Origin of the sequence: Streptomyces sp. NPDC057428 (assembly GCF_042803195.1) — a bacterium.
Lineage (GTDB): Bacteria > Actinomycetota > Actinomycetes > Streptomycetales > Streptomycetaceae > Streptomyces.
In genome coordinates this window covers 1-57,671 of record NZ_JBHVCT010000026.1, presented here as the reverse complement: position 1 = coordinate 57,671, position 57,671 = coordinate 1, and the positions used below count along the sequence as shown (strand labels likewise).

The following is a 57,671-nucleotide window of genomic DNA, read 5'->3' as shown; positions in this document are numbered from 1 at the left end:
TCCCACGAGCGCGACTCCTGGGAGGTCGCCCTGCTCCGCGCGGCTAGGGCGGCGGGCACCCCGGTGCTGGGTATCTGCCGGGGTATGCAGCTGCTGAACGTGGCCCTGGGCGGCACGCTGACCCAGCATCTGGACGGCCACGCGGGCCCGTTCGGCAAGGCGGGGGTCCTCGGCGAGCACACGGTGACACCGGTGCCCGGCACGCTGTACGCCTCGCTGGTCCCCGAGGAGGCCTCCGTACCGACGTACCACCACCAGGCCGTGGACCGCCTCGCAACGGGCCTGGTGGTGTGCGCGCACGCGGCGGACGGCACGGTGGAGGCGGTCGAACTACCGGGCGCCCAGTGGGTGCTGGGCGTTCAGTGGCACCCGGAGATGGGCGACGACCTGCGCATCATGCGGGCGCTGGTGGAGGCGGCCCGCGCGGGCGCACGAGCGGGACGGCCTGTGGCGGACCGCGCCTGACGGACCCGCCGGTCACACATGCGCCGCGCGCGGACCCGGTGACCGCGCGCAGGCCGGTCTCCGCGCGCGGCAGGGTGCCGGCTCAGCCGCGCGCCGGACCCGAGGGGTGTGCTGTCAGGGAGAGCAGGTCGCGGGCAGGACCGGTGGGCCGGTGACCCGCGGGCCAGACCGCGCGCAGCTGCCGGCGCAGCCGGACACCCGCGACGGGGACCTCGACCAGACGCCTGGCCGCGAGTTCCTCGTCGAGCGCGAGTTCGCTCAGTACGCAGGGCCCGGCCCCGCTCTCCGCGGCCCCCTTGACCGCGGTGGTGGAGGAGAGTTCCAGCAGGGGGCGCGCCAGTCCACCGTGCACGGCGAGCGCGGCGTCCAGCACCTGCCGTGTCCCCGAACCGTGCTCGCGCAGGATCAGGGGGGTCGCCGCGAGCTCCCGGGGCGTCAGCTGCCTACGCCGTCGGGCCCAGGGGTGCGGCGGGGCGACCACCACGACGAGGCGGTCGTGGGCGATGACCGTGCCGTCGAGACCCTCCGGCACGGACAGGCCCTCGACGAAGCCGAGGTCGGCCTGACCCGCGAGCAGTCGCTGCGCCACGGCGGCGGAGTTCCCGGCGAGCAGGGACACGGCCGTGTCGGGACGCCCGGCTCGCAGGGCGATCAGCCACCCGGGCATCAGGTACTCCGCGATGGTCATGCTGGCGGCGACCCGCAGCCGGGAGTCCCGCCGGTCGCGCAGCGCCTGCGCGCCCACGTCGAACGCCTCGGCCGCCTCGACGACCCGGCGCGCCCAGTCGGTGACGAGGGCGCCGGCGTCGGTCAGCCGGGAGCCGCGCGGCGAACGGTCCAGGAGCGCGACACCGAGCCGCCGTTCCATGGACCGGATGCGGCTCGACGCCGCGGGCTGGGTGATCCCCACCTCCCGCGCGGCGCCGCCGAGGCTGCCGTGCCGGGCGACCGCGAGCAGCAGGACCATGGCGCCCAGGTCGGGCACGCGGTGCGGCAGCGAGGCTGAGGCGTCGCCACCGGGCGCGTCGAGAGGGCGCGCGGGGCCGGGGGGAGGCACCGGGGCGCCGACGGGAGGGACCGAGGGGGACATAAATACAGCTTATGACCTCATAGGTCCGGGCTCCCTGGTGGCAGGGACTCCGCCCCCCGAAAATATTGGCATGGCCATCTATCCACGGATCCGGACGCACGCCCCGCGCGCCGTCGTCGGCGCGGGCTCCGACCCCGGCGCGACCGCCCGCCTCCCCTCCCTGCGGCACCTGGGCCCGAACTGGTACGCGACCGTCATGGGCACGGCGATCGTCGCCACGGCCGGGGCGGCGCTGCCCGTCCACGTACCGGGACTGCGCGGCCTGTGCCTCGCAGTCTGGGCCGGGTCGGCAGCGGTACTCGTCGCGGTGCTCTCGGCGCGCGCCGGCCACTGGATCCACCACCGGGACCAGGCGAAGGCGCATCTCCTGGACCCCGCGGTGGCACCCTTCTACGGCTGCATGCCCATGGCGCTGCTCGCCGTCGGCGCGGGGACCCTCTCCGTCGGGCGGGACGTCATCGGTCATACGGCCGCCGTCGCCGTGGACGCCGCGCTGTTCACCACGGGCACGGTCGCGGGCCTGGCGGCCGCCGTCGTGATCCCGTACCTGATGGTCGTACGCCACCGTCCGGGGCCGGGCAGTGCGTCGCCTGTGTGGCTGCTGCCGCTGGTGGCGCCCATGGTCTCAGCGGCGGTGGGCCCCCTGCTGGTGCCCGAGCTGCCGTCCGGCCAGTGGCGGGAGGCGCTCCTGCTGGCCTGTTACGCGATGTTCGGGCTGTCCCTGCTGGCGACCCTGGTGGTGCTGCCGCTCGTCTTCGCACGGCTGGTCCACGAGGGCCCGCTGCCGCTCGCGCTGACACCGGCGCTCTTCCTGGTGCTCGGTCCGCTTGGCCAGTCCACGACCGCCGTCAATCAGCTCGCCGACGTGGCGCCCGGAGCGATCGCGGCGCCCTACGCCCCCGCCTTCGGCGCGTTCGCCGTACTGTACGGGGTGCCGGTGATGGGCTTCGCCCTGCTGTGGCTCGCCCTGTCCGCCGCGATGGTCGTCCGGGCGCTGCGGCGCGGGATGGGGTTCACGATGACGTGGTGGGGGTTCACCTTCCCCGTGGGCACCTGCGTCACCGGCGCGGCAGGGCTGTCACGGCACACCGGACTGGCCGCCTTCACGTGGCTGGCCGTGGCGCTATACGCACTGCTGGTCACGGCCTGGGCCTTCGCAGGCGTACGGACGCTGGGCGGACTGTTCAGCGGAGCGCTGCTCGCAGCGCCCCGGCCGCTTCGGCCGGCGACAGCCCCTACCACGTGAGGGTGCCGCCCGTGGACCAGTACGGCCCGGAGGCCGGGAAGGGCCTCGGGCCCGTCCGTGGCCGTTAAGCGGCCGGGCTCGCCGGGCAGCACGACCAGCCCGGCCCCGGAGGCGCCCGTCAGCGCCGCGCGTCGTACGTCGCGTCGATGTGCTCGGCCACCGAGACGACCAGCAGCCGGGTACCGGGTCCGGTCGCCCGCCAGCGGTGGCGGACACCGCCCGAGAGGAAGAGGCTGTCACCCCGGCCGAGCCGGTGCGCCCTGCCCTCCGCCTCGACCTCGACGGCGCCCTCCACGACGTACATCACCTCGTCGTTCCGGTGCTGGAACTCGCGGCCGAGATCGTGTTCACCGGTGAACTCCAGGGCGCTGAGCTGATGGCGGCCACGCACGAGCCGACGGACGCCGTCCTCGTCGTCGGCCCGTACGACGTCCACGGCGCGCGCCGAGTCCGCCGCCGCCCTTAGCCGCTCGGTCGTGGTCTCCAGTGCCTCCGCCACCCGGTCCAGGGACCGTGGGCTCGGTCTGGCCCGCTCGTTCTCGATCTGGCTGAGGAACGGTACGGAAAGACCGCTGCGCCCGGCCACCGCGGCCAGGGTGAGTCCGAGGGTCCTGCGGCGTCGGCGAACCGCGGCACCCACTCGAAGGGCTTCCTTGTCGTCCATGTCCGGCTCCCTCCCCGGTTCGCCATCCCCCGGTTGCCAGCACCCTACGCATGTCGTTCGCGTGAGGGAGGTGAAGCCGGCGAACCGGACGGACGGGAAACCTCGGGGGACTCCCTGAGACAAGCCTGAAGGGGACGGCCCGGGTTCGCTACCCGGGCCGCCCCCTTCCTCGTGCACGGTGCGTGGATCAGCTGCCGACGGGCGCCAGCTTCGCCACGACGTCCGGGTTGGCGTCCATCCACCGGCGGGCGGACTCCTTCTCCTTGCCGGCGCCGCCCTTCTGGAGTTCCACCTCCAGCGAGGCCAGCTGCGCCTCGCTGAGCTTGAAGTCCTTCAGCCAGCCGGTCAGCTCCGGGAAGTCCTTCGCGAAGTCCTTCTTGGCGACCGTGTGGATCTGATCGCCCTTGCCCCAGGCACCCTTCGGGTCCTTGAGCTTCTTCAGGTCGTACTTGCCGTAGGCCCAGTGCGGCGACCACAGGGTCACCACGACCGGCTCCTTCTTCTTGATCGACCGGTTCAGCTCGGCCAGCATCGATGAGGTGCTGGAGGAGACGACCTTGTACTCGCCCTCCAGGCCGTACTCCTTGAGCACCTTCTTGTTCAGGGTGCCCATCATCCCGGCACTGGCCTCGATGCCGATGATCTTGCCGTTGAACTTCTTGCCCTGGCCCTTGAGGTCCTCGAGCGAGTCGATGCCCTTGACGTACGAGGGGACCGAGAGCTCCAGCGACGTCGGCCCGTACCAGGAGCCCAGGTCCGAGAGGTTGTCCTTGTAGCGGTCCCAGTAGTCCTTGTGCGTCGTCGGCAGCCAGGAGTCGAACTGGACGTCGAGCTGGCCCTGCGCGAGACCGGTGTACAGCGGACCCGGGTCGAGCTGCTTGACCGTCGTCTTGTAACCCCGGTCCTCCAGCATGTTCTGCCAGAGGTAGGTGCTGGCGATGGCCTCGTCCCACGGGAAGTACCCCATGTTGACGGTCCTGCCCGCGTCCTTGCCCTGCTGCGTGCCGCCGGCGCCGCCCGGCACCGGGGCCAGCTTGTCGACGAGTCCGGGGTTCTTCTTCAGCCAGGTGCGGACACCGTCCTGCTCCTTGCCCTGACCGGCGTTCTGGATCTCGTTCTCGAGGCTCGTGAGCTGTTTCTCGGTGAGCTTGAAGTCCTTGAGCCACTTCGCGACGGCGGGCGACTTCTTCGCGAAGCCCTTGTGCGCGACGGTGTGGATCTGCTCGCCCTTGCCCCAGGCACCCTTCGGGTCCTTGAGCTTCTTCAGGTCGTACTTGCCGTAGGCCCAGTGCGGCGACCACAGGGTCACCACGACCGGCTCCTTCTTCTTGATCGACCGGTTCAGCTCGGCGAGCATCGATGAGGTGCTGGAGGAGACGACCTTGTACTCGCCCTCCAGGCCGTACTCCTTGAGCACCTTCTTGTTCAGGGTGCCCATCATCCCGGCACTGGCCTCGATGCCGATGATCTTGCCGTCGAACTTCTTGCCCTGGCCCTTGAGGTCCTCGAGCGAGTCGATGCCCTTGACGTACGAGGGGACCGAGAGCTCCAGCGACGTCGGCCCGTACCAGGAACCGAGATCGTCCAGCTGGTCGCTGTACTTGTCCCAGTAGTCCTTGTGCGTGGTGGGCAGCCAGGAGTCCGTCTGGAAGTCGATGTCACCGCGGGCCACGCCGGAGTAGAGCGGACCGGCGTCGAGCTGGGTGATGCCGGTCTCGTAGCCGCGCCGCTCCAGGATCTCCTTCCACAGGAACGTGGAGGCGATGCCCTCGTCCCAGGGGATGTAGCCCATGTTGATCTTCTGGCCCTTGCCGACGTTCGCACTGTCGGCCTGCGAGGCCTTCGAGTCACCGGAACCGGCGATGTTGAGGCCGCCCGCGACGAGCGCGAGGACGACGACACCGGTCATCGCGACGGCGGTACCCGGCTTGTAGTGCGCGAACTTCAGCCGCCGCGCACCGGCGGCGATCTTGGCGGCGGCACGGCGGCCGAGCGGGGAGACCCGCTCGTTGAGCGCGCCGGTCATCCGGTCCAGGTACATGGCGAGGATGACGACGGCGATGCCGCTCTCGGCGGCGAGGCCGACCTGGAGCTGGGTGATCGCCGCGTACACCTTCTCGCCGAGGCCGCCCGCGCCGGCCATGCCGCCGATGACGACCATCGACAGGGCCAGCATGATGACCTGGTTGATTCCGGCCATGATCGTCGGCAGGGCGAGCGGCAGCTGCACCCGGGTGAGGGTGTGGTTGGGTGTGGTGCCGAAGGCCTCGGCGGCCTCGACCAGCTCGCCGTCGACCTGGCGGATGCCGAGCTCGGTCATCCGGACGCCGGGCGGCATCGCGAAGACGATCGTGGCGATGACACCGGGGGTGACGCCCACGCCGAAGAACATGACGCCGGGGATCAGGTAGACGAAGGCGGGCATCGTCTGCATGACGTCCAGCACCGGCCGCAGCGCGGCGCCGACCCTGCTGTTGCGCGCCGCCCAGATGCCGGTGGGCACCGCGATCACGATCGTGATGACGGCCGCCACGACGACCAGTGAGAGCGTGTCCATCGCCTCGTCCCAGAGGGCGAGGGAATCGATGAACGCGAAGCCCACGAACGTGAGCACGGCGGGGATCAGGCCGCGCAGCCAGAAGGCGATGACGGCGAAGATGGCGGCCATCAGCAGCGGTTCGCCGCTGCCCAGCACGGCGTTCACGCCGTCGTACATGCCGCCGAGCACGGCCTTGATCGCGTCGAAGATCCAGGTGAGGTTCGACTGGAGCCAGTCGACCGCGTCCTCGACCCATGAACCGAAGGAGATCCTAGGCACCGGCGATCACCTCCTCGACCTCACGCCGGGCGGCCGGCACCTGGGTGTCGGCCTGCGGCTCGACCTTGGGTTCCTCGCCGAGCGCGGCGAGCAGCCGCTCGCGCGGGACGACGCCTATGACGCCGCCCTCCGCGTCGGTGACGGCGATGTCGGCGCCACTGGTCGAGCAGGGGGCGAAGAGCTCCGCGACGGGGGTCTCAGAAGTCACGGTCGCCGGCGCCTCGGCCAGCAGGTCGGCGTGGGAGACGCCCGCTCCGGGCTTCTCCATGATCGAACCGGCCGTGAGCACCCGGGAGCGGTCCACGTCCTGGATGAACGAGGCCACGTAGTCGTTCGCGGGCCGGACGAGGATGTCCTCGGCGGTGCCCTGCTGGACGATCTCGCCGTCACGCATCACGGCGATGCGGTCCCCGAGGCGCATGGCCTCGTTGAGGTCGTGGGTGATGAAGACGATCGTCTTCTTCAGCCGCTTCTGCAGCTCCAGGAGCTGGTCCTGCATGTCGCGGCGGATCAGCGGGTCGAGCGCGCTGAAGGACTCGTCCATCAACAGCAGGTCGGCGTCGGTGGCGAGCGCGCGGGCCAGGCCCACACGCTGCTGCATGCCGCCCGAGAGCTCGTCCGGCCAGGACTTCTCCCAGCCCGCGAGGCCGGTCAGCTCCAGCGCCTGGGCGGCTCGCTCCTCCCGCTCGGCGCGCGGCACGCCCTGGACCTCCAGGCCGTAGGCGGCGTTCTCGAGCACGCTCCGGTGGGGAAAGAGCGCGAAGTGCTGGAAGACCATGCTGATCTTGCTGGAACGTACGCCGCGCAGCTCCCGGGGGCTCAGGGCGGTGAGGTCCTGTCCGTCGAACAGCACACGGCCGGCCGTCGGCTCCAGGAGCCCGTTCAGCATCCGCAGGAGCGTGGACTTCCCGGATCCGGAGAGCCCCATGACGACGAAGATGTGTCCCGGTTCCACGGTGAACGAGGCGTCGATCACCGCTGCGGTCGTTCCGTCGGCGCGCAACTCGTCGCGGTGGGTACCGCTCTCGAGCTTCTGCACGGCTTGATCGGGTCGTCTGCCGAACACCTTGTACAAGTGCTCGGCCTGCAGCCTTGACACATACACCTCACGCGTTGAACCGAAAACGGTCTGCCACCCCCGTGGGCAGACCGTGGAGCGGTGCGGATTCGGTCCGCAGAGCACGCGCCATTCGTTGAAAAATGGACGTGGTCCGCTCCGGTGCCGCGCCTGCCCGCACTTACGCGACCCAAACACACGTGTGATTCAGGTCACTCGAATGGGCGACTGGTCCGGCGAACTGCGCGTATACCGGCCCGGTCCCGGTCCGGCACCGCGCGCCCGTCGGCGGCGGCCCTGTCGGTGGTGTGCGGCATCATCGGGGTGTGACACGACGCCTGATACTCCTCGACACCGCTTCCCTGTACTTCCGCGCCTATTTCGGCGTACCGGACTCGGTGCGCGCACCGGACGGCACCCCGGTGAACGCGGTGCGGGGCCTGCTCGACTTCATCGCCCGGCTCGTGCAGGACCACCGGCCGGACGACCTGGTCGCCTGCATGGACGCCGACTGGCGCCCGCAGTGGCGGGTCGACCTGATTCCGACCTACAAGGCCCACCGGGTGGCTGTCGAGACCTCCGAGGGCGCGCCCGACGAGGAGGAGGTCCCCGACACCCTCTCCCCCCAGGTCCCGGTGATCGAGGCGGTGCTGGACGCTCTCGGCATCGCCCGGGTCGGCGTTTTCCCGTACGAGGCGGACGACGTGATCGGCACCCTGGCCGGACGGGCCGCGGGGCCTGTCGACATCGTGACCGGCGACCGCGATCTGTACCAGCTGGTCGACGACGCCCGCGGGGTGCGGGTCCTCTACCCGCTGAAGGGCGTGGGAACGCTCCAGGTGACGGACGAGGAGTGGCTGCGCGGCAAGTACGGCGTGGACGGCACCGGATACGTCGACCTGGCCCTGCTGCGCGGCGACCCGAGTGACGGCCTGCCGGGCGTTCCCGGCATCGGCGAGAAGACGGCGGCGAAGCTCCTGGACGCCTACGGCGACCTGGCCGGGATCATGGCCGCGGTGGACGATCCGGCTTCCCGGCTGACGCCGTCCCAGCGCAAGCGGCTGGACGAGGCCCGGGACTACGTGGCGGTCGCCCCGAAGGTCGTGCGGGTCGCCGGCGACGTACCCCTGCCGGAGTTCGACGCGGCCCTCCCCCGCGAGCCCCGCGACCCCGCCGCGCTGGAGGAGCTCGCGGGGCGCTGGGGCCTGGGCGGCTCATTGCAGCGGCTCATGCTCACGCTGCAGGCATGAGGGTGTAGCTTAGGTAAACCTAAGTTCACAGGACCTCAGGCATGTCCAGACGCAGGGAGAACCTCGTGGCAGAGCGGCCGCAACGCCGGACACCGACAGCGCAGGGTGCGCAGGTCCTGCGCACCGAGCGGATAACCCCGCACATGGTGCGCGTGGTCCTCGGCGGCGAAGGCCTGGCCGGTTTCGCCCTCGCGGGCTTCACCGACCACTACATCAAGCTGTGCTTCGCGCCCGAGGGCACGGACTACGCCCATCCGTTCGACATGGCCGCGATCCGCGAGGAGTACCCGCGCGAGCTGTGGCCCACCACCCGGACGTACACGGTGCGCTCCTGGGACCCCGACGCCCGTGAGCTCGCCGTCGACTTCGTGGTGCACGGCGACGAGGGCCTCGCGGGCCCCTGGGCAGCGCGGGCCCGGCCTGGCGACCAGGTGACCTTCCTCGGTCCTGGCGGCGGCTACGTCCCCGAGGCCTCGGCGGACTGGCACCTGCTGGTGGGCGACGAGAGCGCGCTGCCCGCGATCGCCGTGGCGCTGGAGCAGATGCCGGCGGGCGCGCGGGTCCTCGCCTTCGTCGAGGTGCCGGACCGGTCGGAGGAGCAGAAGCTCGAGACTCCCGACGGTGTCTCGCTGACCTGGCTGCACCGGGGCGGGCGTCCGGTCGGCGAGGGCCTGGTCGCCGCGGTGAGCGGGCTGGACTTCCCCGAGGGTGAGGTGCAGGCCTTCGTGCACGGCGAGGCGGGCTTCGTGAAGGAGATCCGGCGCCATCTGCGTGTGGAGCGCGGCATCCCCCTCACGCAGCTGTCGATCTCGGGCTACTGGCGGCTCGGCCAGAACGACGACGCCTGGCGCGCGGTCAAGCGCGAGTGGAACGAGCAGGTCGAGCGCGAGCAGGAGAACGCCGCGTAGCGCTCCCGCACTCTCCTCCCGGAGCCCGGTCGCCGTCCCCGACAGCGACCGGGCTCCGCGCGTTGCGTCACCCGGGGACGGGGCGCGCACCGGCCACACCCGCCCTCCGTGCGAGCGGACGCAGGGCGTCCCGCTGACGCGTGCGTGTTCGAGGGGAAGGCGTGCGAGGATATCGGGTCGCTCACCAATCCGCATGGTCACCGGCTCCGAATCACCCAGGAAACCGATGCGTGCTCCGGGAGGAACGTCCGCGTGAAAGAAGCAGTACATATCAGCGGGATCCCCTCAGCCGGGCCCGACCTCCAGGAGCTGCTCGTCCAGGTCGCACGTGGCGACCAGGACGCCTTCACCCGGGTGTACGACCAGGTCAGCGGGCCGGTTCTCGGCCTGGTGCGGAGCGTGCTCCGCGATCCGGCCCAGTCGGAGGAGGTGGCACAGGAAGTGCTCGTCGAGGTCTGGCGCACCGCTCCCCGCTTCCAGCCGTCCCGCGGAAGCGCCATGAACTGGGTGCTGACGCTGGCCCATCACCGGGCCGTGGACCGGGTCCGCTCCGCCGAGGCGACCGCCGCGCGGGAGCACAAGGCCGCGCTGCTCGACCGCACGCCGGAGTTCGACGAGGTGTCCGAACAGGTCGAGACCCGGCTCGAGCGGGAGCAGGTGCGGCGCTGTCTGCGGACGCTCTCGGAGCTCCAGCGACAGTCCGTGACGCTGGCCTACTACCAGGGACTGACCTACCGCGAGGTGGGCGAGCTGCTGGCCGTACCGCTGGGAACCATCAAGACGCGACTGCGCGACGGACTCATCCGGCTGCGCGACTGCCTGGGGGTGAACGCATGAGCATCGCCGAGCTGCACACGCTGACCGGGGCCTATGCACTGCACGCGCTGCCGGACGACGAGCGGGTCGCGTTCGAGCGCCACCTGGGGGCGTGTGAGGCGTGCAGCCAGGAGGTTCGGGAGTTCTCCGCCACGGCCGCCCGGCTGGGGCTCGCGGTGTCCGCCGCGCCGCCGCCCCCCATGAAGGAGCGGGTGCTGCGGGAGATCGCGACCGTACGCCAGGAGGCGCCCTCCCGCGGGCGCGGTGCGCGCGGCGGGACGTCCACCGGCCGGGCCGGCAGGTGGACTTCGTACGCCCTGGCCGCCTGCGTCGCCGCCGCTGCCGCGCTCGGCGGAGTCGCCGTGTGGCAGAACCAGGTCGCCCAGGACGCCCGGCAGGAGGCGGCCCGGGTGCAGCAGCGCAACGAGCAGGTGGCCCAGGTGCTGACCGCACCGGACGCCTCGACCAGTGCTTCGGACCTGGCGGACGGCGCGCGGGGCACGGTGGTGGTCTCGAAGAGCGTGAACCGCGCGGTGTTCCTGGCATCGCACCTGACACGGCCGCCCGGCGGCAAGGTGTACCAGCTGTGGTTCAACGACGACGGCACGATGCGCTCGGCCGGTCTGATGAACCCGGCGGCGACCGACGAGACGGTGCTGCTGGACGGTCCGGTGGACCAGGCATCCGGCATGGGCATCACCGTCGAGCCGGCGGGCGGTTCCGAGGAGCCGACCTCGGAGCCGGTGGCCCTGATGGAGTTCCGCAGCGCCTGATCCGTCCCGCACGAAGCACGATGCACGAAACACGAAGGGTGTGCCCCCGGCCGATGTCCCGGCCGGGGGCACACCCTTGTCCAGCTGTCCTGTCGTTTCAGCCCCGGCGGGGCGTGCCGGGCGGCAGGGGGAAGAAGCCGCTGGTGCGGGCGACGTACTCCGCGTACCCGGGCCGCCCCTCCATGTGCCGCTCCAGCAGGGCCTTTCCGCTGCCCTTCGTGAGCAGGAGGCTCATCACCACGGGCGAGACCAGTGTGGTGGCCGCCACCGCGGGGTCGGCGCAGACGACGAGGAAGAGCCCCCACCAGACGCAGAAGTCACCGAAGTAGTTCGGGTGGCGCGTCCAGGACCACAGTCCCCGGTCCATGATCCGGCCCTTGTTCGCCGGATCGCGCTTGAACCGGGCCAGCTGGGCATCGCCCACCGACTCGAAGCCCAGTCCCAGGGCCCACAACGCCGCACCGGCCCAGGCCCATCCGTCCAGCGGGCCTGCCAGGTAGTAACCGGCCTGCACCGGCAGGGAGATGAGCCAGACCAGCGCGCCCTGGAGCAGATACACCTTGCGCAGGGCGTACAGATCGGGATGGCCCGGCGCCTTGGCCAGCATGGCCGCGTAGCGCGGGTCCTCGCCGTGGCCGCGGCCCCGCCGGCCGATGTGCGCGGCCAGCCGTACACCCCAGACGACGGTGAGCACGGTGACCAGGAGCCGGCGCCCGTGGTCCCCTTCGCCGGCCGACACGGCGTACGAGACGAGGGCGACGGCCGCGAAGCCGAGGCCCCACGCCACGTCGACGATGCGGTGCAGACGCTTTCGCAGGGCTATCAGGAAGGTCCCGAGCATGACGGCGAGGGCGGCACCCGCCGCCGCTGCCAGGTTCGTGGCGAAGGCCGACCAGGCGAAGCCGTTCACCGGCCGGCTCCGGTGCGCTGCCCGGCGATGACCGGTTCGGCCGGGACGTCACCGCTGTGCTCGGCCGCGCCGAGCCCGGCGTACCAGCCGTGCCGGGTGGGGGACATGTCCGCCGCTCCCTCCGCGTCGGGCCGCACGGACAGGATCTGGTCGACACCCATGCGCCGTTCCTCGAAGGCCAGGGCGCCGCCCACCAGGTAGAGCCGCCACACCCGTGCGGTCTCCTCACCGACGAGTGCCACGAACTCTGGCCAGCGTTCCTCCAGGGTCCGGTGCCAGGCCTCGACGGTCAGGACGTAGTGCTCGCGCATCGACTCCACGTCACGGACCTCCAGACCCGCCCCTTCGAGGAGTCCGACCGTCTCACCGAGCGGGCGCATGTGCATGTCCGGCGCGATGTACGACTCGATGAAGGCCCCGCCGCCGGGTGCCGTGGAGCCGCGGGACATCTGCTGGACCAGCGCGCGTCCCTGCGGGCGCAGGACCGAGTGCAGCAGCGCGGTGAAGGCCGGGTACTCGGCGTCCCCGACGTGCTCCCCCATCTCGACGGTCGACACGGCGTCGTACCCGCCCCGGAAGCCGGGCAGGCCTGCGACGTCGCGGTAGTCGCAGCAGTGCACCTCGACGAGGTCCTCCAGTCCGCGTTCCACCACCTGTCCGCGCACGTACGCCGCCTGCTCCTTCGCCAGGGTGACGGCGGTGACGCGGACCCCGTGCCGGGCGGCGGCGTGGAGCGTCAGGGAGCCCCAGCCGCAACCGATGTCCAGGAGGCGCGCGCCGGGCCGCAGCCCGAGCTTGCGGCAGATCAGCTCCAGCTTGTCGCGCTGGGCGTCGGCCGGCCCGTAGTCCGGTCCCGTGCCGGTCCAGTAGCCGCAGGAGTACGCCATCGTCTCGTCCAGCAGCAAGGAGTAGAAGGCATTCGACAGGTCGTAGTGATGGCTGATGGCGGCCCGGTCGCGGGCCTTGCTGTGCAGCGCCCCGCTCAGCCCGGCCCTGGCCGCCGGGACGGGCGGGCGCGGGCCGATCGCGCCGAGGCGCAGGGCGGTCCCGGCCGCCCGCAGGCGGTCGGCGACGCCGGGGCGGGGCAGTTCCAGGCCCTGCTGCCGGGACGCGCGGCGCATGGCGCGCAGTCCGTCCGCGAGGTTGTCGGCGATGTCGATGTCACCGGTGATGTAGGCCTCGGCGAGACCGAGTTCGCCCGGCTGCCACAGGAGCCGGCGCAGCGCGCGCCGGGAGCGGACGTGCACCGTGGGGGCGTCCTGGGGACCGGTCTCGCTGCCGTCCCACATCCTGATCCTGACCGGCGGCGGGCCGCCGAGGAACTGTTCGACGACCGGGGCGATCCGCTGCGCCGCTCCGGTCCTCAGGGTGTCGGCAAAGGTGTTCACGCGGTGTCCTCACGGGTCAGGAGAATCTGCTGCACATCGAGGTAGCCGGACCGGAATCCGGCTTCCGAGTAGGCGAGGTAGAAGATCCACATACGGCGGAAGGTCGCGTCGAAGCCGAGCGCGTCCACCTGGGCGGCCCGCTCCTCGAAGCGTTCCCGCCAGAGCCTCAGGGTCTCGGCGTAATGCATGCCGTAGGTACTGCGCTGCCGCGTCCGCAGGCCGGTGTGAGCGGTGGTGACGCGCTCTACGGCCTCGGTGGAGGGGAGCAGGCCGCCCGGGAAGATGTACTTCTGGATCCAGGTGTAGGTGCTGCGGCTGGCGAGCATCCGGTCGTCCGGCATGGTGATGGCCTGCAGTGCGATCCGGCCGCCGGGGGCGAGGCAGCGCTCCAGAGTCCGGAAGTACACCGGCCAGAACTCCTCGCCGACGGCCTCGATCATCTCGACGCTGACGACGGCGTCGTAGGTGCCGGTGACGTCCCGGTAGTCGCAGAGGCGCACGTCGATCCGGTCCTCGTGACCGGCCGCGCGGATCCGGCCCCTGGCAAGTTCCTGCTGTTCCCGGGAGAGCGTGAGGGTGGTGACGCGGGCCCCGCGTCCGGCCGCCCGGAGGGCGAGTTCGCCCCAGCCCGTGCCGATCTCCAGAAGCTCGGTGCCCTCGCCCACTCCGGCCATGTCGAGCAGCAGGTCGATCTTGCGGTGCTGGGCTGCGGGCAGCAGGTCGTGTTCGGCCGGGAACCCCCGGAAGACGGCCGACGAGTACGTCAGGGTGTCGTCGAGGAAGAGGGCGAAGAGGTCGTTCGACAGGTCGTAGTGGTGGCTGATGTTGTCGCGTGAGCCCTGCGGGGTGTTGGCCTGCGCGGTGGGCTGCCGCAGCGCCCACAGTTTCCGCAGCCTCTGCAGAGGCGCGGGCACGAGTTCGGCCGCGTGCCCGGCGAGGACGGTCAGGACCCCGACGAGGTCGGGCGAGTCCCATTCACCGGCCATGTACGACTCGCCGAAGCCGATGAGCCCGCCGGCGCCGATCCGCCGGAAGAAGGCGTCGGGCCTGCGGATCTCCATGAGCGGTCCGCCGAGGCCGATGCTGTCGCGGCCGGCGAGTCGCACACGCAGCGGGAGCCCGGAGAGGGAACGCCGTACGAGCCGTTCGGCCACGGCGGTTCTCATCCCCGAGGCCCTCGGCTGGGCGGCGACGTCCGGCCATCGGTCCGCGTCCACACCCGCGAAGGGAATCGTGGCGGACCGGCTCTGGGCCGGAATGGTGCCGCTGCGGGCGGGAGCGGCGGGCGGGTTGGGAGAGGTGGGCACCTTCACTGCATGCCTTCCTGGGTGCGATGACGGGGACGAGGCTGCACGGGCAGCCGGCGCAGGAACAGCCGGACACCGTGCAGGCGGATGGCAGCGGATACGACCACGGTGGAGAAGGGGTGGCGAAGGAACAGCCGGAGCAGCTGGCCGGGCGTCCCGGGGCGCCGGGTGCCGCGTACGGTCGCCGTGAACGGGCGGGCTTGCTCACGCTCCAGGTGGACCGTCAGGTTCAGCCGCCGGTCCGGTTCGGGCAGCCGCATGCGGTAGGCGCCGTCCACCGGGAAGAACGGCGACACGTAGAAGTCCTTGCCGGTCACCGCCCGGCCGTCCGGGTCCGCCCGCAGCAGGTAGCAGTGGCGTTCGCCGTAGGTGTTGTGGACCTCGGCGACCACGCAGAGCGGGCTGCCGTCGGGGCGGTGGCACCAGTAGACGGTCAGGGGGTTGAAGACGTGGCCGAACACCCTTGCCTGGGTGAGCATGGTGACGCTGCCGCCGGCGAGGTCGATGCCACGTGCCGTGAGGAAGCGTTCGAGTCCGGCCCGGACGGTGGGCGCCGTGCCGCCGAAGTGGTCGCGCGCGTCGAAGCGGGCCAGCGGGCGCAGCACGGCCGGCAGGCGCGGCGGGCGGTCCGGGTCGATGAGCCACAGGTAGGTGCGGTGCCGCAGGGCGTACCTGCGGGGGGCGGTCCGCACATGCGTGATCGTGCACGGATAGAGGGCGCCGCTCACCATGTCACCCCCAGCGCGGCGGCGGCCTCGACCCCGGAACGGCAGCCGTCCTCGTGGAACCCCCAGCCGTGGTAGGCCCCCGCGTAGGCGGTGACGGGACCGGAGAGCGCGGGCAGCCGGGCCTGCGCGGCGACCGACTCCGGGGTGAAGACGGGGTGTTCATACACCATGCGGGCCCGTACGAGGTCCGGGTCGACCCGGTCGGCGCCGTTCAGGGTGACGACGAAGCGCTCGGGCGCGTCCAGGCGCTGGAGCCGGTTCATGTCGTAGCTGACGGTGACCCGGTCGGCGTCGGCGGCGCAGGAGGGCATGAGGTAGTTCCACGAGGCCGCCGCCCCCCGGCTGTGCGGCAGCAGCGTGGTGTCGGTGTGCAGCAGCGTGGGGTTGTGGGAGTAGCGGAACGCGCCGAGCGTCTCCCGCTCCGCGTCGGTGGGGTCGGCGAGGAGCCGGAGCGCCTGGTCGGGGTGCGTGGCGACGACCACCGCGTCGTAGTCCTCCGTGGTGCCGTCCTCGGTGACGATCTCGACGCCGTCACTGTGCCGGCGGATCGCCCTGACCGGGGTGGACGTCCGCACGGAGTGCACCTGCTTGGCGATGCGGTCGACGTACTCGCGTGATCCGCCCGTGACCGTCCGCCAGACCGGCGAGTCGCCGATCGAGAGCATCCCGTGGTGCTCCAGGAACCGGAAGAGGTAGCGGGCCGGGTAACTCATCGCGGTCACCGGGTCGCAGGACCAGACCGCGGAGACCACGGGGGTGAGGAAGTGCGCGCAGAAGTAGGGGGAGAACCGGCCGCGTGCCGCGAACTCCCCGAGAGTCATGACCCCCGTATCTTCGGGCATGGCGAGCAACGCCCGCGCCGCCCGGTGGAATCGCGGCACCTCGGTCAGCATCCGCAGGTACGGACCCCGGAACAGCGCCCCCGGCCGGGCGAGGAGCCCGGCCGGGCCCCGGGCGCCCGCGTACTGAAGTCCGCATCCCTCGCAGCGCACGGACATGCTCATCTCCGACTCCTGTGTGGCCACCTGGAGTTCGTCGAAGAGCCGGAGGAGGTTCGGATACGTCCGCCGGTTGTGCACGATGAACCCCGAGTCGACACGGTGTGTCCGGCCGTCGGACGAGGTCAGGTCGTGGGTGTGCGCGTGCCCGCCGACGCGTGCGTCCGCCTCGACGAGTGTCACGTCGTGGGCCTTCCCCAGGACGTGGGCGGCGGTGAGTCCCGCCACCCCGCTGCCCACCACGGCTGTGCGCCGCCGCTCCCCTGTCATTCGGGTTCCTTCCGGTGTCACATGGCTGGCCGGAGCCCTGCTGGAGTGCCCCTCAGAGGTCATTCGAGGCAGCGGGCGCCACGGATTGGCCGATGATCAGACTTCCTTCGATCGGGTGAACGACCAATCCGCCGGGCGATCGGCGCCGAACTCCCGGTGTGAGAACAGACCGATACGTTTCGCAGAAGCAAGGGGCCCCCGGGTTCCGGCGATCCCGCTGGGCACGCGCCGCGTTCGCCGCGCTCAGCGGTCTGATCGCCGGGTTCACCGCCCTGTGCGTCGCCGAACTGGTCGCGGCTGCCGTCCGTCCCGAAGCGGGTCCGGTCACGGCCGTGGGAGGTGCGGTCATCGACCGCACCCCACCGGCCGTCAAGGACTTCGCGGTTCGGAACTTCGGAACCGACGACAAACTGGTGCTGCAGCTCGGCATCCTCGTACTCCTGGCGCTGTTCGCCATGGCGGTGGGGATCCTCTCGCTGCGGCACCGGCGGACCGGCGCTGCGGCCGTACTGGTCTTCGGTGTGGTCGGGGCAGTGTCCGCGGCCGGGCGGCCCGAGGGCCGCACGGGCGACGTACTGCCTTCGGTCGTGGGCGCCCTGGTGGCCGCGGGAGTGCTGTATCTCCTGACCGGACGGCTTGCCCCCGTCGACGCCCCGTCTCCCGCGGCTGGGGAGACGGACGCCGACGGGCAGGGCGCCTTCGACCGCCGCGGGTTCGTCATCGCGGCGGCCGCAGCAGCGGCGGCCTCGGCCGGCGCCGGGCTCCTGGGGCGGCAGCTCCAGGCGTCCGAGCTGGCCGGGGTCTCCGCCTCGCGGGGCGACATCGTGCTGCCCGCGGCGGGGTCCCCCGCCCGGGCGATACCCGGCGGGGCGGATCTGGGCATCCGGGGTCTGAGTTCGTTCACCACGCCGAACAAGGACTTCTACCGGGTGGACACCGCTCTGGTGGTCCCGCGCGTCGACGCCGACCGGTGGCGGCTGCGGATCCACGGCAAGGGGGTGACACGGCCGGTCACCCTCGGCTTCCAGGACCTGCTGGGACGCGAGCTGATCGAGCGCGACATCACGCTGACCTGTGTGTCCAACCAGGTGGGCGGCCCCTACATGGGCACGGCCCGGTGGATCGGCGTGCGACTGGCCGACCTGCTGCGCGAGGCGGGGGTGAAGCCGCCGTCCAAGGGCGGTACGGCTGACCAGCTCGTGGCCCGCTCCGTGGACGGGATGACGATCGGCTCCCCGGTCGAGGACGTCATGGACGGCCGCGACGCTCTGCTCGCGGTGGGGATGAACGGTGAACCACTGCCGTTCGACCACGGCTTCCCGGTCCGGATGGTCGTCCCAGGCCTGTACGGCTACGTCTCGGCGTGCAAGTGGCTCCAGGACATCGAGCTCACGACGTTCGACGCGTACGACGCCTACTGGGTCAAGCGCGACTGGTCCCGCGAGGCGCCGATCAAGACCCAGTCACGCATCGACACCCCGCGCCCCTTCGCAGCTCCGCGAGCGGGGACGGTGCCCGTCGCCGGTGTCGCCTGGGCCCAGCACCGGGGCATCGCCAGGGTCGAGGTCCGGGTCGACGGCGGCGAGTGGCACACCGCACGGCTGGCCGAGGAGGCGGGCCGTGACACCTGGCGCCAGTGGGTGTGGGAGTGGCCTGCCACGACCGGCCACCACACCCTCGAGGTCCGCGCGACGGACCGCACCGGCGTCACGCAGACCGACAAGCGGGTCGGCACCGTACCGAACGGTGCGACCGGGTGGCACTCGGTGGTGGTCGACGTGACCTGACCACCGGCTCCCCCACAGAACCTCACTTTCCTTTTCCCTCTGTCGAACAAACATTCATCCAGGAGAACTCCATGAACACCCGTCACCTTCGCCGCATCGCCGTCACCGTCTCCGCCGCGGCCCTGCTGCCGCTCGCGCTGACCGCGTGCTCCGGCGACTCCGACACCTCCGCGTCCGACTCCGGTGCGGACAAGGCCGCGTCGAGCGCGCCGGCCAAGGAAACCAAGCCCATGGACGAGCCGTTCGGCCCGGGCTGTGCGACGGTTCCGAAGGAAGGCGCGGGCTCGTTCGCGGGCATGGCCCAGGACCCGGTCGCCACGGCCGCGTCGAACAACCCGGCGCTGTCCACCCTGGTCGCGGCGGTCAAGCAGGCCGGCCTCGTCGACACCCTGAACAGCGCCGAGAACATCACGGTGTTCGCCCCGACCAACGACGCCTTCGCCAAGATCCCGAAGGCCGACCTGGACAAGCTGCTCGCTGACAAGGCCCAGCTCACCAAGGTGCTCACCGCGCACGTCGTCGGCGAGAAGCTGACACCGATGCAGCTGGAGAAGGGCTCCTTCGACACCCTGGCCAAGACCAAGCTGACGACGTCGGGTTCGGGCACCTCCTACACGGTGAACGACTCCTCCAAGGTCGTCTGCGGCAACGTCCCGACCGCCAACGCCACGGTCTACATCGTCGACACCGTCCTGATGCCGGCGAGCTGACCTCACGGCCCGTCACCAGGGTCTTTCGTGCGGGGCACGCGAGCCCAGCGTGATCCGAACGAGAGGCCCCAGGCTGACGGCATGACACCGACGAGCCCCGAGGACCGCGCTCTCCGACCCCACGGCCGGAGCGGCACGGACCGCGGGGCTCGTGCCGCTGAGCGCAGCCGTGGACGTGGGCCGGGGCACCGACACCGTTGCGGCGGTCACGGGCGGACCGGCCGGTGCGGTCTACGGGATCGAGGCCGTCCCGGAGCGCTGGACGCGCCCCCTCGTCGTGCCGCTGCCCGGATACGGGAGCCGGGTGCTGCGGGCCGTGGACCTGATGTCACTGGCCGGGCGGCTCGACGTAATCGCAGGAATTGGTCACCAGAAAAACTGCATATAAGGGACATGTAAGAGCACACTGGTCAGGAGAGCACAGGACCGCCTCCCTGACTGCGGTCGCTCCGGCAAGTTCGAAGGAGACCATCCTCATGAGTAACCTCTCACACACCGGACGGGACATCTCCGGGCATCCCGATGCCGAGGAGATGCGGGCCCGCCACGACCGGGTGATGGGCAGCGGACGCACCACGGCCATGGCCGACGCACCGGTGTTCCTGCTCGGTCTGTACTGCGCCGTCTCCCCGTGGGTTCTCCACTTCACGGCGAGTCAGCCCTCCCTGGTGACCCACAACCTCGTCATCGGCATCGCGATAGCCGTGCTGGCGCTCTGCTTCACCGCCATGCCCGAGCGGATGACGGGCATGAGCCTCGCCATCAGCGCCCTGGGTGTCTGGCTCATCGTGTCGACCTGGGTCGTCGGTTCCGGCCCGGACCTGGGCGTGATCCTGAACAACGTCATCGTCGGCGGCCTGGCGATCGTGCTGGGGGCGGTCTGTGCGGCAGCCGCGGTCAAGAACAAGAAGACCTGAGGGGGTACGCGCACGAGTGGCCACAGGTGATCCGCCTGCGGCCACTCCTCTACTCCCGCGTACGTCTCAGCCCACCGAGCTGTACGCCACCACTCCCCGCAACACCGCGTCGACGGCCTTGTGGGCGTTCCTGGCCACCGAACTCCCGTCCCGGGGCGCGGCGGCCGCGATCTGACCGAGTACGTCGATGACCTGCTTGCACCACCGCACGAAGTCGCCGGCGGGCATCTCGGCCTCGCGGAGCACCTCGTCCAGCGTCCGGCCGGAGGCCCACATGTAGACCGCCCAGGCGAAGCCGAGGTCCGGCTCGCGCTGGCCGACCCCTTCCGTCTGGCTGATCTTGAAGTCCTCCTCCAGCGCGTCGAGCCGGCCCCAGATGCGGACCATCTCGCCCATCGCCACCCTCGCGGGACCCGACGGCAGCTTGGGCGCCACGGCGTCGTCCGCCTGACGCGCCTCGAAGACCAGCGCCGAGACGCATGCCGCGAGTTCGGCGGGGTTCAGCCCCTCCCAGACACCCTCACGCAGACATTCGCTGGCCAGCAGGTCGAGTTCGCCGTAGAGCCTGGCCAGCCGCCGGCCGTTGTCGGTGACCTCGTTGCCCCGCAGATAGTCCAGCTCGGTGAGGAGCGCGACGATGCGGTCGAACGTGCGGGCGATGGTGTTCGTCCGGCCCTCGATGCGGTTCTCCAGCTGCCGGGTGTCGCGCTGCAGCCGATGGTAGCGCTCGGCCCAGCGGGCGTGGTCCTCGCGCTCGTCGCAGCCGTGGCAGGGGTGGGCCCGCAGCTCCGTGCGCAGCCGGGCGATCTCGCGGTCGTCGGCGGCCGCCGCCCGCTGCTTGCGGTGCCGGCCCGGGTCGATGTGCCCTGCCTTGCTCCGCAGCGCGGAGGCGAGGTCGCGGCGGGACTGCGGGGAGCGGGGGTTGAACGACTTGGGCACCCGCATCCGCTCCAGTGCCTCGACCGGAACCGGGAAGTCGATCTGTGCCAGCCGCTTGACCTGACGCTCGGCGGTCAGGACCAGAGGACGCGGGCCCTCGTTGAACTCGGCCCCGCGATGGCCGTTGGCCCGCCCTGCGGGAATCCCGGGGTCGAGGACCAGCGCGAGCCCGGCGAACTTGCCGGTGGGCACGTGGATGACGTCGCCCGGCTTCAGCTTCTCCAGGGACGACGACGCCGCCGCACGGCGCTGGGCCGCACCCTGCTTGGCGAGGTCCGTCTCCCGGTCCTTGAGGTCGCGGCGCAGCCGGGCGTATTCCTCGAAGTCCCCGAGGTGGCAGGTCATGCCCTCCTGGTAGCCCGCGAGTCCCTCCTCGTTGCGCTGGACCTGCCGGGAGATCCCGACGACGGACCGGTCCGCCTGGAACTGCGCGAAGGACGTCTCGAGCAGCTCGCGCGAGCGGTGCCGCCCGAACTGCTGCACCAGATTCACGGCCATGTTGTACGAGGGCCGGAAGCTGGAGCGCAGCGGATACGTGCGCGTGCCCGCGAGGCCGGCGAGTGCGCCGGGGTCCATGCCCCGCTGCCACAGGACGACCGCGTGACCCTCGACGTCGATGCCGCGGCGCCCGGCGCGCCCGGTCAGCTGGGTGTACTCGCCCGGAGTGATGTCGGCGTGCTGTTCGCCGTTCCACTTGACGAGCTTCTCGAGCACCACCGAGCGGGCCGGCATGTTGATGCCGAGTGCCAGGGTCTCGGTGGCGAAGACGGCCTTGACCAGACCGCGGACGAACAGCTCCTCCACGACCTCCTTGAAGGTGGGCAGCATGCCCGCGTGGTGAGCGGCGATGCCGCGCTCCAGGCCTTCGAGCCACTCGTAGTAACCGAGGACGTGGAGGTCCTCGGGGGGAATGGACGCTGTCCGCTCCTCGACGATCTCGCGCACCGTGCGGCGCTTGTCCTCGTCGTTCAGCCGCAGTCCGGCCTGCAGACACTGCTGCACGGCGGCCTCGCAGCCGGCCCTGCTGAAGATGAAGGTGATGGCGGGCAGCAGCCCCTCGGCGTCGAGCCGGTCGATGACCTCGGCCCTGGACGGGGTCCAGATCCGGCTGCGCTGTCGGCGCTCCCTCTCGCGGTCCGCCTCGCGCACCATCTTCCCGCGCCGGCGGTCGCGCGGGTTGTATCCGCGCTGGTTCTCCATCCGGGCGAGCCGGACGAGGTCCGGACTGACCTCGCGCCGCCCAGTGCCCCGGCCGCCGTGGTCGCTCTCCTCCTCGAAGAGGTCGTACATCCTGCGTCCGGCCATGACGTGCTGCCACAGCGGCACGGGACGGTGCTCCGAGACGATCACCTGGGTATCGCCCCGCACGGTGTCCAGCCAGTCGCCGAACTCCTCGGCGTTGGACACGGTCGCCGACAGCGAGACCAGGGTGACTGATTCCGGCAGATGGATGATCACTTCCTCCCACACGGCACCGCGGAAGCGGTCGGAGAGGTAGTGCACCTCGTCCATGACCACATAGCCGAGGCCGGCGAGGGACTGCGATCCCGCGTACAGCATGTTGCGCAGGACCTCGGTGGTCATGACCACCACGGGCGCGTCCGCGTTCACGCTGTTGTCGCCGGTCAGCAGACCGACCTTGTCCGCGCCGTAGCGCCGCGCGAGGTCGGCGAACTTCTGGTTGGACAGCGCCTTGATGGGTGTGGTGTAGAAGCACTTGCGGCCCTGCAGCAGGGCGAGGTGGACGGCGAACTCGCCGACGATGGTCTTGCCCGACCCGGTGGGGGCCGCGACCAGCACCCCCTTGCCCGCCTCCAGGGCCTGGCACGCCTCGATCTGGAACGGGTCCAGGCCGAATTCGTACATGTCGCGGAAGGGCCCGAGGGCCGTCGCCTGCTCGGCGGCACGCACCCGGGAAGCCTGGTATCGCTCAGCTGGTGAGAGGTCCTCTGTCATCTTGATACGAGCCTACCCGCCAGGTATGACAGTCAGCCCGATCTTTAATTCACGCTGCGAGGACCCTGACCGCGCGGGGTACGCAGGTGGCGGTCAGCGGCAGCGCGCCCATCGGCTCACCGTCCGCGTAGGCCGTGACGCCGGCGGCCACCAGCTCGATCGAGGACACCCGGTGCACGGTGACCACCGGGTGCCCCAGGTGCGTCCCCCGGTACACCTTCGGGAACACCTTGAGCAGTGTGGTGCGGCTGCAGTCGCCGACCACGGTCACGTCGAAGAGCCCGTCGTCCATGACCGCGTCGGCGCAGATCCGCATGCCGCCGCCGTACGTGGTCCCGTTCCCCACCGCGATCAGGGTCGCCTCGATCTCGGTCACCGGACCGCCGTCCAGCCTGAGGCGGTACGGGATCGGCTTGAAGGCCGCCAGCTCGACGAGGATCGCCAGGTCGTACTTGAACCGTCCGCCGGCCCAGCGCATCCGATTGCCCCGGTCGTTCACCCGGGAGTCGAAGCCGGAGGCCAGCACGGTGCCGAACCAGCGCTCCCCGACCCGGCCGAGGTCGATCTCGCGCACCGACCCCGCTTTGAGCGCCTCGGCGGCCAGGCGTCCTGCCGCGGCCGGGTCCCTGATCGGGAGCCCCAGGGCGCGGGCGAAGTCGTTGCCGGTGCCGACGGCCACGGCTCCGAGCGGTGTCGAAGTGCCGGCGACAGCCTGGAGGGCGAGGGACATCATGCCGTCCCCGCCCACGGCTATCAGTGCGCCGGTGCCGCCCGCCACGGCCTCCCGCGCCCGGCGCAGGGCGTCGCCCGCGTCCTCGCCGAGCACGGTGCGGACGGAGAAGCCGGCGTCCCGCAACGCGGAAGCGGCCGGCTGCGCGGCACGCGCGCCCCGGCCGCTTCCCGCGGTGGGATTGACGAAGAGGGTGATCTCGCTGGTCACCTGCGGGACCCTACAAGGTCAGGTGATGTCGTCGTAACCGTTGAGCCGGTGGGACCGGCCGCCGTCCGGGTCGCCGCTCGCCTGCTCGGGCAGTGCGGCGCGCGGGGTGGAGACGCCTTCGACCGCGCCAACGGGTTCCGGTGTGAGGTCGAGCCGCGACGCCTCGTCGTCGTCGAGCTCGGCGTCGGGGTTCGCCCGCCGCTTGCGCTTGTCGTTGAGCAGGGAGATGCCGACCGCGATGAAGTACAGCACCGCGAGCGGGCCCGCGAGCAGCAGCATGGAGATGGGCTCGCCGCCCGGAGTCGCGATGGCCGCGAAAGCGGTGAGCCCGACGATCATGCCGCGCCACCAGCGCAGCATCCGGGCACCTGACAGGACCCCGGTCATGTTGAGGAGGATCAGCAGCAGCGGCAGCTCGAAGGCAAGCCCGAACACGATCACCATGCGGGTGATCAGGTCGAGGAAGTCGTCGAGGGGCAGCAGGTTCTTCACGTTGTCCGGCGTGAAACCGAGCATGATCTGCGCGGTCTGCGGCAGGATCGTGTACGCCAGGTAGGCGCCGGCCAGGAAGAGCGGGACCCCGGCGGCCACGAAGCCCATCGAGTAGCGCTTCTCCTGCTTGTGCAGGCCGGGGGCGACGAATGCCCACAGCTGGTACAGCCAGACGGGAGTGGCCACCAGGACGCCCGCCGTCAGGGATACCTTCAGCGCGATGGTGAAGGGGGACAGCAGACCGTTGGTGGTCATCTCCGCGCAGGGCCGGCCGTTGACCATGGTCAGGGCGCCGTCCCTGCAGCCGACCGAGTCCAGGATCGGCTTCATCAGGAACTCGAAGATTTCCTTCTGGAAGAACGCCGCGGCGATCACGGCGATCACGATCGCCAGGACCGACTTCAGCAGCCGGTTGCGCAGCTCACGCAGGTGATCGAGGAGGGGCATCCGCCCCTCGTCGTCCTTCTCCTGCTTGCGGGCAGACTTGAGCAACCCACTTCCCTCGTCTCGTACGGCAGCTGCCGGTCGTGCGGATCAGCTGTCAGCTCTGGGTGGTGGGCTTGGCCTCGCCCACGGGGCGGGAGCTGGCGACGTCTCCCGGAGCGGCCTGGATCGTGCGCGCGGTGGCCGCGGGCGGGGCGGTATCGGCGACGGTCTCCGTGGTGGGCGCCGCGGGTTCGTCGTCCTTCTTCATGGCCTTGGCCTCGCTCTTGAGGATGCGGGCCGACTTGCCGAGCGAACGCGCCATGTCGGGAAGCTTCTTGGCACCGAAGAGCAGCAGGATGACAGCGATGATCAGAACGATCTCGAGGGGCTTCAGATTCGCGATCATGTGCGACTTCCTTCTCGGCTAAGGCGTCTGGAGGGTGGGCTCGCTACCCGTTCGCCCGGACATACGTCCGACTTGCGCGCTGGAAGCGATCGTAACCCGCAGGGGTAAACGCGGGGCAATGCCTGTGCATACTCCCGATTGCGGCCCACACCTCCTTGCCTGGGCCGCTCATGCAGCGTACCCCCCGAACCGGTGAATCCGGAGGCCGCGACCGGTCAGCGCAGGGCCTCGCCCGTGTCGGCGAGGGTGGTGGCCGCTCGTTCGAGATCCTCTGCCGCTCGGTTGATCCGCCGGGTGGTCGCGGCGACCTGCTTCCCGAGCCGCTGTGCCTCGACGAAGACCTTGACGGCCAGCACGCCGAGAACGGCCAGGCCGAGGAATCCCAGAGTGATGGCGAGCATGGGCCAGAACATGGACGGAGCCTCGATGTGTCGGTGTGCCGCCGGGCGGCCTGTGGGGGTTACCGCAGGGCGGTGTGGAGGCGCAGCGTCCGTACTCCGCCGCCGCTGAGGAGCTCGATGATGCGCTCCCCGGCCGGCTTGCGGACCGCGGAGCCGCACTCGGGACAGGTGAAGGAGTAGAAGGTCGTACGGCGGCTGGCCCCTATCGCCAGCCGCAGTGCGCCCGCAGAGAGTTCGAAGCGCTCGCGGCAGTCCGGGCAGGCGGCCCGGAACAGTACGGCGGCGGACACCGCGACCGTCGCCGGCCCGGTCCGCGTGCCGGATATCGCAGTCATGTGACCTCTGTCTCCTCGGTGCACCGGTGCCCTCCGCTCAGATCGCGTCGTCGTAGCCGGCCAATGCCTCACGCGCCGCCAGCCGGGCGCTCTCGGCCAGGTCCTGCGGGGCGGTGATACGCCCTTCCCCGCCCAGCCGCAGGGCCAGCCTGCGCAGCGAGGCCGGATCGGGGGTGCGCAGAGTGATCCGCAGCCCGCCGTCGGGCAGTTCCTCCGCGCTGTCGTGCGGGTAGTACTCGGCGACCCACCGGCCCCCGGGCCCGACCTCGACGACGACTTCGGGGTCCTCGGCGGCCGGCTGGACGAGCCCTTCGGACAGGTCGCGCAGCTCCAGCTCCGGCGGAGCGGAGGGTGCGTCCAGCAGCCGGATCTCCGCGACCCGGTCGAGGCGGAAGGTCCGGCGCGCCTCGGTGAGCCGGCACCAGCCCTCCATATAGGTGTGGCCGACGGCGAACAGCCGGATCGGGTCCACCTCGCGCTCGGTCAGCTCGTCGCGGGCCGGCGAGTAGTAGCGCAGCCAGAGCCGGCGCCGCTCGGAGATCGCCCGGTCCACGTCGGCGAAGACACCGCCCTCGGACTCGAAGGTCACCGAGAGCCGGGAACTGGCGGCCCCCACCTCGCCGGCCGCGGTCTCCAGCTTCGCGGTCGCGCGCACGAGTGCCTTGCGATCGCTCTCGCGCAGGCCCGGGAGCGTGGCCACGGCACGGGCCGCGACGAGCAGCGCGGTGGCCTCGTCAGCGGCGAGCCGCAGCGGCTCGGCGACGTCGTCGGGGTTGTGCCACCAGATCCGGTCGCCGTCGGTGTCGATGTCGAGCAGGTCCCCGCCGCGGAAGCTGGTCCCGCACATGGGCAGTACGTCGAGGTCGGAGATCAGCTCGTCCTCGGTGATGCCGAAGGCCCGGGCCACGTCCTGGACGTGCGCGCCGGGTCGCTCCCGCAGGTAGGTGACCAGGGAGAGCATCCGCCGGGTCTGGTCGATCGCGTTGGTCGCCATGTGTACGGGCCCCTCAGTCCTTGGCCACGGCGCGCAGCCGGTCCATCACGTCGGCCCGCAGGTCGGCGGGCTCGCCGACGATCACGTCGGGACCGAACTCGACGAGCCAGGCGTCCAGGCCGTGTCCGTACGGAATCTCCAACTCGTCCCAGCCATCGCCGAGTTCCCGCACCGATATGGCGCGGGAGCGCAGCGGGTAACCAGCGCCGGTACGCAGACGGATGCGCGCGGTCCTGGTGGCGGTCTCGCCGGCCCAGCTCTCGACGGTCTCCCTGACGGTCACGGCGTCGGGAACAGGAGCGGTGAACGCCCCGGCCCGGGAGCGGACCCGGCCCGAGATGCGGGACAGCCTGAAGACGCGCTCCGCCCCCCTGTCACGGTCCCAGCCCGCCAGGTACCAGTGGCCACGCCAGCACTCCAGCGTCCAGGGCTCGACCTGGCGCTGCTCGGGCCGGGCGGCGTTCCCCTTGCGGTAGTCGAAGGTCACCGGGCGGCGGTCCCGGCAGGCGAGCATCAGGGGCTCGAAAGCTGCCTCGTGGACCGGGATACGGGGTTCGAGGGCGCTGTGCACCTCGTAGTCGTCCTCGGCCTCCGGCATGCCGGCCGCACGCAGCTTCTGCAGGGCGCCGCTGGCGGCCCCGGCGAGGCGGGCCTGCTGCCAGACCTTGGCAGCGAGCCCGAGGGCGGCGGCCTCCTCGGCGTCCAGGGTGATGGGGGGCAGCCGGTTGCTGTCGCGGCGGGCGAGGTAGCCGATGTCGCCGTCCAGGTTCTCCACGGTCTCGATGACCAGGCCGAGTTCGCGCAGATCGTCCTTGTCGCGCTCGAACATCCGGTTGAAGGAGTCGTCGGAGCCAGCTTCCAGGTAGGCCTCGATGGACCCGCGGAGCTCACGCTTGCTGAGCGGACGCCGGGTACCCAGCAGACACAGTGCCAGGTTCATCAGCCGTTCGGCCTTGGCAATCGCCATCGACGCCCTTTCTCGACGTGCTCTCCGACCGTCGACCGTACCGCTCCGGGGTGTCCGGACCAAAGCGAGGGCCCGCGCCTTGCGGCGCGGGCCCTGGCTCCTGTATCGGGACGTATCAGACCGCGACGAGGTCGCAGACGAAGATCAGCGTCTCGCCCGGGGCGATCGCGCCGCCCGCACCGCGGTCGCCGTAGGCGAGGTGCGCCGGGATGGTCAGCTGGCGGCGGCCGCCGACCTTCATGCCCTGGACACCCTGGTCCCAGCCCGCGATGACCTGGCCGGCACCGAGCTGGAACCTGAGCGGCGTGCCGCGGTTCCAGGAGGCGTCGAACTCCTCGCCGGTGGAGAAGGCCACGCCGACGTAGTGCACGGAGACGGTCTGGCCCTTCTCGGCCACCGGTCCGTCGCCCTCCCAGATGTCCTTGATCTCCAGGTCGGCCGGCGGCTCGCCACCCGGGAAGTCGATCTCGGGCTTCTCGATGCTCACTGAACTGCTCCTCTTACCGATGAACTGGTCAACCGGGACAGTCTTACATCTTTGCCAGAAGATCCACGGCGAAGACGAGCGTGGAGTTGGCGGGGACGGCCTGCTGCGCCTTGTTGCCGAAGGCCTGGTCCGGCGGGATGACGAGCAGGACGCGGCTGCCGATCTTCTTGCCGATCAGGCCGTTCTTCAGACCCTTGAGGGTGACCTGCGCCAGCGGGAACGTCTGGGTCTTGCCCGCCTCGTAGGTGTTGTCGAAGGGCTTGCTGCCCTTCCAGAGCAGACCGACGTAGTTCACGACGACGCTGTCGGTGTCCTTGATGACCTCGCCGTCGGACTCGAGGACGTAGTTGGAGACCAGCTTCTTCGGCGGGTCGCTCTTGGGGATCGTGACCGTCGGGGCCTTGCCGTCGGTCTTGGTACCGACCTTGGGCAGGTCGGTGTTGTCCTGGGCGACCGCGGTGCCCTTGGCAGAGGCGGGGATCTGCGTCGCCTTCACGATGTCCACGACGAAGACGAGCGTGGCGTTGGGCTTGATGTCGCCCTGGCCCTGCGCCCCGTAACCGAGGTCCGGCGGGATGACCAGCTCGACACGGCTGCCGACCTTCTGGCCGACGAGCCCCTTGTCCCAGCCCTGGATGACCATGCCCGCACCGAGCGTCAGGTCGAAGGGCTGCTTGCGGTCGAAGCTGTTGTCGAACGGCTTGGTGGAGTCCCACGCCTGGCCGAGATAGTTGACCTGGATCGCGTCGCCGTTCTTGAGCTTCGCGCCGTCACCCTCACTGATGACGTCGGTCTTCAGTTCCTTGGGGGGATCACCCTCACCCTTCGCCAGGGTGGGCTTCTCGCCGAACTTGGCTCCCGCCGTGATCGCGGGAACACCCTTCTCGGTCGAGGCGGAGTCGGAGGCCTTGTCGTCGCCGCATGCCGCTGTGGAAAGCAGCAGAAGGGGGACGACGAGAAGGCCGGCAAGTCGGCGCACTGGTTCCTCAGATCTCAGACGGCACGTGAGTGGTCCCCGACACTCTAAGCGCTGTCATGCAATCCCCGGCGGGACAAGTCCTCAGGCCGGGCGAAGGGCCCCGTACGAGGAACGTACGGGGCCCGGTCACATACGAGGCGGGAGTTCTCCGTCGGTCACATGCCCGCGATCAGCTTTTCCACCCGCTCGTCGACGGAACGGAACGGGTCCTTGCACAGCACGGTGCGCTGCGCCTGGTCGTTGAGCTTGAGGTGGACCCAGTCGACGGTGAAATCCCGGCGCTGTTCCTGGGCCCGCCGGATGAAGTCACCGCGCAGGCGCGCCCTGGTGGTCTGCGGGGGCACCGATTTGCCCTCGAAGATCTTCATGTCGTTGCAGATACGGGCGGCCTGCCCCTTCCGCTCCAGGAGGTAGTAGAGCCCGCGGCGGCGGTGGATGTCGTGGTAGGCGAGGTCTATCTGAGCGACCCTCGGATTCGACATGGTCATGTTGTGCTTGGCCCGGTACCGCTCGATGAGCTTGTACTTCATGACCCAGTCGATCTCGGTGCCGATCCGGTCGAGGTCCTCGGCCTCGATGGCGTCCAGCGTGCGGCCCCACAGTTCGAGGACCTGGTCGACGTTGCCGGTGCGGATGCCACGGCGCTCGACGAAGTCGACGGCCTTCTCGTAGTACTCGCGCTGGACCTCGATGGCCGATGCCTCCCGGCCGCTGGCCAGGCGCACCTTGCGCTGACCCGTGATGTCGTGGCTGACCTCCCGGATGGCCCGGATCGGGTTCTCCAGGGTCAGGTCACGCATCACGGTGCCCGCCTCGATCATGCGGAGCACGAGGTCGGTCGCGCCGACCTTGAGGAGCATGGTCGTCTCGGACATGTTGGAGTCGCCGACGATGACGTGGAGGCGGCGGTACCGCTCGGCGTCGGCGTGCGGTTCGTCCCGGGTGTTGATGATGGGACGGGACCGGGTCGTCGCGGAACTGACGCCCTCCCAGATGTGCTCCGCCCGCTGGCTCACGCAGTAGACGGCCCCGCGCGGCGTCTGCAGCACCTTGCCGGCTCCGCAGATCAGCTGCCGGGTGACGAGGAACGGAATGAGGATGTCCGCGAGCCGGGAGAATTCTCCGTGACGGGCGACGAGGTAGTTCTCGTGGCACCCGTAGGAGTTTCCAGCCGAGTCGGTGTTGTTCTTGAAGAGATAGACGTCGCCCGCGATTCCCTCCTCGTGCAGGCGGCGTTCGGCGTCGACGAGCAGGCCTTCGAGAATGCGTTCGCCTGCCTTGTCGTGCGTGACGAGTTCCGTCACGTTGTCGCATTCGGGAGTTGCGTATTCCGGATGCGATCCCACGTCGAGGTACAGGCGGGCGCCGTTCCGCAGGAAGACATTGCTGCTGCGGCCCCATGACACGACACGGCGGAAGAGGTAGCGCGCCACTTCGTCAGGTGACAGTCGGCGCTGTCCCCTGAACGTGCACGTGACGCCGTACTCGTTCTCCAGCCCGAAAATGCGGCGGTCCATGACTGAACATTACGCCTTATGGCCTGAGCTGAAACCGGGTTCGGCCGCACCGTTTCGATCATTTTCCGAATCGGCCACAACAGCGGGCGTACGGCCGGGAGCTGCGAGGACCCTTCCGGTGGCCAGCAGGACCAGCAGCGCCGCCACTCCACCGGCCCCCGCGACGGCGAAACTCGACGCCGTGCCGCCGAGCTCGACGGCCGGGCCGGCCACCGCCGTTCCGGCCGCCGCGCCCACTCCGAAGGTCGTCACGAGCCAGGAGAACGCCTCGGTCACCGTGCCCTGCGGCGCGTGGCGGTCCACGACGAGGAAAGAGCAGGCGATCGCCGGGGCCAGGAAGACCCCCGCCAGCGCGGAAAGGGCGGTCATGGCCGGCACGCCCGGAGTGAGCGTCAGCGGCAGGTAGCACAGGGCCAGAAGAGCGACGATGCCGCGCAGCCGCCGTTCGGGTGTCCCGGCCCACTGCCGCGCCCCGTACGCCACTCCGCCGATCAGCGCACCGAGCCCCAGAGCGGCCATCAGCCAGCCGTACACGGACTCCCTGCCGTGGTCGTCGGCGTAGGCCACACCCGCCACCGTGATCGAGCCGAGCGCGAGGCCGACGAAGAAGAAGGCGCCGAGCAGGGCCAGCAGTCCCGGCGAGCGCAGCGCGCCCAGCCAGTGCGCCTCCCGGGGCGCCGAACGCCAGGCTCTGGAGGGCTCGGAGAGGATCACGGAGAGCGCCCCGAGGACCCCGATCGCGTTGATGACCAGCAGCGCGGCGGCCGGCGACCAGAGCGAGACCAGGACCGTCACCAGGAGTGGCCCCACGGTGAACATGACCTCCTGCGCCACCGCGTCCATGGCGTAAGCCCGGTGCACCCGGTCCTCGCCGCCGAGCACCGTCGGCCACAGGGCACGGAGACCGCCCTCCAGCGGCGGCGTGAAGACGCCGGCCACGACCACGGCCGCGTACGCCACGGGGAGCGAGCCGAGTCCGACAAGGGCCAGCGCGGCCATGCCGAGGGCGGAGAGGACCGCTGCGGGCAACTGCACGCGCGGCTGGCCGTGCAGGTCCACGGCCCGGCCCAGCAGCGGCTGCCCCACGGCTGTGGCGAGGCCGTACGCCGCGGCGAGAGCGCCGGCCTGTGTGTAGCTGCCGCCCTCCGCCCGGGTGAACAGGACGATCGCGATGTGGGCGGTGCCGTTCGGCAGCCTGCCCACCAGCGTGCCCGCCAGGAGCCGGGCGGCGTGCCGCGCCCGGAGGATGTCCAGATATCCCGCGGCCATGTCCGCCCCTCTCCCCCGCCGGGCTCCGCGCCCTCGGGGTTTTACGTATAACGTCAGCGTTCATACGTACCATGTGCACAGTCCGCGAGTCCATCCCAGGGCGCGCGGCCGGCACAGCACGGAGGCACGAGTGAGCAGCGCGCAGCGGCCCGCCCCACCCCGGCCCACCAGCCGTGACGTGGCCCGGGCCGCGGGTGTCTCCCAGGCGACCGTCTCGCTGGTGCTGGGCGACAAGTGGCACGGTCGGGTGTCGGCGGCGACGGCCGACCGGGTGCGCGACAGCGCCCGGGAGCTGGGTTACCGGCCCAATCTGGCCGCCCGCAGTCTCAGGCTGGGCCGCACCCGCACCGCTCTGCTCGTCGTGCCCGCCCTCACCAACGAGTTCTTCGCCCGGGTCCACACCGGCGCCGCGGCAGTCGCGGCCGAGCACGACTTCGGCGTCGTCCTGTACCCGTCGCCGGACGGCACCGGGCCCGCCCGGGACCCGTTCGCCTCGGCCAGCGCGTCCCTCGACGGCGTGATCGCCTCGTCGATGGCAGCCGGCGCGCTCGGAGCGCTGAGGACCGCGGGCCTGCCGCTCGTGATGCTGGACAGCGATCCCGATGACCGCGGTGCGGCGGCCCGCGTGAACCTCGACATAGCGGACGGCATGCGTCAGGTGACGGACCACCTGCTGGGGCTCGGCCACCGCCGTATCGTCCATCTGGCGTCCGCCGTGGACACCTGGACATTCGTGGTGCGCGCCCGGGCACTGGACGAAGCGGTACGGGAGGTCCCGGGGACCACCCTGCGCACCGTCACCGCTCCGCTGGACGTGAGGGCCGGGCGCGAGGCCACCGAGGCCGTCCTGACGTCCCCCGGGCCGCTACCGACGGCCATCGTCTGCGACGACGACATCCTGGCCGCCGGCGCCTGCAAGGCGGTCCGCCGACAGGGGCTGCGGGTCCCCGGCGACATCTCGGTGACGGGCTTCGACGACCTTGCACTCGCCACCGCGGTCGAACCGGAGCTCACCACCGTGCGCCTGCCCGCCGAACGGGTGGGGCGCCGCGGCATGTCGGCCCTGCTGGCCGTCCTGGACGGCCTGCCCGCGGACGACGGCGACCTCCCGGTCCGCCTGATGGTGCGCGGCTCCACCGCTCCCCCGCCCTCCGCATGACGGTGCCCCAGGACGCGCGTCACGTCCTGGGGCACCGCAGGGCCTTACGAGGTCACTCCTTCGCGGACCCGCCCGTGCCCTCGGAAGGACCGTCGGTGTCCGTGACGGGGGTGTCGGTCCCGGCGGCCGGAGCCGCGGGGCCCTCCGGTTCCTCCGTGTCGGACGGGGCGTCCGTCGGGGTGGCCGCACCGTCGGCGCCGAGGAGCCTGGCGAGCTGCCGGCCGACGATGCGCTTGAACTTGCGCTGCTGCGGCCTCGTGCGGTCCAGGACCGCGACTTCGAGCCGCTCGGCGGGGATCTCCCGCTCGTTGCCGTTGGCCTCCCGGGACAGCGCCTGCACGGCCAGCTTGAGCGCCTCCGCGAGCGACATCCCGTCACGGTGGCGCTGGTCCAGGAAGCTGCTGATCTGTTCCGCGTTCCCGCCGACCGCGACCGAGCCGTGCTCGTCCACGATCGAGCCGTCGTGCGGCAGCCGGTAGATCTGGTCGCCCTCGGGCCCCGCGCCGACCTCCGCGACCACGAGCTCCACCTCGTACGGCTTCTCGGCCGCGCTGGAGAAGATGGTGCCGAGCGTCTGCGCGTACACGTTGGCCAGCCCACGGGCCGTCACGTCGTCGCGGTCGTAGGTGTAGCCGCGCAGGTCCGCGTAGCGCACACCGCCGATCCGGAGGTTCTCGTACTCGTTGTACTTGCCGGCTGCGGCGAAGCCGATCCGGTCGTAGATCTCGCTGAACTTGTGCAGCGCGCGGGACGGGTTCTCGCCGACGAACACAATGCCGTCGGCGAACTGCAGCACAACCAGGCTGCGACCACGGGCGATGCCCTTCCGGGCGTATTCCGCCCGGTCGGCCATGGCCTGCTGAGGTGAGACATAGAACGGCGTCGACACCGGCTATCCGTCCCTTTCTGTCAGTGACGAGTGCATCGGAGGAGCATCAGGACCGGTCAGAGCAGCGCGGCACGCGGGCCGTCGGGCTGTTCGAGCCGGCGCTCCAGGATCGCGCGCGCGATCTCCGAGGATTCCGTGTCGCCCAGCTTGCGGAAGCCCTCATCCGTGATGACGGTGACGATCGGGTAGATCCGGCGCGCGACGTCGGGGCCTCCGGTCGCCGAGTCGTCGTCGGCCGCGTCGTACAGCGCCTGCACGACCAGGGTGAGCGTCTGCTCCTCCGTCAGGTCGTCGCGGTACAGCTTCTTCATCGAGCCCCGGGCGAAGACGGAGCCGGACCCGGTGGCCGCGTACCCGTGCTCCTCCGAACGCCCGCCGGTGACGTCGTACGAGAAGATCCGGCCCTTCTCGCGGTCGACGTCGTACCCCGCGAACAGCGGGACGACCGCGAGGCCCTGCATGGCCATCGCCAGGTTGCTGCGGATCATCGTGGAGAGCCGGTTGGCCTTGCCCTCGAGGGAGAGCGTGGCGCCCTCGACCTTCTCGAAGTGCTCCAGCTCCAGCTGGAACAGCTTGACCATCTCCACGGCGAGACCCGCCGTGCCGGCGATACCCACCGCCGAGTACTCGTCGGCCGGGAACACCTTCTCGATGTCGCGCTGGGCGATCATGTTCCCCATGGTCGCCCGCCGGTCACCGGCGAGCACGACGCCGCCGGGGAAGCTGGCCGCGACGATCGTGGTGCCGTGCGGCGCCTCGATGACCCCCTTCATGGGCGGCAGCTGCCGGTTACCCGGAAGCATCCCGGGCGACTGGTCGGACAGGAAGTCCATGAACGAGGACGATCCCGGCGTCAGGAAGGCAGCTGGTAGACGCCCGGTGCTACGAGTGTTGGCTTCCACGCGTTTCCCTCCAGGTATGCGGTGGCCCTGCGCAAGGAGTCAGGATCATCCCCCGACTTGCCGATGGCCGGATTGCAGGTGCGGCACGGTACGCCACGGACCCTACCCGCCCCGTGGCGGTGATCAACATGATCCTGGATGCGGAAGCGGTTCCGTGGGGTGCCCGTGCGCGCGAGGGCACCCCACGGAAAGCTCCGGCCGGCGGCGCGAGTCCGCCGATGATCGTCCGGACGGGATCTCCGGCTGTTACTCGCCACCCTTTTGAACAAATGACCTCACGAAGTCCTCGGCATTGGACTCGAGTACGTCGTCGATCTCGTCCAGGACGTCGTCCACGTCGTCGCTGAGCTTCTCCTGGCGCTCCGCGAGGTCCTCGGAGGCCTGCGCTTCCTGCGCCTGTTCCTCGGTCTCCTCGTTGGTGCGCGTCGCCTTCTGCTGTCCGCCGCCGGTGTCCTTGGTCGCCATCTAGCTCACCCCGCTCGGTTCGAAGCACTTGATCAGACCCTACCTACGGGGTCCGACATTGGCCCGGTACTTTCCTCAACGTCCGGAGGTCATCTGATTGATTCCCAGCCGGAGCGCCTTTCAGCCCCCCGTGAGCGTCCGGACCAGCTCTTCCGCCGTGCGGCAGCGGTCCAGGAGCCCCTCGACATGAGCACGTGTACCGCGCAACGGTTCCATCGTGGGCACCCGCTGCAGCGAGTCACGGTCGGGCAGGTCGAAAATGACCGAGTCCCAGGAGGCCGCGGCCACGTCGTCGGCGTACTGCTCCAGGCACCGGCCCCGGAAATAGGCCCTGGTGTCCTCCGGAGGCTTCGTACGGGCCCGCTCGACGTCGCTCTCGTCGAGCAGCCGCTTGATCTTGCCGCGCGCCGCCAGGCGGTTGTACAGGCCCTTGTCGGCCCGTACGTCGGCATACTGGAGGTCCACCAGGTGCAGGCGCGGGGCGTCCCAGTCCAGGCTGTCACGGCGCCGGTAACCCTCCATGAGCTCCCGCTTGGCGATCCAGTCCAGCTCGCCGGACAGGCTCATCGGATCGTTCTCCAGGCGGTTCAGGGTGTCCTCCCAGCGGGCCAGGACGTCCTTGGTCTGCTCGTCGGCGTCCGCCCCGTAGCGCTCCTCGACGTATTTGCGGCCCAGCTCGAAGTACTCCATCTGGAGCTGCACAGCGGTGAGCGTCCGGCCGCTGCGGAGCGTGACCAACTGCTTCAGTGCGGGGTCGTGCGAGACCTGGTGCAGGGTGCGGACCGGCTGGTCGACCGCCAGGTCGACGTTGATGAAACCGTCCTCGATCATGGCCAGGACCAGTGAGGTGGTACCGAGCTTCAGGTACGTCGAGATCTCGGAGAGGTTGGCGTCACCGATGATCACGTGCAGCCTGCGGTACTTCTCGGCGTCCGAGTGCGGTTCGTCGCGGGTGTTGATGATCGGGCGCTTGAGCGTGGTCTCGAGGCCGACCTCGACCTCGAAGTAGTCCGCTCGCTGGCTGATCTGGAAGCCGTGCTCATGGCCGTCCTGGCCGATGCCGACGCGCCCCGCGCCGGTGACGACCTGGCGGGAGACGAAGAACGGCGTCAGGTGGCGCACGATGTCCGAGAACGGGGTCTCCCGCTTCATCAGGTAGTTCTCGTGCGTGCCGTAGGACGCGCCCTTGTTGTCGGTGTTGTTCTTGTAGAGATGGATCGGCTGGGCCCCGGGGATCGCGGCGGCGCGCTCCGCCGCCTCCGCCATCACCCGCTCGCCGGCCTTGTCCCAGAGCACCGCGTCCAGCGGGTTGGTGATCTCGGGTGAGCTGTATTCGGGGTGCGCGTGGTCGACGTACAGCCGCGCACCGTTGGTGAGGATGACATTGGCCAGACCGATGTCCTCGTCGGTGAGCTGGCTGGAGTCGGCGGTCTCGCGGGCGAGGTCGAAGCCTCGCGCGTCGCGCAGCGGATTCTCCTCCTCGAAATCCCAGCGGGCGCGGCGCGCCCGGTGCATCGCCGCCGCGTAGGCGTTGACGATCTGGGACGAGGTGAGCATGGCATTGGCGTTGGGTTGGCCGGGAACGGAGATCCCGTACTCCGTCTCGATGCCCATCACTCGCCGTACGGTCATGCGGCCCTCCTTGCCCGGCGGCGCCCCCTGCGGGAGCGGCGCTCAAGTACCGCTGCTGGTCCGCGGTGCCCGTCCCCGCACTGCGCGACTCGGCGGTACGTCAGAGCCTAGAGCGCCTCTGCGCCGGTGGGGAGATCAATTGCGTCATTGTTCGGGTGTGGCCTGAGCTGCCTGGAAAACGGCCGGCTGCGGATGCCCTGCCGGGCATCCGCAGCCGGTCTGCGTTTTACAGGTACTGCCCGGTATTTGCCACCGTGTCGATGGAGCGACCGGTGTCTGCGCCCTGCTTTCCGGTGACGAGAGTGCGGATGAAGACGATCCGCTCTCCCTTCTTTCCGGAAATCCTGGCCCAGTCGTCCGGGTTGGTCGTGTTGGGCAGGTCCTCGTTCTCCTTGAACTCGTCCACGCACGCCTGGAGGAGATGGGAGACACGCAGGCCCTTCTGGCCCTGCTCGAGGAATGCCTTGATGGCCATTTTCTTTGCCCGGTCCACGATGTTCTGAATCATCGCTCCGGAGTTGAAGTCCTTGAAGTAGAGGACTTCCTTGTCGCCGTTCGCGTAGGTGACCTCGAGGAAGCGGTTCTCCTCGGATTCCGTGTACATCCGCTCCACGACCGACTGGATCATCGCGTGGGCGGCTGCCTCCTTCGATCCCGTGTGCTCGGCCAGGTCGTCCGAGTGCAGCGGCAGCGAGGGGGTGAGGTACTTCGCGAAGATGTCCTTCGCCGCCTCCGCGTCCGGACGCTCGATCTTGATCTTCACGTCGAGACGGCCGGGCCGCAGGATCGCGGGGTCGATCATGTCCTCACGGTTGGAGGCACCGATGACGATGACGTTCTCCAGGCCCTCCACACCGTCGATCTCGGCGAGCAGCTGCGGGACGATGGTGTTCTCCACGTCCGAGCTGACACCGGAACCACGGGTGCGGAAGAGGGATTCCATCTCGTCGAAGAAGACGATGACGGGGGTACCCTCGCTCGCCTTCTCCCGGGCACGCTGGAAGACGAGGCGGATGTGCCGCTCGGTCTCGCCGACGTACTTGTTGAGGAGCTCGGGGCCCTTGATATTGAGGAAGTAGCTCTTCCCCGCGGGCTGTCCGGTGACCTCGGCGACCTTCTTGGCCAGCGAGTTGGCGACGGCCTTGGCGATGAGTGTCTTGCCGCAGCCGGGAGGGCCGTAGAGCAGGATGCCCTTCGGCGGACGCAGTTCGTGCTCCTTGAAGAGGTCCGGGTGGAGGTACGGGAGCTCGACCGCGTCCCTGATCAGTTCGATCTGGTCACCCAGACCACCGATCTTGTTGTAGTCGATGTCCGGTACCTCTTCGAGGACGAGTTCCTCCACCTCGCTCTTGGGGACCACTTCGTATACGTAGCCGGACCTGGGTTCGAGCAGGAGGGCGTCGCCGGGGCGGATGGTGATGTCCAGGAGAGGCTCGGCGAGCCTCACCACCCGCTCCTCGTCGGTGTGCCCGAGGACCAGGGCGCGTTCGCCGTCCTCGAGGATCTCCTTGAGGGTGACGATGTCCCCGGCCCGCTCGAATTCCATGGCCTCGACCACGTTGAGCGCTTCGTTGAGCATGACTTCCTGGCCACGCCGGAGGCCTTCGACCTCGACACTCGGGCTCACGTTCACCCGGAGCTTGCGGCCCCCGGTGAAGATGTCGCAGGTGTCGTCCTCGTTGGCCTGCAGAAAGACACCGAAGCCTGCCGGTGGCTGGGCCAGCCGGTCGACCTCCTCCTTGAGGGCCACGATCTGGTCGCGGGCCTCGCGGAGCGTGTTGGCGAGCCGCTCGTTCTGAGCGGACACGCCGGCCAGACTGGTCTGCAAGTCGACGATCCGCTCTTCGAGAATCCTCGTATGACGCGGAGAGTCGGCGAGCTTACGTCGCAGGACGGCGATTTCCTGCTCGAGAAAGGCAACCTGGCCGGCTGGGTCTTCCGACCCTCGCCCGGGCCGGATGCCGCGGTTGATGTCGTCGTCGTGGGCTGCCACGGTCCTCACCTCCTCCAAGGGGAGCTGGACGCTTCCTGACCCTACCTGGGTGGGTGATGATTGAAACCCCTAGATCACAAAGACTCGGGAGTCTGTCCGATCTTCACCCTTGCGCTCTCCCTCACGCCAGAGGAATACCCACCCTTCGGCACCGGAAAGCAGCCGGTTGTATCGTCGAAGTGTTCAACACCCGTCAGGGCTGGCTTCAATTGGTGCAGATACGCAGGGAACGGCAGGACACATGACCGTGCAGCAGGACGCTCCGGGAGACACCGGAACCCAGGACCTCGAGGTCTGGATCGACCAGGATCTCTGTACGGGCGACGGCATCTGCGTGCAGTACGCACCCGAGGTGTTCGAGCTGGACATCGACGGCCTGGCGTACGTGAAGAGCCCGCAGGACGAGTTGCTCCAGGACAAGGGAGCCACCACGCCGGTGCCGCTGCCCCTGCTCCAGGACGTGGTGGACTCCGCGAAGGAGTGCCCCGGCGACTGCATTCATGTACGTCGCGTCTCGGACAACGTGGAAGTCTTCGGGCCGGACGCGGACTGACGGCTCAGAGCCTGTCGGGTGGCCTTCGATCGGAAAGTGGGCGCGGTCCGGTGCGTGCGATTCCAAGGCGCCGGAGTGTCCTCGTAGCGGAGCTACTAGGGCATTTCGGCAACGCGGGAAGCGTGCGTGCCGGGGCGTGACCGCCCGATCAGAGGTCACCCGACAGGCTCTCAGGCCGCCCGCGCGCTGCCTCCGGCGGGACCCGAGGACTTGACGAACGCGTTGCCCTTCCACAGCCAGGAGGCGCTCTCGCGCTCGTCGGGGCAGCAGCGTGGTACGTCGGGCGACGAGTAGCCGAGCAGGTTCGCCGAGATCCGGCCGTCGCGTACGGCGAGGTCGGTGACCGCCAGTTTCTGGGCGGGGTCCACCAGGGTCGCCACGACCCGGGGTGCGGCCCCGCTCCGCCGTGTGACGACGTAGACACCGCTGGGAGGGGTGCCGGACCCCGCCGCGCAGTGGACGACCGCCACCGTCTCGGGTCCGCCGTCCCCGTCGAGGTCCCCGGGCGCGCTGTCCGCCACGGTCTGCCCGGCGCCGGCGCAGTCGAGCGGGAAGGTCACGCCTGCCGGATCAGGGGCCTGCGCGGCGGGGGCTCCCTCGTGCCGGGTGGTCGCACCCTGTTCCGACGCGGAGGCCGTGGCGGTGGCCGCATCGGGCTGGAGCAGACCCGCGACGGCGATCACAGCCGCCATCGCCGTGGCCGTGGCGAGCCAGTGCACCGCCCTTGCGTCGGTGTGCGCGAGGTCCGGGAGCGCGGAGGTCTGCACGCGGTATGTCTCCATGTGGTTCCTGGATGCCCGTAGAGGCGTCGCCGAGCGGACCTCGGCGGGCGGGGGTGGCCAGCATCGTGCCACACCTCACACCGCAGCGGAACGACGGGGGGGGTGCCGACGGAACGGCCGGGCCAGGCAGAAGGCGCCGCCGCCGACTCCCCGGAGCAGTCCGGGGAACTCGGCGGCGACGCCTGTGCGTGACGGCAGGTCAGTCGCGGTTCGCGCTTCCGCTGCGGGCTCCGGGGCCGTCGTAGTCGTCGCCGTAGGCGCCCTTGGAGGGGCGGCGGCGGCGCAGCGGCGGCTCGACGCCGTCCGCGAGACGGCGTGCGGTGACGAGGAAGCCGGTGTGGCCGATCATGCGGTGGTCCGGCCGGACGGCCAGGCCCTCCACGTGCCAGTTGCGGACCATCGACTCCCAGGGCTGCGGTTCGGCGAAGCAGCCGATCTCACGGATGGACTCGACGGTCCGCGACAGCTGGGTCGTGGTCGCGACGTACGCGCAGAGGATGCCGCCGGGCACCAGGGCCTTGGAGACGGCCTCGAGGCACTCCCACGGCGCGAGCATGTCCAGGACGACCCGGTCGACGTCGGTGTCCGAGAGGTTGTCCTGGAGATCGCCGACGGTGAGCTCCCAGGCGGGGTGCGGGGAGCCGAAGTAGCGCTCCACGTTCTGCTGGGCGATCTCGGCGAAGTCCTCGCGGCGCTCGTAGGAGTGCAGCATGCCCTGCTCACCGATGGCGCGCAGCAGGAAGGTGCTGAGCGCTCCGGATCCGACCCCCGCCTCCACGACGCGGGCGCCGGGGAAGATGTCGGCGAAGGCCAGGATCTGCCCCGCGTCCTTGGGGTAGACCACGGCGGCACCGCGGGGCATGGACAGGACGTAGTCGGGGAGCAGGGGGCGCAGCGCGAGGTAGGCGACGTTTCCCGTGGTACGGACAACACTGCCCTCGGGAGCACCGATCAGCTCGTCGTGGGGGAAAGAACCCTTGTGGGTGTGAAAGTTCTTTCCGGCCTCGAGCGTGAAGGTGTAGTGGCGTCCCTTGGGGTCGGTGAGCTGGACCTGGTCCCCGACTTTGAATGGGCCGCGACGGCGGGCGGCACCGGTCGGTTCGGACATGCGGTCAGCCTACCCGTAATTCGGCGGTGGCCTTCCGGGGGCCTCAGGACGAGGGGCGGGCCATGGCCCGGACGAACGCGCGCTCCACGTCGGCTGTCGACAGCACGCCGTAGATCTCGCCCGTCTCCTCCATCACCAGGTACTCGGTGGCGGGGGTGGCCTTGAGCCGGTCCAGGAGCGCCTCGCCGGCGAGTTCGGCGGGGACCTTCATGCCGTCGGTGAGGTCCTGGGCCAGGCCGCTGACGGGCACCCAGGGGCGGCGGTGCTCGGGGACTCCGGCGATGGCCGCCTCCCGCACGACGCCCTTGGGGCTGCCCTGTCCGTCGACGACGACCAGGGCGCGGGCGCCGGCCTCGTTGGCGCGGCGGAGCGCCTCGGACAGCGGCGTGGCCGACTCGACGGGGACCGCGCGCCGGGTGAGGGTGCGGGCCCGCAGGTCGGGGAGGTGCTCCCGCAGGCGGGCCATGCGGAGGCTGTTCCCGGCGCCGGTCCAGATGATGCCGGCGAGGATCGCGGCGAGCAGCGCGTCGGTGACCGTCTCCACACCGCCGACGTCGCTGGTGGCGTTGGAGAGGGTGCCGGTGTGGGTGAGCAGGGGCAGGCCGATCAGGACGGTGACGGCGAGCCCCCTGCCGACCCACGCCGCGGCGACGGTGCCACTCATGGGCTTGCCGGTGATCTTCCACACGACGGCGCGGAGCATCCGGCCGCCGTCGAGGGGCAGGCCGGGCAGCAGGTTGAAGGCGGCGACGATGAGGTTGGAGACCATCAGCCCGGCGAGGAGCACTCCGGGGACGGTGCCGGCCTCGACGAACTGCAGCGGGATGTAGAAGATCCCGGCGAGGACGAGCGAGAGCAGAGGCCCCACGAAGGCGAGGACGAACTCGCGCCCCGGCGTCTCCGACTCCTTCTCGATCTCGGATACACCGCCGAAGAACTGGAGCTGGATGCGGCGGACCGGCAGCTTGTAGTGCAGGGCCGCGACGGTGTGGGCGAGCTCGTGGACCAGGACGGATGCGTAGAACGCGATCGCGAAGAAGAGCGCGACCAGATAGCGGGCTCCGCCGAGTCCGGGCAGGACACGGTCGAGCTGGCCACCGAACACCCAGGTGATCAGGGCCGCGACGACGAACCAGCTGGGGGCCACGTACACGGGCACGCCGAAGGGACGGCCCATGAGGAGGCCGCCGCCGGGGTCGGCCGGACGTCGTGGTTTGCCCTTGCCGGGTCCGGTGCCGGGGTCCTCGCCCCCTGCGCCGGGCTGCGGGCGCCCGCTGTCGCCGCTCTCGTCCACTCAGATCCCTTCGGTCGGTGGCTACTGCCACGGTCGTGCTGTGCGCGAGCTCTGTGGTCGATGGTATGCCGGTGGCTGTCGGTGGCGGGCCGTAGGGTCTGCGACATGACGTCCGTACCTCGCCCGCCTTCGCCACCCTCGTCCCTGTCGCCGTCGCGCGCGAGCGATTTCATGCAGTGCCCGCTGCTCTACCGCTTCCGGGTCATCGACAAGCTGCCCGAGAAGCCCAGCGAGGCTGCTACCCGGGGCACGCTGGTGCATGCGGTGCTGGAGCGGCTGTTCGACGCACCGGCCGCGGACCGTACGGCACCGAGGGCCAAGGCCCTGATCCCCGGTCAATGGGACCGGCTGCTCGAGTCGAAGCCCGAGCTGACCGGCCTGTTCGCGGGTGATCCGGAGGGTGAGCGGCTCGCGGGGTGGCTGGGCGAGGCGGAGCGGCTGGTGGAGCGGTGGTTCTCGCTGGAGGACCCGACCCGCCTGGAGCCGGCCGAGCGGGAGCTGTTCGTGGAGACCGAGCTGGATTCGGGGCTGCGGCTGCGCGGGGTGATCGACCGGGTCGACGTGGCCCCCACGGGCGAGGTCCGGATCGTGGACTACAAGACGGGCAAGGCACCGCGGCCGGAGTACGCGGAGGGCGCCCTGTTCCAGATGAAGTTCTACGCCCTGGTCGTCTGGCGCCTGAAGAACGTGGTGCCGCGCCGCCTGCAGCTGGTCTACCTGGGCAGCGGTGACGTGCTGACGTACGACCCGGTGCCGGACGATCTCGAGCGGATGGAGCGGAAACTGCTGGCCCTGTGGGAGGCCATCCGGGTGGCCACGGAGACGGGCGAGTGGCGGCCGAGGCCGACGAAGCTGTGCGGCTGGTGCGACCACCGGGCGGTCTGCCCGGAGTTCGGTGGGACTCCCCCGGTTTATCCGCTGTCGGTCCGCCCGGCGGACCCGGTGGAGGGTGTGCAGGGCAGAATGGAACCGGCCCGGTCCGAGGCCGGACGACCGGTGACCCTCGAAGGCCCTTAAGGAGATTCCGTGGCTATCCGCGTCCTGCTCGTCGACGATCAGCCCCTGTTGCGCACCGGGTTCCGGATGATCCTGGAGGCGGAGGGTGACCTGGCAGTGGTCGGCGAGGCCGGGGACGGACTGCAGGCGATCGACCAGGTGCGGGCGCTGCAGCCCGACGTGGTGCTGATGGATATCCGCATGCCGCGGATGGACGGCGTGGAGGCGACCCGCCAGATCACCGGGCCCGGCCGGGACGGCCCGGCGAAGGTCCTGGTCCTGACGACCTTCGATCTCGACGAGTACGTCGTGGAGGCGCTGCGCGCGGGCGCCAGCGGCTTCCTGCTGAAGGACGCACCAGCAGTCGAGCTGGTGCAGGCCATCCGCGTGGTGGCCGCGGGCGAGGCGATGCTGGCGCCCAGCATCACGCGCCGGCTGCTCGACAAGTACGCCGACCACCTGCCGTCGGGTGAGGAGCCCGCCCCGGGCGCCCTGCACACGCTCACCGAGCGTGAGGTGGAGGTGCTGAAGCTGGTGGCGCGCGGACTGTCCAACGCGGAGATCGCCGCCGACCTGTTCGTGAGCGAGACGACGGTCAAGACGCATGTCGGCCACGTGCTCACGAAGCTGGGACTGCGCGACCGTGTGCAGGCCGCGGTCTACGCCTACGAAAGCGGGCTGGTGCGTCCCGGCGCCCAGTGACGTAGGGAGGCACGTACGGACGAAACCGGTGCGGGCCGGGGGCGACGGGCCCCCGGCCCGCACCGGTCGTCAGGACGGTGTCACGTCAGGAGGTGCCGCGCCCCAGCTCCCAGAGCTGCAGGTCGGCCGAGGAGTTGACGGCGTACTCGACGCCGTTCAGCCCGTCGAGCGAGGCGACGTACTGCTTGCCCTGCCAGATCGGCAGCACGGGGACGTCGGTGGCGACGATGTCCTGGAGCTTCTCGAAGGCCGGGCTCGCGGCGCTGCGGTCGGCCTCACGCCGCGACTGCGGGATGAGCGTGTCCTGGGCCAGGGTCGACCGGTACGGCGAGTTGAGGAAGTTGTTCTTGTCGAGGAACGGCGCCGTGTAGGTGTCGGGGTCCGGAAAGTCGGGGAACCAGCCCATGCCGTAGACGGCGTACTCGCCCTTCTTCTGCTCGGGGCGGTACTTGTCCCAGGGCTTGCCCTCGATGTCGACGTCGAACAGCTGCGTGGCGTTGAGCTGCTTCGCCAGCGCTTCGAACTCGGCCTTGGTGGCGGGCCCGTAGTGGTCCGTCGTGTAGTGCAGCGTGAACTTGACCGGCGTGCTTATGCCGGCCTTGTCCAGGGTCTCCGCGGCCTTCGAGACGTTCGGTTCGCCGTACTTGTCGAAGAACGAGGTGGTGTGGCCGGTGATGCCGGACGGGATCAGCGAGTAGAGCGGCTCGGCGGTGCTGCCGTACACCTTGCTCGCGATGGACCCGCGGTCGATGACCTGGGCCATCGCCTGGCGCACGGCCTTGTCCTTGACCTCGGGAGCCTCGGTGTTGAAGGCGAGGTAGCTGATGGCGAGTCCGGGCATCTCGGTGAGCTTGACGCCCTCCTTCGGCTCCACCAGCAGCTTCTGCGCCTGCTCGGGCGACATGGTCCGCGTCATCATGTCGATCTTCTTGTCGTCGAGCGCCTTGCCCATCGCCGCGGCGTCGGGGAAGAGGTCCAGCTCGACCTTCTGGTTCTTGATCTGCAGGTCACCCTTGTACTTCGGGTTCTTGGTGAAGACCACCTTGACGACCTGGTCGCCCTTGACCTCGGGCTTCATGGTGTACGGGCCGGAGCCGTCGACCTGGAAGCCCTCACGGGGGGACTTCGCCGGGTACTTGTCCTTCGGGACGATGCCGGTCGCCGGCGTCGCGAGCTTGTAGGGGAAGGTCGCGTCCGACGTGCGGAGGTGGAAGACGACCTGGTTCTCGCCCTTGGTCTCGATCGTGTCGATGTTGTCGAGCAGACCGATCGGGCCGCTCTCGTCCTTGATGTCGATGACGCGCTGGATGGAGTACTTCACGTCCTCCGGGGTGACGGGGGTGCCGTCGGCGAAGGTGAGCCCGTCGCGCAGGGTGCAGCGGTAGCTCTCGTTCTCGGTGTCGGTGAAGGAGCAGCTCTCGGCCGCTTCGGGCACCGGCTCGCCGCCGCCGCGCGGAATGTGGGTGAGCGTCTGCACGGTCTGCCGCAGCACGTTCCAGACGCCGGCTTCGTAACCGATCGCCGGGTCGAGCGGCGCCGGGCTGTCCGCCGAGGCGATGAACTGGTCCGTCGTCCCGACCACGATGGTTTCGCCACCCTCGTCCGACCCGCCACAGGCGGCGAGCACGGGCGCGAGCAGGCCCACTACGGCCGGCAGCACCAGCGTCTTGCGGTTCATCTGGGCGTTCTCCCTCATTCCGGCATGTGAGAAAACTGAGATTAGTAGGCCCTGCCAGGGGCACTTGACCGGCTCCGGACAGCCGCGTATTCACTCGGTGATCGCCGATGACCGGCTGTCCATGTCACGCTCGGGAATGTTTCGTACACGACTTCATCAACCGGACTTTTAGGTGTACGAAATGGACAGACGGGTGGGACGGCAAGCGCTTCGATCGCCATTCACGGTGATGCAAATCACGTCCGAACGGCATGTGTCGTATTGGCATGGACCTGATTTTCTCGATTTCGGAAAGCCGGGACCGTACAGATTCGGACCCCGGGATCCTGTCGCATTTCGACGAAATACTCTCGGTGCAAGGGCTATCCCTCTGCCGTGACCAGCCCACGGAGAAATGCCAGATCCACGTGTTCCAGGGAGGGGACGACGACACGCCCCGGCGCGGGCGCGATGGGCGCGACGGACGGGACCGCGACGACACGGCAGCCCGCGGCCTCGGCCGCGGCGACGCCCGTCGCCGTGTCCTCGACGACCGCGCAGCGCCGGGGATCGGCACCGAAACCCGCCGCCGCGGCGAGGTAGGGCTCGGGGTGCGGCTTGGTCCGGGTCACCTCGTCGCCCGCGACCGTGAGTGCGAAGTGGTGGCGGCCCAGCGATTCGAGGACCCGGTCGATGATGCGCCGGTGCGAGGCGGAGACCAGCGCGGTGGGCACCTTGTGCGCCGCGAGCTCGCCCAGCAGCCGTGCGGCGCCGGGCATCAGCGGCACACCGCGGCCGATGCGCTTCTCGAAGCGGTCGTTGAGCAGCACGGTGAGTTCCTCGATGGCGATGTCCGCGCCGGTGGCATCGATGAGGTAGCCGGCGCTGCGTGTCATGGGCCCGCCGACGACCACGTCACGCCACGTCTCCTCCAGACGGTGACCGAGGTCGGCGAAGACCTCGACCTCCACGTCCCACCAGAAACCCTCGGTGTCGACCAGCGTGCCGTCCATGTCGAGCAGAACCGCCTGCAGCGCCGACCCTTCGGTCGTACGGGTCAGGGACGCGGGGACCGTACTGGTCATCCGGCACACCTCCATGAGGGACGAGAAGGCCGGCCGCCTTCCCGGTGGGAACGGCGACCGGCCTGCACTGGACCGACCAGTCTACGACTCGTCCGCGAACGGCGCGCGCAACGGGACGCTACCGCGCGTCGAACTCATGGCTACCTTGCGTTGAAGTACTTCGCCTCGGGGTGGTGGATGACGATGGCGTCCGTGGACTGCTCGGGGTGCAGCTGGAACTCCTCGGAGAGCTTGACCCCGATCCGCTCGGGCTCGAGGAGCTCGGCGATCTTCGCCCGGTCCTCCAGGTCGGGGCAGGCGCCGTAGCCCAGGGAGAAGCGGGCACCTCGGTACTTCAGCGCGAACATGTCCTCGACGTCCGACGGGTCCTCGCCCGCGAAACCGAGCTCGCTGCGGACCCGCGCGTGCCAGTACTCGGCGAGGGCTTCGGCCAGCTGCACGGACAGCCCGTGCAGCTCCAGGTAGTCGCGGTAGGAGTTGGCCTCGAAGAGCTCGGCGGTGGCTCCGCCGATCTTCGAGCCGACGGTGACGACCTGAAGTCCGATCACGTCGGTCTCCCCCGACTCCTCCGGACGGAAGAAGTCCGCGAGGCAGAGACGCCGGCCGCGGCGCTGGCGCGGGAAGGTGAAGCGGGTGCGCTCGGAGCCGTCCTCGTGCAGCAGGATCAGGTCGTCGCCCTTGGACACGCAGGGGAAGTAGCCGTAGACGACGGCGGCTTCGAGCAGGTTCTCGGTGTGGAGCTTGTCGAGCCAACCTCGCAGGTGCGGGCGTCCCTCCCTCTCCACGAGCTCCTCGTACGTCGGTCCGTCGCCGGCGCGGGCCTGCTTGAGGCCCCACTGGCCCTTGAAGAGCGCCCCCTCGTCCAGCCAGGAGGCGTATTCCTTGAGCTGGATGCCCTTGACGACCCGGGTGCCCCAGAAGGGCGGCTCGGGGACCGGGTTGGTGACGGAGACGTCTGAGCGCACGCCCTCCTCGGGCGCCGCCTCCTCCACCGCGGGGGTGTCCCGCTTGGGCACCCTGCGCTGCTTCAGCTCCGGGAGGGCGGCGCCGGGAACACCGCGCTTGACCGCGACGAGGGCGTCCATCAGGCGGAGCCCTTCGAACGCGTCTCGGGCGTAGCGGACCTCGCCCTCGTAGATCTCGTGGAGGTCCTGTTCGACGTAGGCCCGGGTGAGGGCCGCGCCGCCGAGGATCACCGGGTAGTCGGCCGCCAGCTTGCGCTGGTTCAGCTCCTCCAGGTTCTCCTTCATGATCACGGTGGACTTGACGAGCAGACCGGACATGCCGATGACGTCGGCGCGGTGCTCCTGGGCGGCGTCGAGGATCGCGGAGACGGGCTGCTTGATGCCCAGGTTCACGACGTTGAAGCCGTTGTTGGACAGGATGATGTCGACCAGGTTCTTGCCGATGTCGTGGACGTCGCCGCGCACGGTGGCCAGCACGATCGTGCCCTTGCCCTCGTCGTCCGACTTCTCCATGTGCGGCTCGAGGTGGGCCACCGCGGTCTTCATGACCTCGGCGGACTGGAGCACGAAGGGCAGCTGCATCTGGCCGGAACCGAAGAGCTCGCCGACGACCTTCATGCCCGCCAGGAGGGTGTCGTTGACGATCTCGAGTGCGGGCCTGGCCAGCAGCGCCTCGTCGAGGTCGGCCTCCAGGCCGTTCTTCTCCCCGTCGATGATGCGGCGCTGGAGCCGCTCGTCCAGCGGCAGGGCCTTCAGCTCCTCGGCCCTGCCCTGCTTCATCGACTTGGTGTTGACGCCCTCGAAGAGCTCCATGAGCCGCTGCAGGGGGTCGTACCCCTGCGCCCGGCGGTCGTGGATCAGGTCGAGCGCGACCTTGACCTGCTCCTCCTCCAGCCGGGCGATCGGCAGGATCTTGGAGGCGTGCACGATCGCCGAGTCGAGACCGGCCTTGACGCACTCGTCCAGGAACACGGAGTTCAGCACGATGCGGGCGGCCGGGTTCAGGCCGAAGGAGATGTTGGACAGCCCCAGCGTCGTCTGCACGTCGGGGTGACGCCGCTTCAGCTCACGGATCGCGCCGATCGTGGCGATGCCGTCCTTGCGGGACTCCTCCTGGCCGGTGCAGATCGTGAAGGTCAGACAGTCGATCAGGAGGTCCGACTCGTGGAATCCCCAGGTGGTGGTGAGGTCCTCGATCAGCCGCTCGGCGATGGCGACCTTGTGCTCGACGGTGCGGGCCTGGCCCTCCTCGTCGATGGTCAGCGCGATGAGCGCCGCCCCGTGTTCGGCGGCAAGCGCGCTGACCTGTGCGAAGCGTGACTCGGGGCCGTCCCCGTCCTCGTAGTTGACGGAGTTGAGCACGGCGCGGCCGCCGAGCTTCTCCAGGCCCGCACGCAGGACCGGCAGTTCGGTGGAGTCGAGGACGATCGGCAGGGTGGAGGCGGTGGCGAAGCGGCCGGCCAGTTCCTCCATGTCGGCGACGCCGTCGCGGCCCACGTAGTCGACGCAGAGGTCGAGCATGTGCGCGCCCTCCCGGATCTGGTCGCGGGCCATCTCCACGCAGTCGTCCCAGCGCGCTTCGAGCATGGCCTCGCGGAACTTCTTGGATCCGTTGGCGTTCGTGCGCTCGCCGATGGCCAGGTACGAGGTGTCCTGGCGGAACGGGACGGTCTGGTAGAGCGAGGCCGCGCCGGGCTCGGGTCGCGGCTCGCGGGCCGACGGAGCCGCGCCGCGCACGCGCTCGACGAGCCGGCGCAGGTGTTCCGGCGTCGTGCCGCAGCAGCCGCCGACGAGGGACAGGCCGTACTCCCGGACGAAGGTCTCCTGGGCGTCGGCAAGCCCCTCTGCGTCGAGCGGGAAGTGCGCGCCCTCCTTCGTGAGCACCGGCAGACCGGCGTTCGGCATGCAGAGGAGCGGGATGCGGGAGTGGCGCGTGAGATAGCGCAGGTGCTCGCTCATCTCGGCGGGGCCGGTCGAGCAGTTCAGGCCGATCATGTCGACGCCGAGCGGTTCGAGAGCGGTCAGCGCGGCACCGATCTCGGAGCCGAGCAGCATGGTGCCGGTGGTCTCGAAGGCGAGCGAGCACAGCACCAGGAGGTCGCTGCCGGTGGCCTCGAGGGCGCGCCGGGCCCCGAGCACGGCCGCCTTGGTCTGGAGCAGGTCCTGCGTGGTCTCGATGATGAGCGCGTCGGCGCCGCCGGCGATCAGGCCCTCGGCGTTCTGCTGGAAGCCGTCGCGCAGGACCGTGTAGGGCGCGTGGCCGAGCGTCGGCAGCTTGGTGCCGGGGCCGATGGAACCGAGCACCCAGCGCTGCTGTCCGGTGGACTCGGTGAAACGGTCGGCGACCTCGCGGGCGATGCGGGCGCCCGATTCGGACAGCTCGTGGATCCGGCCGGGGATGTCGTACTCGCCCAGGGCGGAGGCATTGGCTCCGAACGTGTTGGTCTCGACGCAGTCGACGCCGACGGCGAAGTACTCCTCGTGAACCGACCGGACGATGTCGGGGCGCGTGACGTTCAGGATCTCGTTGCATCCTTCGAGGTTCTGGAAGTCCTCGAGTGTCGGGTCCTGGGCCTGGAGCATGGTGCCCATGGCACCGTCGGCCACCACCACCCGGGTGGCGAGCGCCTCGCGGAGCGCTGCGGCGCGGGTCCGGCTGTCAGCTGAGGGGGTCGGCAACGAGGCCATGGATGTTCTCCCTGGGATGCGACGGCTGTCGGCTTTGCGCCCATCTGCGGAGAGGGCACGCCGCCAGCGTAGCCGGGCGGTACCCGGGGCGGTCGCCGCGTCCCACGGGACGGACTGCATGCTGTGCGGTGAGCGGGCCCGCTCACCGGGTGACGGAGAATGTTCGCGCGACCGGACAGAGGTCGACATCGACCGATAGTGTTCAGCATTGTCGAACCGAGGTGGAGGAGTACGGCGCGATGGCGAAGAACATCCAGTCGCTCGAGCGGGCAGCCGCGATGCTGCGTCTGCTGGCAGGCGGCGAGCGTCGGCTCGGGCTGTCCGACATCTCGTCCGCACTGGGCCTGGCCAAAGGCACCGCGCACGGCATCCTGCGCACCCTTCAACACGAGGGCTTCGTCGAGCAGGACGCCGCGTCCGGCCGCTACCAGCTGGGCGCCGAGCTGCTGCGCCTGGGCAACAGCTACCTCGACGTGCACGAACTGCGCGCCAGAGCACTGGTGTGGACCGACGACCTGGCCCGGTCGAGCGGGGAGAGCGTCCACCTGGGCGTGCTCCACCAGCACGGCGTCCTGATCGTCCACCACGTCTTCCGGCCGGACGACAGTCGGCAGGTACTGGAGGTCGGCGCCATGCAGCCGCTGCACTCCACCGCCTTGGGCAAGGTGATCGCGGCGTACGACCCCGTCGCGCACAGTGAGGCCACCGAGGTCGAGCGCAGGTCATTCACGTCCCGCACCGTCACCGGGGACGAGGATTTCGAGTCGATGCTCGACCTGATCCGGGCCCAGGGCTGGGCGGCGGACGTGGAGGAGACCTGGGAGGGCGTGGCCGCGGTGGCGGCCCCCGTGCACGACCGGCGCAGGATGCCTGTCGGCGCCGTAGCGGTGACCGGGGCCGTCGAGCGGGTCTGCGTGGGCGGCGAACTGCGCCCCGAGCTCGTCGCAGCCGTCCGGGACTGCGCCCGCGCCGTCTCCCGGGACCTGGGCGCCGGACGCTTCTGAGCTCGCCCCGCGGCGTCGGTAACGATCGAGTCGCGCGTCACACACCCCTTGACTCACTCGCCGTCGGGGAGAAGCATTGCCGCTCACCGGTCGGCATTGCCGAACACCTAACGGCAATACGCGTTAAAGTGTGACAGTGCCGAGGGCCGGTCAAGCCCTACAGGTGACGTAGCCGCCGTAAGACGGATACCCACCTGGGGCGCGATCCACCGGAGGGACCCGGTGTTTCGCCTTCCCCTGGACGAAGGACAAAGGAGTCGCGGGTGTCCAGCTCCGACATCTTCATCGGCGAGACCATCGGTACCGCCATACTCATCCTGCTCGGCGGCGGTGTCTGTGCCGCCGTCACTCTCAAGCGATCCAAGGCGCAGAACGCCGGCTGGCTGGCCATCACCTTCGGGTGGGGCTTCGCCGTGCTGACCGGCGCCTACATAGCCTCCGGCGTGTCCGGAGCCCACCTCAATCCGGCCGTCACGATCGCCCTCGCGATCCAGGGGGGCACCCCCTGGAGCGACGTGCCCCTGTATCTCGTCTCGCAGCTGCTCGGGGCCATGATCGGTGCCGTACTCGTCTGGGCCGTCTACTACGGACAGTTCCACGCGCACCTCACCGACCCCGAGATCATGCGGAGCCAGCCGGCCGAGGAGGGTCTGGTCGACCAGAAGTCGGCACCGAAGGCCGGCCCCGTGCTCGGCGTCTTCAGCACGGGCCCGGAGATCCGCAACGGCCTGCAGAACGTGGTCACGGAGATCATCGCCACCTTCGTGCTGATCCTGGCCATCCTGACCCAGGGCCTCAACGGCGAGGGCAACGGCCTCGGCGTTCTCGGCGCGCTGATCACCTCGCTGGTGGTCGTCGGAATCGGCCTCTCGCTCGGTGGTCCGACCGGCTACGCAATCAACCCGGTGCGCGACCTCGGTCCGCGGATCGTGCACGCGTTGCTGCCGCTTCCGAACAAGGGCGGTTCGGACTGGGGCTACGCCTGGGTACCGGTGGTAGGACCGCTCATCGGGGCCGCGCTCGCGGGCGGTCTCTACAACCTCGCCTTCGCCTGAGCCAGACCCGCACACCACACAGACTTCCGGGAGCACACCGTGACCGACTCACACACCACCGGGCCGTTCATCGCGGCCATCGACCAGGGCACCACGTCCAGCCGCTGCATCGTCTTCGACAAGGACGGCCGCATCGTCTCCGTGGACCAGAAGGAGCACGAACAGATCTTCCCCAAGCCGGGCTGGGTCGAGCACGACGCGACGGAGATCTGGGAGAACGTCCAGGAGGTGGTCGCAGGAGCGATCGTCAAGGCCGGCATCACCTCCGCCGACGTCAAGGCGATCGGCATCACCAACCAGCGCGAGACCACCCTGCTCTGGGACAAGAACACCGGTGAGCCCGTCCACAACGCCCTCGTCTGGCAGGACACCCGCACCGACGCGCTCTGCCGGGAGCTCGGCCGAAACGTCGGCCAGGACCGCTTCCGCCGCGAGACCGGACTGCCGCTCGCGTCGTACTTCGCGGGCCCGAAGGTCCGCTGGCTACTCGACAACGTCGAGGGGCTGCGCGAGCGCGCCGAGCGGGGCGACATCCTCTTCGGCACCATGGACTCCTGGGTCATCTGGAACCTGACCGGCGGCACCGACGGCGGCGTCCACGTCACCGACGTCACCAACGCCTCACGCACCCTCCTGATGAACCTGCACACCATGGAGTGGGACGACAAGATCGTCCAGTCGCTGGAGATCCCGTCCGCCGTCCTGCCGGAGATCCGGTCCTCCGCCGAGGTGTACGGCAACGCCAAGGGCGGCGTCCTCGACGGCGTCCCGGTCGCCTCCGCACTCGGCGACCAGCAGGCCGCGCTGTTCGGCCAGACGTGTTTCGCCCAGGGCGAGGCCAAGTCCACGTACGGCACCGGCACCTTCATGCTGATGAACACCGGCCACACCCCGGTGAACTCGTACAACGGGCTGCTGACGACCGTCGGGTACCGGATCGGCGACCAGAAGCCGGTGTACGCCCTCGAAGGCTCCATCGCCGTCACCGGTTCGCTGGTGCAGTGGATGCGCGACCAGATGGGCCTGATCAAGTCCGCGGCGGAGATCGAGACGCTCGCCTCGTCCGTCGAGGACAACGGCGGCGCGTACTTCGTGCCCGCCTTCTCCGGCCTGTTCGCGCCGTACTGGCGTCCCGACGCCCGCGGCGTCATCGCCGGCCTCACCCGTTACGTCACCAAGGCGCACATCGCCCGTGCCGTGCTCGAGGCCACCGCCTGGCAGACACGCGAGATCAGCGACGCCATGACCAAGGACTCCGGCGTCGAGCTGACCGCACTCAAGGTCGACGGCGGAATGACCTCCAACAACCTGCTGATGCAGACCCTCTCCGACTTCCTGGACGCGCCCGTGGTGCGCCCCATGGTCGCCGAGACCACCTGCCTCGGCGCCGCCTACGCCGCCGGTCTCGCCGTCGGCTTCTGGCCGGACACCGACGCGCTGCGCGCCAACTGGCGCCGGGCCGCCGAGTGGACACCCCGCATGGACGCGGCCACCCGTGACCGCGAATACAAGAGCTGGCTCAAGGCCGTCGAACGGACCATGGGCTGGATCGAGGACGAAGAGAGCTAGAGGAGCAAACAAAATGACCACCCTGCAGAGCGTCCCCGCCCTCGGGACGCATCCGGCCTCCGGCTCCCTCCCGAGCCGCGCCGAGACCCGGGAGCGGCTTTCCAAGGCGACGTACGACCTCCTGGTGATCGGCGGCGGCATCCTGGGCATCTCCACCGCCTGGCATGCGGCGCAGTCCGGACTGCGGGTGGCCCTGGTGGACGCCGGCGACTTCGCCGGCGCCACCTCGTCCGCCTCGTCCAAGCTGCTCCACGGCGGTCTGCGCTACCTGCAGACCGGCGCGGTGAAGCTGGTCGCCGAGAACCACTTCGAGCGGCGCGCCGTCTCGCGTCAGGTCGCCCCCCACCTGGCCAACCCGCTCACCTTCTACCTGCCGGTCTACAAGGGCGGCCCGCACGGCGCCGCGAAGCTCGGCGCGGGCGTCTTCGCCTACTCGGCGCTGTCCGCCTTCGGTGACGGTGTCGGCCACGTGATCAGCCCGGCCCGCGCCCAGCGCGACGTGCCGGAGCTGCGCACCGACAACCTGAAGGCCGTCGCGGTCTACGGCGACGACCAGATGAACGACGCCCGGATGGCGCTGATGACCGTCCGTGCGGCGGTCGACGCCGGGGCCGAGGTCCTCAACCACGCCGCCGTCACCGGGCTGCGCTTCACCAGGGGCCGGGTCACCGGCGCCGAGCTGAAGGACCGCCAGGACGGCACGGAGTTCGGCATCGACGCCCGGCTGGTGCTCAACGCCACCGGGCCCTGGGTCGACCACCTGCGGAAGCTGGAGGACCCGAACGCGGCGCCCTCCATACGCCTGTCCAAGGGCGCGCACCTGGTCCTCAAGCGCACCCGCCCGTGGAGGGCCGCGCTGGCGACCCCGATCGACAAGTACCGCATCACGTTCGCCCTGCCGTGGGAGGACATGCTTCTGCTCGGCACCACGGACGAGGAGTACGAGGGTGACCCGGCCGATGTCGCGGTCACCGAGAAGGACACGGCTCAGATCCTCGACGAGGCGGCCTTCTCGGTCCGGGACCAGCAGCTGTCCCGGGATCTGATCACCTACTCCTTCGCGGGCCTGCGGGTGCTGCCGGGCGGGCCAGGGGACACGTCGAAGGCGAAGCGCGAGACGGTCGTGACCGAGGGCCGCGGCGGCATGCTGTCGGTCGCCGGCGGCAAGTGGACCACGTTCCGCCACATCGGCCGTACGGTGATGAACAAGCTGGCCGAGCTCCCCGGGCACCCCTTGGCCGAGGACATGGAGCCGATGGCACGCCTGCCGAGGAAGATGCCGCTGCCCGGCATCGCGAACCCGAACGCGGTCGCCCACCGGCTGCTGGCAGGCGGCGGGACGCCGGGGGCGCGGATGTCCGCCGACACCGCGCGGCACCTCGCGACCCACTACGGTTCGCTCTCCTTCGACATCGCGCGGATGGCGGACGAGGACCCGGCACTCGCCGAGCGGATCCACCCCGACGCCCCGGAGATCTGGGCGCAGGTGGCCTACGCGCGCGACCGTGAGTGGGCCGAGACCGCGGACGACGTGCTGCGGCGCCGGACGACGCTGACGATCCGCGGACTCGCGACCGACGACATCCGGACGCGGGTCGAGGACATGCTGGGCGACGGACGCTGACGGTACGGCACACGGCAGGGGCGGTCTCCCGGGACGGGGGCCGCCCCTGCCGTGTGCCGGGCCTGTCGCGGCTGCGCGTCCCCGGGGAACACCGTCGGAACCCTCATCCGAATCAAGGAGTGGCACGGTTCGCCGCCGCATGCAAACGGGCTGCGGCACAGGGGGCCGGAAGTCGTAAGGTTGGTCCGTACACAAGGGAACTTGGGAAGGAGGCCTGGGTGATCGAGCTCGAGGGGGTACCCGAGCTGATCGACCCGGTCATGGTGGCCGCGTTCGAGGGCTGGAACGACGCCGGTGACGCAGCCTCCACCGCGGTCGGCCATCTGGACCGGGAATGGAAGGGCGAGGTCTTCGCGGCGCTCGACGCCGAGGACTACTACGACTTCCAGGTCAATCGCCCCACGGTGTGGCTGGACGGTGGTTCACGCAAGATCACCTGGCCCACCACGCGGCTCTCCGTGGTCAGGATCGGCGGGGACAAACCCCGGGATCTGGTGCTGGTCCGAGGCATCGAACCCTCCATGCGCTGGCGCTCGTTCTGCAACGAGATCCTCGGCTTCGCGCATGAGCTCGGTGTCGAGATGGTCGTGATCCTGGGGGCGCTGCTGGGTGACACCCCGCACACGCGGCCGGTGCCCGTCAGCGGTGTCACATCGGACCCGGACCTGGCCAGGACGATGGACCTGGAGGAGACCAGATACGAGGGCCCGACCGGCATCGTGGGCATCCTCCAGGAGGCCTGTACGCACGCGGGCGTGCCCGCGGTGAGTCTGTGGGCGGCGGTGCCCCACTACGTGTCGCAGCCGCCGAACCCGAAGGCGACGCTGGCGCTCCTGAACAGGCTCGAGGATCTGCTCGGACTGCGGATCCCGCTGGGCGAGCTGCCCGAGGACGCCCGCGCCTGGCAGCTCGGCGTCGATCAGCTGGCCTCCGAGGACAGCGAGGTCGCCGAGTACGTCCAGACCCTGGAGGAGGCACGGGACACCGCGGAACTCCCGGAGGCGTCCGGCGAGGCCATCGCCCGGGAGTTCGAGCGGTATCTGCGGCGCAGGGACGTCGGGGGACCTGGTCAGGCGCCCGGCGGGCACGCCACGGAGAGCGGTGACGCGCCCTACCTGCGGGACACCTCCGGCGGGCGTACACGGCCGCCCAAGCCGCAGCGCCCTGACAAGGGGCGGCCCAAGGACGGTGACGGGGGCACACCGGGCGACCCGCCGGCCGGACCGGACGAGGATCCCTCGGACGGCTGACCGCAGCCGTCCCGGCCGGGTCGGGCGACACCGCGCCCGGCGGCACGGACAGGAGAACGGCCCCGGGCCCCGCGATCTCTCGCGGGGCC

50 protein-coding genes and 2 pseudogenes (1 of these 52 running past the window's edge) are annotated in these 57,671 nt (G+C 70.1%); 19 read left to right on the top strand and 33 right to left on the bottom strand.

The window, feature by feature from the left end; translation table 11 throughout:
* Positions 1–465, top strand: partial view of a gamma-glutamyl-gamma-aminobutyrate hydrolase family protein gene (locus ACFU5K_RS13370; protein WP_384060143.1) — the 3' portion only. 264 nt of this gene lie to the left of the window's left edge; 465 of the gene's 729 nt are visible here — the last part of the coding sequence; its start codon lies beyond the left edge, outside the window; its stop codon occupies positions 463–465.
* Between the two features lie 82 nt (positions 466–547).
* Here the strand turns inward: ACFU5K_RS13370 and ACFU5K_RS13365 are convergent, their stop codons facing one another.
* The gene (locus tag ACFU5K_RS13365; protein WP_384060194.1) at positions 548–1,432 is read right to left on the bottom strand and encodes a LysR family transcriptional regulator; all 885 of its coding nucleotides are present in this window, start codon (positions 1,430–1,432) and stop codon (positions 548–550) included.
* A 193-nt stretch (positions 1,433–1,625) separates the two neighbouring features.
* On the opposite strand from ACFU5K_RS13365, the gene ACFU5K_RS13360 reads away from it, so the two are divergent.
* Positions 1,626–2,801 (top strand): TDT family transporter, encoded by a 1,176-nt coding sequence (locus ACFU5K_RS13360; protein WP_384060141.1) that lies wholly within the window; start codon positions 1,626–1,628, stop codon positions 2,799–2,801.
* Between the two features lie 118 nt (positions 2,802–2,919).
* Here the strand turns inward: ACFU5K_RS13360 and ACFU5K_RS13355 are convergent, their stop codons facing one another.
* From ACFU5K_RS13355 to ACFU5K_RS13345, 3 genes are all read right to left on the bottom strand, one after another.
* Entirely contained in the window at positions 2,920–3,465 is a 546-nt protein-coding gene (locus ACFU5K_RS13355) for a helix-turn-helix domain-containing protein (RefSeq protein WP_384060138.1), read from the bottom strand.
* A 187-nt stretch (positions 3,466–3,652) separates the two neighbouring features.
* Positions 3,653–6,283: an ABC transporter permease/substrate binding protein gene (locus tag ACFU5K_RS13350; RefSeq protein ID WP_384060135.1), complete on the bottom strand. Its 2,631-nt coding sequence runs from the start codon at positions 6,281–6,283 to the stop codon at positions 3,653–3,655.
* Positions 6,276–7,382 (bottom strand): glycine betaine/L-proline ABC transporter ATP-binding protein, encoded by a 1,107-nt coding sequence (locus ACFU5K_RS13345; protein WP_384060132.1) that lies wholly within the window; start codon positions 7,380–7,382, stop codon positions 6,276–6,278. Before ACFU5K_RS13345 ends, ACFU5K_RS13350 begins: the two co-directional genes overlap by 8 nt.
* Before the next feature lie 299 nt (positions 7,383–7,681).
* On the opposite strand from ACFU5K_RS13345, the gene ACFU5K_RS13340 reads away from it, so the two are divergent.
* From ACFU5K_RS13340 to ACFU5K_RS13325, 4 genes are all read left to right on the top strand, one after another.
* Positions 7,682–8,590, top strand: coding sequence for a 5'-3' exonuclease H3TH domain-containing protein (locus tag ACFU5K_RS13340; protein WP_384060191.1), 909 nt, complete (start codon positions 7,682–7,684; stop codon positions 8,588–8,590).
* Between the two features lie 65 nt (positions 8,591–8,655).
* Positions 8,656–9,498, top strand: a complete 843-nt coding sequence (locus tag ACFU5K_RS13335; protein ID WP_384060188.1) for a siderophore-interacting protein — start codon at positions 8,656–8,658, stop codon at positions 9,496–9,498.
* Between the two features lie 252 nt (positions 9,499–9,750).
* Entirely contained in the window at positions 9,751–10,335 is a 585-nt protein-coding gene (locus ACFU5K_RS13330; protein WP_384060130.1) for a sigma-70 family RNA polymerase sigma factor, read from the top strand.
* Positions 10,332–11,087 (top strand): anti-sigma factor domain-containing protein, encoded by a 756-nt coding sequence (locus ACFU5K_RS13325; RefSeq protein ID WP_384060128.1) that lies wholly within the window; start codon positions 10,332–10,334, stop codon positions 11,085–11,087. The genes ACFU5K_RS13330 and ACFU5K_RS13325 overlap by 4 nt, the downstream gene beginning before the upstream one ends.
* A 97-nt stretch (positions 11,088–11,184) precedes the next feature.
* Here the strand turns inward: ACFU5K_RS13325 and ACFU5K_RS13320 are convergent, their stop codons facing one another.
* From ACFU5K_RS13320 to ACFU5K_RS13300, 5 genes are read right to left on the bottom strand one after another with little or no spacing between them, the layout of a single operon-like run.
* Positions 11,185–11,997 carry a DUF1295 domain-containing protein gene (locus ACFU5K_RS13320; protein WP_384060125.1) on the bottom strand — a complete coding sequence of 271 codons (813 nt, stop codon included), beginning with the start codon at positions 11,995–11,997 and terminating at the stop codon, positions 11,185–11,187.
* Positions 11,994–13,385 carry a class I SAM-dependent methyltransferase gene (locus ACFU5K_RS13315; protein WP_384060123.1) on the bottom strand — a complete coding sequence of 464 codons (1,392 nt, stop codon included), beginning with the start codon at positions 13,383–13,385 and terminating at the stop codon, positions 11,994–11,996. Before ACFU5K_RS13315 ends, ACFU5K_RS13320 begins: the two co-directional genes overlap by 4 nt.
* A complete protein-coding gene (locus ACFU5K_RS13310; RefSeq protein WP_384060185.1) occupies positions 13,382–14,644 on the bottom strand; it encodes a class I SAM-dependent methyltransferase in 1,263 nt (420 codons plus the stop codon). The genes ACFU5K_RS13315 and ACFU5K_RS13310 overlap by 4 nt, the downstream gene beginning before the upstream one ends.
* A gap of 50 nt (positions 14,645–14,694) precedes the next feature.
* Entirely contained in the window at positions 14,695–15,423 is a 729-nt protein-coding gene (locus ACFU5K_RS13305; RefSeq protein WP_384060120.1) for a DUF1365 domain-containing protein, read from the bottom strand.
* The gene (locus ACFU5K_RS13300) at positions 15,417–16,688 is read right to left on the bottom strand and encodes an NAD(P)/FAD-dependent oxidoreductase (RefSeq protein WP_384060118.1); all 1,272 of its coding nucleotides are present in this window, start codon (positions 16,686–16,688) and stop codon (positions 15,417–15,419) included. The genes ACFU5K_RS13305 and ACFU5K_RS13300 overlap by 7 nt, the downstream gene beginning before the upstream one ends.
* A 158-nt stretch (positions 16,689–16,846) precedes the next feature.
* Between ACFU5K_RS13300 and ACFU5K_RS13295 the strand changes: the two genes are divergently transcribed.
* From ACFU5K_RS13295 to ACFU5K_RS13280, 4 genes and pseudogenes are all read left to right on the top strand, one after another.
* Entirely contained in the window at positions 16,847–18,475 is a 1,629-nt protein-coding gene (locus ACFU5K_RS13295; RefSeq protein ID WP_384060116.1) for a molybdopterin-dependent oxidoreductase, read from the top strand.
* A gap of 71 nt (positions 18,476–18,546) precedes the next feature.
* Positions 18,547–19,185: a fasciclin domain-containing protein gene (locus ACFU5K_RS13290; protein WP_384060113.1), complete on the top strand. Its 639-nt coding sequence runs from the start codon at positions 18,547–18,549 to the stop codon at positions 19,183–19,185.
* 157 nt (positions 19,186–19,342) lie between these two features.
* Positions 19,343–19,573 (top strand): annotated as a pseudogene (locus tag ACFU5K_RS13285) (ADP-ribosylglycohydrolase family protein); the annotation flags it as partial.
* Between the two features lie 88 nt (positions 19,574–19,661).
* Entirely contained in the window at positions 19,662–20,102 is a 441-nt protein-coding gene (locus tag ACFU5K_RS13280; protein WP_384060111.1) for an SPW repeat protein, read from the top strand.
* A gap of 66 nt (positions 20,103–20,168) precedes the next feature.
* Here the strand turns inward: ACFU5K_RS13280 and ACFU5K_RS13275 are convergent, their stop codons facing one another.
* From ACFU5K_RS13275 to ACFU5K_RS13220, 12 genes are all read right to left on the bottom strand, one after another.
* Positions 20,169–22,997, bottom strand: coding sequence for a DEAD/DEAH box helicase (locus ACFU5K_RS13275; RefSeq protein ID WP_384060108.1), 2,829 nt, complete (start codon positions 22,995–22,997; stop codon positions 20,169–20,171).
* A 49-nt stretch (positions 22,998–23,046) separates the two neighbouring features.
* On the bottom strand, positions 23,047–23,937 hold the full coding sequence (locus tag ACFU5K_RS13270) for a diacylglycerol kinase (protein ID WP_384060105.1): 891 nt from the start codon (positions 23,935–23,937) through the stop codon (positions 23,047–23,049).
* Positions 23,938–23,955: 18 nt separating this feature from the next.
* Positions 23,956–24,921, bottom strand: a complete 966-nt coding sequence (gene tatC, locus ACFU5K_RS13265) for a twin-arginine translocase subunit TatC (protein ID WP_384060103.1) — start codon at positions 24,919–24,921, stop codon at positions 23,956–23,958.
* Positions 24,922–24,970: 49 nt separating this feature from the next.
* On the bottom strand, positions 24,971–25,261 hold the full coding sequence (tatA, locus tag ACFU5K_RS13260; RefSeq protein WP_384060101.1) for a Sec-independent protein translocase subunit TatA: 291 nt from the start codon (positions 25,259–25,261) through the stop codon (positions 24,971–24,973).
* 215 nt (positions 25,262–25,476) lie between these two features.
* Positions 25,477–25,674: a hypothetical protein gene (locus ACFU5K_RS13255; RefSeq protein WP_384060098.1), complete on the bottom strand. Its 198-nt coding sequence runs from the start codon at positions 25,672–25,674 to the stop codon at positions 25,477–25,479.
* Between the two features lie 47 nt (positions 25,675–25,721).
* Positions 25,722–25,997, bottom strand: a complete 276-nt coding sequence (locus tag ACFU5K_RS13250; protein WP_384060095.1) for a hypothetical protein — start codon at positions 25,995–25,997, stop codon at positions 25,722–25,724.
* Between the two features lie 37 nt (positions 25,998–26,034).
* Positions 26,035–26,991, bottom strand: a complete 957-nt coding sequence (locus ACFU5K_RS13245; protein WP_384060093.1) for a helix-turn-helix transcriptional regulator — start codon at positions 26,989–26,991, stop codon at positions 26,035–26,037.
* 13 nt (positions 26,992–27,004) lie between these two features.
* A complete protein-coding gene (locus ACFU5K_RS13240; RefSeq protein WP_384060090.1) occupies positions 27,005–27,958 on the bottom strand; it encodes a helix-turn-helix transcriptional regulator in 954 nt (317 codons plus the stop codon).
* A gap of 115 nt (positions 27,959–28,073) precedes the next feature.
* Positions 28,074–28,445, bottom strand: coding sequence for an FKBP-type peptidyl-prolyl cis-trans isomerase (locus ACFU5K_RS13235; RefSeq protein WP_384060088.1), 372 nt, complete (start codon positions 28,443–28,445; stop codon positions 28,074–28,076).
* Between the two features lie 43 nt (positions 28,446–28,488).
* Complete coding sequence (locus ACFU5K_RS13230; protein WP_384060086.1) at positions 28,489–29,424, bottom strand: FKBP-type peptidyl-prolyl cis-trans isomerase; 936 nt, start codon at positions 29,422–29,424, stop codon at positions 28,489–28,491.
* A 155-nt stretch (positions 29,425–29,579) separates the two neighbouring features.
* The gene (gene pafA, locus ACFU5K_RS13225) at positions 29,580–30,941 is read right to left on the bottom strand and encodes a Pup--protein ligase (RefSeq protein WP_327120317.1); all 1,362 of its coding nucleotides are present in this window, start codon (positions 30,939–30,941) and stop codon (positions 29,580–29,582) included.
* 9 nt (positions 30,942–30,950) lie between these two features.
* Complete coding sequence (locus ACFU5K_RS13220) at positions 30,951–32,210, bottom strand: MFS transporter (protein WP_384060083.1); 1,260 nt, start codon at positions 32,208–32,210, stop codon at positions 30,951–30,953.
* 130 nt (positions 32,211–32,340) lie between these two features.
* On the opposite strand from ACFU5K_RS13220, the gene ACFU5K_RS13215 reads away from it, so the two are divergent.
* Positions 32,341–33,369 (top strand): LacI family DNA-binding transcriptional regulator, encoded by a 1,029-nt coding sequence (locus ACFU5K_RS13215; RefSeq protein WP_384060081.1) that lies wholly within the window; start codon positions 32,341–32,343, stop codon positions 33,367–33,369.
* Between the two features lie 52 nt (positions 33,370–33,421).
* On the opposite strand, the gene prcA is transcribed toward ACFU5K_RS13215, so the two are convergent.
* The 6 genes and pseudogenes from prcA to arc form a co-directional block, all read right to left on the bottom strand.
* Complete coding sequence (gene prcA / locus ACFU5K_RS13210; RefSeq protein WP_384060078.1) at positions 33,422–34,258, bottom strand: proteasome subunit alpha; 837 nt, start codon at positions 34,256–34,258, stop codon at positions 33,422–33,424.
* Between the two features lie 56 nt (positions 34,259–34,314).
* A complete protein-coding gene (gene prcB / locus ACFU5K_RS13205) occupies positions 34,315–35,160 on the bottom strand; it encodes a proteasome subunit beta (protein WP_384060076.1) in 846 nt (281 codons plus the stop codon).
* Positions 35,112–35,291 (bottom strand): annotated as a pseudogene (locus ACFU5K_RS13200) (endonuclease domain-containing protein); the annotation flags it as partial. The gene prcB and the pseudogene ACFU5K_RS13200, both read right to left, overlap by 49 nt.
* A 115-nt stretch (positions 35,292–35,406) precedes the next feature.
* On the bottom strand, positions 35,407–35,625 hold the full coding sequence (locus ACFU5K_RS13195) for a ubiquitin-like protein Pup (protein ID WP_384060074.1): 219 nt from the start codon (positions 35,623–35,625) through the stop codon (positions 35,407–35,409).
* Between the two features lie 120 nt (positions 35,626–35,745).
* Positions 35,746–37,257 (bottom strand): depupylase/deamidase Dop, encoded by a 1,512-nt coding sequence (dop, locus tag ACFU5K_RS13190; RefSeq protein ID WP_384060072.1) that lies wholly within the window; start codon positions 37,255–37,257, stop codon positions 35,746–35,748.
* A gap of 226 nt (positions 37,258–37,483) precedes the next feature.
* Positions 37,484–39,250, bottom strand: a complete 1,767-nt coding sequence (gene arc, locus ACFU5K_RS13185) for a proteasome ATPase (protein ID WP_384060069.1) — start codon at positions 39,248–39,250, stop codon at positions 37,484–37,486.
* 241 nt (positions 39,251–39,491) lie between these two features.
* Between arc and ACFU5K_RS13180 the strand changes: the two genes are divergently transcribed.
* Positions 39,492–39,803 carry a ferredoxin gene (locus ACFU5K_RS13180; protein ID WP_384060067.1) on the top strand — a complete coding sequence of 104 codons (312 nt, stop codon included), beginning with the start codon at positions 39,492–39,494 and terminating at the stop codon, positions 39,801–39,803.
* 170 nt (positions 39,804–39,973) lie between these two features.
* On the opposite strand, the gene ACFU5K_RS13175 is transcribed toward ACFU5K_RS13180, so the two are convergent.
* The 3 genes from ACFU5K_RS13175 to ACFU5K_RS13165 all read right to left on the bottom strand — a co-directional run bounded on the left by ACFU5K_RS13175 (position 39,974) and on the right by ACFU5K_RS13165 (position 42,987).
* Positions 39,974–40,570 carry a hypothetical protein gene (locus ACFU5K_RS13175; protein WP_384060183.1) on the bottom strand — a complete coding sequence of 199 codons (597 nt, stop codon included), beginning with the start codon at positions 40,568–40,570 and terminating at the stop codon, positions 39,974–39,976.
* A gap of 214 nt (positions 40,571–40,784) precedes the next feature.
* Complete coding sequence (locus ACFU5K_RS13170) at positions 40,785–41,693, bottom strand: tRNA (adenine-N1)-methyltransferase (RefSeq protein WP_384060064.1); 909 nt, start codon at positions 41,691–41,693, stop codon at positions 40,785–40,787.
* A 43-nt stretch (positions 41,694–41,736) separates the two neighbouring features.
* A complete protein-coding gene (locus tag ACFU5K_RS13165) occupies positions 41,737–42,987 on the bottom strand; it encodes a site-2 protease family protein (RefSeq protein WP_384060061.1) in 1,251 nt (416 codons plus the stop codon).
* 171 nt (positions 42,988–43,158) lie between these two features.
* Here ACFU5K_RS13165 and ACFU5K_RS13160 point away from each other — a divergent pair, with 171 nt between their 5' ends.
* Positions 43,159–44,004, top strand: coding sequence for a RecB family exonuclease (locus ACFU5K_RS13160; RefSeq protein ID WP_384060181.1), 846 nt, complete (start codon positions 43,159–43,161; stop codon positions 44,002–44,004).
* 9 nt (positions 44,005–44,013) lie between these two features.
* Complete coding sequence (locus ACFU5K_RS13155) at positions 44,014–44,685, top strand: response regulator (protein WP_384060060.1); 672 nt, start codon at positions 44,014–44,016, stop codon at positions 44,683–44,685.
* 85 nt (positions 44,686–44,770) lie between these two features.
* Here the strand turns inward: ACFU5K_RS13155 and ACFU5K_RS13150 are convergent, their stop codons facing one another.
* The 3 genes from ACFU5K_RS13150 to metH form a co-directional block, all read right to left on the bottom strand.
* A complete protein-coding gene (locus ACFU5K_RS13150) occupies positions 44,771–46,363 on the bottom strand; it encodes an ABC transporter substrate-binding protein (protein WP_384060057.1) in 1,593 nt (530 codons plus the stop codon).
* A gap of 362 nt (positions 46,364–46,725) precedes the next feature.
* Positions 46,726–47,427, bottom strand: a complete 702-nt coding sequence (locus tag ACFU5K_RS13145; protein ID WP_384060054.1) for an HAD family hydrolase — start codon at positions 47,425–47,427, stop codon at positions 46,726–46,728.
* 140 nt (positions 47,428–47,567) lie between these two features.
* Entirely contained in the window at positions 47,568–51,080 is a 3,513-nt protein-coding gene (gene metH / locus ACFU5K_RS13140; protein WP_384060052.1) for a methionine synthase, read from the bottom strand.
* A gap of 239 nt (positions 51,081–51,319) precedes the next feature.
* Between metH and ACFU5K_RS13135 the strand changes: the two genes are divergently transcribed.
* The 5 genes from ACFU5K_RS13135 to ACFU5K_RS13115 all read left to right on the top strand — a co-directional run bounded on the left by ACFU5K_RS13135 (position 51,320) and on the right by ACFU5K_RS13115 (position 57,582).
* Positions 51,320–52,084: an IclR family transcriptional regulator gene (locus ACFU5K_RS13135; RefSeq protein WP_384060049.1), complete on the top strand. Its 765-nt coding sequence runs from the start codon at positions 51,320–51,322 to the stop codon at positions 52,082–52,084.
* A 263-nt stretch (positions 52,085–52,347) separates the two neighbouring features.
* The gene (locus ACFU5K_RS13130; protein ID WP_384060046.1) at positions 52,348–53,139 is read left to right on the top strand and encodes an MIP/aquaporin family protein; all 792 of its coding nucleotides are present in this window, start codon (positions 52,348–52,350) and stop codon (positions 53,137–53,139) included.
* 39 nt (positions 53,140–53,178) lie between these two features.
* Positions 53,179–54,708 carry a glycerol kinase GlpK gene (glpK, locus tag ACFU5K_RS13125; RefSeq protein ID WP_384060044.1) on the top strand — a complete coding sequence of 510 codons (1,530 nt, stop codon included), beginning with the start codon at positions 53,179–53,181 and terminating at the stop codon, positions 54,706–54,708.
* A 13-nt stretch (positions 54,709–54,721) separates the two neighbouring features.
* Entirely contained in the window at positions 54,722–56,332 is a 1,611-nt protein-coding gene (locus tag ACFU5K_RS13120; RefSeq protein ID WP_384060041.1) for an FAD-dependent oxidoreductase, read from the top strand.
* Between the two features lie 218 nt (positions 56,333–56,550).
* The gene (locus tag ACFU5K_RS13115; protein WP_384060040.1) at positions 56,551–57,582 is read left to right on the top strand and encodes a PAC2 family protein; all 1,032 of its coding nucleotides are present in this window, start codon (positions 56,551–56,553) and stop codon (positions 57,580–57,582) included.
* The last annotated feature ends 89 nt before the right edge of the window (positions 57,583–57,671 follow it).

Excerpts from the sequence above, each read along its gene's own strand:
- ACFU5K_RS13365 (WP_384060194.1), bottom strand. The coding sequence starts at position 1,432 with ATGGTCCTGCTGCTCGCGGTCGCCCGGCACGGCAGCCTCGGCGGCGCC.
- ACFU5K_RS13195 (WP_384060074.1), bottom strand. The coding sequence starts at position 35,625 with ATGGCGACCAAGGACACCGGCGGCGGACAGCAGAAGGCGACGCGCACC.
- ACFU5K_RS13300 (WP_384060118.1), bottom strand. The coding sequence starts at position 16,688 with ATGACAGGGGAGCGGCGGCGCACAGCCGTGGTGGGCAGCGGGGTGGCG.
- tatA (WP_384060101.1), bottom strand. The coding sequence starts at position 25,261 with ATGATCGCGAATCTGAAGCCCCTCGAGATCGTTCTGATCATCGCTGTC.
- ACFU5K_RS13280 (WP_384060111.1), top strand. The coding sequence starts at position 19,662 with ATGAGTAACCTCTCACACACCGGACGGGACATCTCCGGGCATCCCGAT.
- dop (WP_384060072.1), bottom strand. The coding sequence starts at position 37,257 with ATGACCGTACGGCGAGTGATGGGCATCGAGACGGAGTACGGGATCTCC.
- ACFU5K_RS13145 (WP_384060054.1), bottom strand. The coding sequence starts at position 47,427 with ATGACCAGTACGGTCCCCGCGTCCCTGACCCGTACGACCGAAGGGTCG.
- pafA (WP_327120317.1), bottom strand. The coding sequence starts at position 30,941 with ATGGACCGCCGCATTTTCGGGCTGGAGAACGAGTACGGCGTCACGTGC.
- ACFU5K_RS13290 (WP_384060113.1), top strand. The coding sequence starts at position 18,547 with ATGAACACCCGTCACCTTCGCCGCATCGCCGTCACCGTCTCCGCCGCG.
- ACFU5K_RS13170 (WP_384060064.1), bottom strand. The coding sequence starts at position 41,693 with ATGTCCGAACCGACCGGTGCCGCCCGCCGTCGCGGCCCATTCAAAGTC.
- ACFU5K_RS13325 (WP_384060128.1), top strand. The coding sequence starts at position 10,332 with ATGAGCATCGCCGAGCTGCACACGCTGACCGGGGCCTATGCACTGCAC.
- ACFU5K_RS13240 (WP_384060090.1), bottom strand. The coding sequence starts at position 27,958 with ATGGCGATTGCCAAGGCCGAACGGCTGATGAACCTGGCACTGTGTCTG.
- ACFU5K_RS13355 (WP_384060138.1), bottom strand. The coding sequence starts at position 3,465 with ATGGACGACAAGGAAGCCCTTCGAGTGGGTGCCGCGGTTCGCCGACGC.
- ACFU5K_RS13305 (WP_384060120.1), bottom strand. The coding sequence starts at position 15,423 with ATGGTGAGCGGCGCCCTCTATCCGTGCACGATCACGCATGTGCGGACC.
- ACFU5K_RS13250 (WP_384060095.1), bottom strand. The coding sequence starts at position 25,997 with ATGACTGCGATATCCGGCACGCGGACCGGGCCGGCGACGGTCGCGGTG.
- ACFU5K_RS13255 (WP_384060098.1), bottom strand. The coding sequence starts at position 25,674 with ATGTTCTGGCCCATGCTCGCCATCACTCTGGGATTCCTCGGCCTGGCC.
- ACFU5K_RS13150 (WP_384060057.1), bottom strand. The coding sequence starts at position 46,363 with ATGAACCGCAAGACGCTGGTGCTGCCGGCCGTAGTGGGCCTGCTCGCG.
- metH (WP_384060052.1), bottom strand. The coding sequence starts at position 51,080 with ATGGCCTCGTTGCCGACCCCCTCAGCTGACAGCCGGACCCGCGCCGCA.
- ACFU5K_RS13360 (WP_384060141.1), top strand. The coding sequence starts at position 1,626 with ATGGCCATCTATCCACGGATCCGGACGCACGCCCCGCGCGCCGTCGTC.
- ACFU5K_RS13275 (WP_384060108.1), bottom strand. The coding sequence starts at position 22,997 with ATGACAGAGGACCTCTCACCAGCTGAGCGATACCAGGCTTCCCGGGTG.
- ACFU5K_RS13245 (WP_384060093.1), bottom strand. The coding sequence starts at position 26,991 with ATGGCGACCAACGCGATCGACCAGACCCGGCGGATGCTCTCCCTGGTC.
- ACFU5K_RS13135 (WP_384060049.1), top strand. The coding sequence starts at position 51,320 with ATGGCGAAGAACATCCAGTCGCTCGAGCGGGCAGCCGCGATGCTGCGT.
- ACFU5K_RS13160 (WP_384060181.1), top strand. The coding sequence starts at position 43,159 with ATGCAGTGCCCGCTGCTCTACCGCTTCCGGGTCATCGACAAGCTGCCC.
- ACFU5K_RS13220 (WP_384060083.1), bottom strand. The coding sequence starts at position 32,210 with ATGGCCGCGGGATATCTGGACATCCTCCGGGCGCGGCACGCCGCCCGG.
- ACFU5K_RS13120 (WP_384060041.1), top strand. The coding sequence starts at position 54,722 with ATGACCACCCTGCAGAGCGTCCCCGCCCTCGGGACGCATCCGGCCTCC.
- ACFU5K_RS13180 (WP_384060067.1), top strand. The coding sequence starts at position 39,492 with ATGACCGTGCAGCAGGACGCTCCGGGAGACACCGGAACCCAGGACCTC.